Genomic DNA, 57,671 nt, shown 5'->3' on the forward strand with positions numbered 1-57,671 from the left:
GCATCTTGATTTCTTCAATTTTGGCTGCACCGTGGTGAGGGTAAACTACTGTCTCGCCGACCTCAAAAACCATGTGGACATTCCCCTTTCCCGCAGACCAGTTTATCACGTTTAAGGCATACAACTGCCATGGAACGCACCCAAGAACCGCATGAATACGGGGAAAATGGCCTTAAACGGACCCCGTAGACCCCTTGACGAAAGCGGATATTAGTGCATGGCCACGTCTTTGCCAAGGGTGTGCGGCATCCGCCGTGAGCAGACGGCCGGACACGGAGTTGGCGGCATTGTGTAGCGCCCGAATCAATGTTTGGTGCGGATTGCCGATAGGCTATGGCTGAATAATGTTCCAAGACTCTCAAGGAGTGCGTGACGTGGGTTTCTCTGCGATGAACCGGGGCCAGCGCGGCAAGCTGGCAATGGCAACGGCTGCTCTGGGCATCGGCCTGCTGTCCGTAACTGGCTGTGGCTACATCAACCCGCAGTCGACCAACGCACATTACGCTGCGTCGGATGGAACCCAGGCCAACGTTGGCCCGTTGCAGCTGCGGAACATGATGATCATTTCCGCCGGTGAGGACAAGCCCGGCCGAGTGATCGGCGCTGTCTACAACTCGTCCTCGGAGGACGTGAAGCTGACCATCCTTGGTGCCGGCGGTTCCCAGACCCAGGTCCCGGTCAAGCGGAACTCCTACACGCTGCTCAACGAGTCCACGGACGAGGCAATCCTGAGCACCACCGGCGGCGTCCCGGGCTCCCTCGTCGAGGTCAGCATCCGCGAGGACGGCACCAACCAGAGCACCAAGTTCAAGGTCCCCGTGCTGGACGGAACAATCCCCGACTACAAGCAGTACCTGCCGGCAGGAAGCGAGCCGACCGGATCGGCCACGCCGACGTCGACACCGTCGCCGACGAGCAGCGCGAACCACTAGCTTCCAGACAGAAGGAGGGGCGCCCGGCCCGGTGCCCCTCCTTCTGTCTGTGCTGCCTGTGCGGGCCGCCCCTCCGGGCCGCCCGCCGTCGGGCCGCCCGCCGGAGGGCTGATGATCCTCCGGGCTTAGGGTTCGAACTTGTAGCCGAGGCCGCGGACCGTGATCAGGTGCCGCGGGGCCGAGGGATCGGGCTCGATCTTGCTGCGGAGCCGTTTGACGTGGACATCCAGGGTTTTCGTGTCCCCCACGTAGTCCGATCCCCAGACCCGGTCGATCAGCTGCCCGCGGGTCAGGACCCTGCCCGAGTTCCGCAGCAGCATTTCCAGCAACTCGAATTCCTTCAGCGGCAGGGACACCTGTTCGCTGCTGACCGTGACCACATGCCGCTCAATATCCATTCGGACCGGTCCCGCTTGCACGGTGCTGGCCACCAGTTCCTCGGGTTCGCCCTGCCGGCGCAGCACGGCCCGGACGCGGGCCACCAGCTCCCGGGACGAGTAGGGCTTGGTGACGTAGTCGTCGGCGCCGAGCTCCAGCCCCACGACCTTGTCGATCTCCGCGTCCTTCGCCGTCAGCATGATGACCGGGACGGATGAGCGCTGCCTCAGCTGCCGGCAGACCTCGGTGCCCGACTGTCCGGGCAGCTGCAGGTCAAGCAACACCAAGTCAGCGCCGTTACGGTCGAATTCGGTGATGGCGTCCAGCCCGTTGTCCACCACCTCGACCTCGAACCCTTCCTTGCCCAAGAGATAGGACAGCGGGTCGCTGAACGACTCTTCGTCCTCGACAATCAGAATCCTGCTCAAGCGGTAGCTCCTTGCTCATGGGCGCCGGCGGCGCCCCGTCGTGTTGGTTTGGGGTGCTGGGACGGCCCAGGGGCCGTGGGCTGGTCGGCCGCCCGGGGCGCGGGTTCGCGCACTTCGGAAACGCCGTCGACGTCCTGCCCTTCAAACTCCGGAAGCCGGATGGTGAATGTGGAACCCCGCCCGGGCTGGGACCAGAGGGTCACCTCGCCGCCATGGTTGGCGACAACGTGCTTGACGATGCTCAGGCCAAGGCCGGTGCCGCCCGTGTGGCGTGAGCGTGCGGCGTCCACGCGGTAGAAGCGTTCGAAGACACGTTCCTGGTCCTCGGGACTGAGCCCCTCGCCCTGGTCCGTGACCGACACGGCCACGAGGCCGTCCTTGGCCCGGACGCCGACGCCGACCCGGGTGTTTTCCGGCGAGTACCGGATGGCGTTATCGATCAGGTTCCGCAGCGCGGTCACCAACTGGTCCTGGTCGCCGTAGACCAAAGCGTCCGAGTGCCCGCCCACCACGAGCTCGATGTTCTTGCTTTCCGCTGGCAGCTGGGAGCGGTCCACCGCTTCCGCGACGACGGTATTGATGTCCACCGCACGGCCCTGCTTGGCGACGTTGGACCCCTGCAGCCGGGAGAGTTCGATGATGTCCTGCACCAGGGCGGCCAGCCGGGCGGATTCCTTGTGGGTGCGCCTGGCGAAGCGGCGAACGGCCTCCGGGTCATCCGCGGAGGACTCGAGCGCCTCCGCCAGCAGCGAGATGGCGCCGACCGGCGTCTTCAGTTCATGGGAGACGTTCGCGACGAAGTCGTTCCGGACTTCCTCGGTGCGGGTGACCTCGGTCCGGTCGTCGGCCAGCAGGAGGATGTATTCCTCCGCGATCACGGCCGCCCGCACCTGGACCACCATGGTGCCCTGGCCCAGCGGGCCGCGCGGCAGTTCGAGGATCCTTTCCAGGATGACGCCGTCGCGGCGCACTTTCGCGGTCATCTCCAGCAGCTGTTCATGGACCAGCGTATGGCCACGCACCAGGCCGTAGGCATACGCGGCGGGGCTGGCCCGGACGACGCCGTCAATCGCGTCGACCACCACAAAAGCCCTGCCGACGGCGGCCAGCACCTCGGCGGCGCCCTCGGGAAGGGAGGGCTCCTCGAACTCAGCGTCCACCAGTTTTCGCTGCTGCTCGCTGACCCGGAAGGCGAGCACGCCGAAGACGCCAAGCGACAGGCCGATCAGGCCGGCGATCACACCGATAAGCATTGGGTCCACGGCTCCAGCTTATGCTGTGCCCCGCGTCGGAAACTGTAATCTCCCGCCATTCCCGCTCCGGTTCAGCTAACGTTCACCTATTGGGGCGTAACAGTTCACCGGACGCTGGAAGACTGGACAGTTGAAGCGCCGACAGGTGAACCGAAATGGGCCCGCCGCCGCGGTGGCCGGCAATATTTCCAAGGAAAGGACGCACACGTGCGCAAGGTTTTTCAGGAAGAGCTCGCCCAAGTGGGGGAACAGCTCGTCGAAATCTCAAAGCTGGTCAGCGAGGCCATCGAGAAAGCCACGACTGCCTTCGAGGGCGCCGACATCGACCTGGCCGAGGACGTCATCGCGGCCGATGCACGGATCGACTTCCTGCAGAACAGCCTCGACGAGCGCGCCATCGACATCCTTGCCCTGCAGGGACCCGTGGCCAGTGATCTGCGGATGATCGTGGGCTCCCTCCGGATGAGCGCCTCCCTCGAACGGATGGGCGACCTCGCCCGCCACCTCGCGCAACTTGCCCGGCTCCGCTACCCCGCCACAGTGGTTCCCGCCCAGCTGCACGAGACGTTCAAGAGCTTCGCCGAGCACGACCTGCTGATCGCCAGGAAGCTCACGGTCCTCCTGGAAACCCGCGATCTCGAAGTTGCCCGGGACATCCTGAAGGCCAACTCCGCCGTGAATGATCTGCACCTGAGCGTCTTCAAGGCGATCGCCCGCAGCGACTGGCAGGAGTCCCCCGCGACGACCGTCGACGTCGCCCTCGCCAGCCGCTACTTCGAGCGCTTCGCGGACCACGGCGTTTCCGTGGCTCAGAAGGTCACCTATCTGGTCACCGGCGCCTGGCAGCCGAACGGCATCGAACACAGCTGATACCCCTGCCGCCTGGACGGCTGGGGGTACGACGACGGCCGGTCACCTTGGGGGTGACCGGCCGCCGTCGTCGTATTCGTTGTCGGCTGCGCGGGCGCTACTTCTTGCCCTGGTTCGCGACTGCCTTGATGGCTTCGGCAGCGGCCTCGGGATCGAGGTAGGTGCCGCCCGGGTTCAGCGGCTTGAAGTTCTCGTCCAGTTCGTAGACCAGCGGGATGCCCGTGGGGATGTTCAGACCGGCGATGGCTTCGTCGCTGATGCCGTCAAGGTGCTTGACGAGGGCGCGCAGGGAGTTGCCGTGGGCCGTGACCAGGACCGTCTTGCCGGCCTTGAGGTCTTCCTTGATGTCCGATTCCCAGTAAGGCAACAGGCGCACCAGGACGTCTTTGAGGCATTCGGTGCGGGGCAGGGCGTCGCCTAGGTCCGCGTAGCGCGGATCATGTGCCTGGGAGAACTTGGAATCGTCGGCCAGGGGCGGCGGCGGGGTGTCGTAGGACCGGCGCCAGGTCATGAACTGCTCTTCACCGTATTCGGCGAGGGTCTGGGCCTTGTCCTTGCCCTGCAGGGCGCCGTAGTGGCGCTCGTTGAGGCGCCAGTCCCGCTTGACAGGGATCCAGCCGCGGTCGGCCTTGTCGAGGGTGATGTTGGCAGTGTTGATGGCCCGCTTCAGCAGGGAGGTGTACAGGACGTCCGGGAGGATGTTGTTCTCCACGAGAAGCTCGCCGCCGCGAATGGCCTCGGCCCGGCCCTGGTCGTTGAGGTCAACGTCCACCCAGCCGGTGAACAGGTTCTTGGCGTTCCATTCGCTGTGGCCGTGGCGCAGCAGAATCAGCTTATAAGTCATGGTTTTCATCCTAGCCGAGCGGTCCCGGACGGCGCCGAGCGTTACATCACACAGCCTGCACCGCAACGCGGGGTCACGTCGCGCCCATCCCGCGGCAGGCGGTTTCCAGTAGTCGTTGCATCGCAGGGGCCGGAGCTGACCCCGCGTTGGAGGATAGGGTTGGCGTGTGGTGCAGAAGGCTGAGCGGGTGGCGTCCCCGCAGACCCATGTCATGGAGAACCGAGGCATGGAAAAACGCGGCGTGGTACAAAGCGGACCCCGCGCCGGCCGGCCGGTGGGCAACATTACCCGCGGTACCACCAACCCCAACCGGATGCGGCGGCTGGATCGCTGGCTGACCGGCCCGCAGGCCTGGCGGCTGCGCACGGCGGCCGATCCCCTCGTGGTCGACCTGGGCTACGGCGCGTCGCCGGCCACCGCCGTCGAACTCTTTGAACGGCTGTCCGTGATCCGTCCCGATGTGCGGGTGGTTGGCGTCGAAATTGAGCCCGAGCGGGTCCGGCAGGCCAAGGAACTGGAACGGCCCGGGCTCAGTTTCCAGCTGGGCGGCTTCGAACTGCCCGTGGCTGGGCGGCCCGTCCTGGTGCGGGCGTTCAATGTACTCCGGCAGTATGAGGAAGCCGACGTCGCGGCCATCTGGCGGCTGGTGCAGGGGCAGCTGGCCCCCGACGGGTTGTTCATTGACGGCACATGCGACGAGATCGGCCGCCGGGTCACGTGGGTGGCGCTGGATGCCCGGCAGCCGCTGAGCCTGAGCCTGTCCATGCGGTTCGGGAGTTTTACGCTGCCCTCGGAAGTGGCCGAGCGGCTGCCGAAAGCCCTCATCCACCGGAACGTTCCGGGCGAGAAGGTCCGGGCCTTCCTGCAGGCCATGGACAAAGCCTGGCTGGAGGCCGCGCCGCTGGCTTCGTTCGGGAACCGGCAGCGCTGGACGGCCATGTGCCGTTCATTGCGCGACGGCGGCTGGCCGATCCAGGATGGTCCGGCCCGGTGGCGGCTGGGCGAACTGACCGTGGGCTGGGACGCGGTGGCGCCGGCCCACGCCGGCAGGGTTCCCTGAGCGAGCCTGCGAGCTTAGGGGGCCGGCGGGGATTACCAGGGGCCGTAGGGACCCATGTTGCGGTTCCCGCCGCGGCCGGCATCCTTGACCGCGGGCCGGACATCGGCGAGGTAGACGGACGCCGCAGTCACAGCGACGAGCCCGAACAGTCCCAGCGGACCCAGGAGGCCTCCGCCTCCGCCGCCGACCACAGAAAGCAGACCCACGGCCATGGCGCCGCCTGTGACGGCAAGCCAGAAGGTCTTGGTGCGCTTGGACACGGCTTCAAAGGCGTTCCCCTTGTGCCGCAGGCAATCGAAGAAAGCCCACACCTCAAGGGCCAGAGCTACGAGGGCCAGGAGAAAGTAGATCCCTGTTTCGACATAGTAAATAAGCGCTCTTCCGTCCATTCCCCCAGCCTAGCCGCCCAAGCTGGCCAGGGCCTGCTCCAAATCGGCCCAAAGGTCCTCGACGTTTTCGATCCCCACACTCAATCGGACCAGGTTGTCCGGGACACTGGCCGGCTCGGCCGTGTGCCGGCGCCGCCGTTCGATCAGGGATTCCACTCCGCCCAGGGAGGTGGCCGGCAGCCACAGCTTCAGCGCGCGGATCATCCGGTCCGCGGCTTCGGCGCCGCTGATGCTGCCGGTGTCTGTGCCGCTGCTGTTGTTTCCGCTGCTGTCGATCGCGGCCATTTCAATGCACAGCACCGAGCCGAAGCCCTTCATCTGGTTCCTGGCCCGCTCGTGGCCGGGATCCGAGGCGAGGCCCGGGAAGCGGATGCTGCCGACCCGGGGGTGGGTGCTCAGCCGCTCCGCCAGGACAGCCGCCGAGGCCTGCGAGCGCTCCACCCGCAGGGCCAGGGTGCGCAGCCCGCGCAGCGCCAGCCAGGCCTCGAAGGGCCCGGCGATCCCGCCGTGGATAGTGCGGTGGTGCAGCAGCGTGGCGCGGAGTCCGGCGTCGGACGTCACCAGGGCGCCCAGCACGACGTCGGAGTGGCCGGAGAGGTATTTAGTCACCGAGTGCAGGACAACATCGGAGCCCAGCGCCAGGGGCTGCTGCACAAGCGGGGTGGAGAAGGTGTTGTCCGTGACGACGACGGCGCCCGCGGCGTGCGCCGCGGCGGTCAGCGCCCGGATGTCCGCGACGCCGAGCATCGGGTTGGTGGGACTCTCCAGCCAGAGCATGCTGGCGGGGCGCCCGCCCGCCGGCGCGAGCTCCGCCAGGACCGCATCGGTGTCCGCAATGTCCACCGTGCGCAGTTCCAGGAAACCCTTCCCGGCAAGTTCCGTGGCCATCACCAGGGATCCGGCGTAGCTGTGGGACGGCATGACCAGCACTCCCCCGGCAGGAACAAGGGACAGGGCTGAACTGACGGCGGCGAGGCCGGAGGCGTAGAGCAGGCCGGGGAGTTGGGCGCCTTCCAGCTGGCCGAGAGCTTCCTCGAAGGGATCCCAGGTGGGATTGGAATAGCGGCCGTAGCCGCGGTCGCCATCACCCAGGGGTCCCGTGCCGAAATAGGTCGACGAGAGCACAATCGGAGGGTTGACCGGTTCGTCGCGTTCACGCGGCGGACGGCCCGCCGCCACAACGACTGTTTCTGCGGACAGCGATGCTGCCTGTTCTTCGGAAAGACTCATGGTCACAGGGTACTTTGGCGCACTCCGGGGCAGCCAAGGCGTTACGCCAAGGCGCATTAGTGTCAGGGAATGTCGGTACTCTAGAGCAGTGACTACCCAGAACCCCGGACTGTTTATCGCCTTTGAGGGCGGCGACGGCGCCGGCAAGTCCACGCAGGCAGCCGCGCTGGCAGCGGCCCTTGAATCGCGCGGTCTCACAGTGCTGCGGACCAGGGAGCCGGGCGGCACCCCGATCGGCGAAAAACTGCGTTCCCTCGTCCTGGATCACGGCAACGGCCACATCGACGCGCACACCGAAGCCCTGATTTTCGCGGCCTCCCGTGCCGCCCACGCGAGCCAGGTCATCCGCCCCGCCCTCGAACGCGGCGAGATCGTCCTCACCGACCGTTATATCGACTCCTCGGTCGCCTACCAGGGCGCTGGCCGGGACCTTGGCACCGAAGCCGTCCGCAACGTCAACGAGTGGGCCACCTCGGGCCTGCGCCCGGACCTCACCGTGCTGCTTGACGTTGCCCCCGAGGTGGGCCGCCGCCGGCGCACCGCGGGCGACGCGGCCGAGGACCGGCTGGAGTCAGAGGCGGACGAGTTCCATGCCAGGATCCGGACCGCCTTCCTCGAACTCGCCGCGGCCCGGCCGGAGCAGTACCTCGTCCTCCCTGCCCACCTCCCGGTCGATGAACTGGCCGTGCGGATCCTCGACAGGGTCGAGTCCCTGCTGTCCCTCCCTCGGGGCGTGAGCGCATGAGCGTCTGGGACGACCTCCAGGGCCAGCCCGCCGTCGTGGCGCAACTGCGCCAGGCTGCTGGAGGTGACGGCCTGACCCATGCGTGGCTTTTCACCGGCCCGCCGGGTTCCGGCCGGTCCAATGCGGCGAAGGCCTTCGCCGCCGCCTTGAACTGCGACCAGGACGATGTCAGCCTGCGCGGCTGCGGGGAATGCGCGGCGTGCCTGACCATCCTGGGCGAAACCCACTCGGATGTGGCCTTCGTGCGCACCGAAAAAGTCACCATCACCATCGACGAGGCCCGCGAGCTGGTCTCCACGGCCGGGAACCGGCCGTCCTCGGCCCGCTGGCGCATCATCGTCGTGGAGGACGCGGACCGGATGGCGGAACGCACCACCAACGTGCTGCTCAAAGCGATCGAAGAACCCACCCCGCGCACCATCTGGATGCTGTGTGCGCCGTCCCCCGCCGACGTCCTGGTCACCATCCGCTCCCGCTGCCGGGCGGTGGCCCTGCGGCTTCCGCCCGCAGCCGACGTCGCGGCCCTGCTGGTCAAGCGCGACGGCGTCGACCCGGCCGTCGCCGAACGCGCGGCCCGGGCAGCGCAAAGCCACGTCGGAATCGCCCGCCGGCTGGCCCGGGATCCGGAAGCCCGTGAACGGCGGCTCGAGACAGTGCGGTTCCCTCTGGGCCTCCGCGGGGTCACCGCCGCCGTCCTGATGGCGGAAAAGCTCGTCAAGATCGCCACCGAGGAAGCCAACAGCTCCAACGACGAGCGCGACGCGGCAGAAAAGGCCGCCCTGCTCGCAACCCTCGGGGCGCCGGAAAGCGGCACGCTGCCGCCGGCCATGCGCGGCCAGGTCAAGCAGCTCGAGGACGACCAGAAGCGCCGCGCCAAGCGTTCGGTAACCGACTCCCTCGACCGCACCCTGACCGACCTGTTGTCTTTCTACCGGGACGTGCTGATCATCCAGATGGGGAACGCCGTGGAGCTGGTCAACGTTGAACTCAGGACCGAACTCGTTGAGTTCGCCCGCCACTCCTCCGCCGAAACAACGCTTGCCCGCATGGACGCCATCAACAAGGCCCGCAAACGGATCACGACGTCGAACGTGGCTCCGCTGCTGACCATCGAGTCCATGGCCGCCAGCCTCATCTGACCCTGACAGTACCGCCCGACCGGCTACGATCAGCACTGTTGCATTTCCCCAAGGAGACCCGCATGACCTCACCCTCACGGCCCGCAAAGAACCGACCCGTGGCGGTCGGGGTGCGGGGAGCCGGCGCCCTGGCGCTCGGCCTGGTGATGGCCCTTGTCCTGTCTTCCTGCGCTCTTTTCGGCTCGGGCGACGCCGGCGCGAAGAGTGCCCAGGGGACGCCGGATCCGTCGATCGCCGCGGCAGCACCGGATGAGCTCCGCAGCTTCTACTCCCAGCAGCTCAGCTGGAGCCGCTGCGAGGGCGACTTCCAGTGCGCCACGGTCAAGGTGCCGCTGGACTACAGCAAGCCGGACGGCGACACGATCGAACTCGCAGCCCTGAAGCTGGCGACGAAGAGCAACACCAGGAAGGGCAGCCTGCTGGTGAACCCGGGCGGTCCGGGCGGCTCCGGCTACGACTTCGTGCGTGACGCCGGCTCCACCAACATCTCGGAAAAGGTGCGCGCCAACTACGACATCGTCGGGTTCGATCCGCGCGGAGTGAAGCGTTCCGCGCCGGTCACCTGCCTCACCGACCAGGAGCGCGACGCCTCCCGGGCCAAGATCTACAAGCTGGAAACCGACGCCGGGATGGCCGAAGCCCTCGCCGACAACAAGGCCATCGCCGCCAAATGTGCGGAAAAGACCGGCCCGGTCCTCGGCCACATCGACACGGTCAGCTCCGCCAAGGACCTCGACATCCTGCGCGGCGTGCTCAATGACAGCAAACTGAATTACCTCGGCTACTCCTACGGAACATTCCTTGGTTCCACTTACGCCTCGCTGTTCCCGGACAACGTTGGCCGGATGGTCCTTGATGGAGCGATGGATCCCTCGCTCAGTTATGAGGAGCTGACCAGCGGGCAGGCGAAGGCGTTCGAGAAGGCCATCCGGGCCTACGTGACACACTGCCTCGCTGACAGCGCCTGCCCGCTCAGCGGGACCCCGGATGACGCCGTCGGCCAGATCCAGGACCTCATTAAGGCGGTCGAGGCGGCCCCGAGGTCCGTGAAGGACGGCCGGGTAGTGAACGCCTCCATGTTCGTCAGCGGCTTTATCCTGCCGTTCTACAACGACGACAACTGGCCCTTGCTCACGCAGGCCCTGGGCAGCGCGATGAAGGATGACCTGGCGCCGATGCTCCGGCTCGCGGACTTCGGCGCGGACCGGGAGCCGAACGGCAGTTACTCCTCGAACTCGACCTTCGCGTTCAACGCCATCAACTGCCTCGACTACCCGATGTCCGCGGACACGGCGACCATGCGCGCTGAAGAGCAGACGTTGCGCGGGCTCTCGCCCACACTGGGCTACTACTTCGCCTACGGCGGCACGAACTGCAAGGACTGGCCGTACAAGAACGTCAGGACCCCGGCGCCGGTGGACTACAAGGGGTCCACCGACATCGTGGTGGTCGGCACCACGGGCGACCCGGCCACCCCGGTGGAATGGGCCAGCGCACTGCGCAAGCAGCTGGGGACGGCCTCGCTGCTCACCTGGAAGGGCGAAGGCCACACGGCCTACGGCCGCTCCAACGACTGCATCGGCAATGCCGTGGACGGTTACCTCGTTGACGGCAGGACGCCGGCAGACAACACAGTCTGCTGAGGCGTTCGACACTCATTTTGACCCGGGCCGGAAGACTCTACTACAGTTGTCTCTGGCATGAGGCGCCCGGGTCACCCGGACATTTCAGGCGGTTGCTTCCTTAGCTCAGTTGGTAGAGCGTCTCACTCGTAATGAGAAGGTCGCCAGTTCGATTCTGGCAGGAAGCTCTGGTCTCCATCTATCGGCCCCGGCGCAGTCGTCGGGGCCGTTCTTTTTGCCCCGCCATGGGTGACGCCTGTCCTGAAGGCGTATGAGAAGGCACATCGCTGCCTGGATGCATTACACGGCCGAACGTCTGGTCCGCCGGTGAATACCCCTCGGTGCCGCCATGAAGAACGGCGTCTTCCGTCCTGCCCTCGCGCCTTAGCGCTGCGCGGGACGACGCCAACAACAGAGCGTGAGCTCCAGGAGTAGTAAATGAAGAAACGCACAACATTGTTTTCCGGTGCGGCTGTTGCAGCCGTGCTGTCCCTCACGGCGTCCCTCGGCGCCGTTGCGGCGCCGGGGGCAGCCCCCGCTGCGCCGTCGACCGCCACAGGCACCTACAAGTGCACACTCAAGAACAGCGGCGGCGTGCCGCCCTGCACGCTCCAGGCGGCGCCCGCGCCCGCCGAAGCACCTGTGCCTGCCCCGGCTGCTCCAGTGACAGCCGTCCCCGTGGCAGAGCCTGCGGCGGCGGCCGCGCCCGCCGCGGCCGCGCCCGCCGCGATTGTGCCGGCGTCGAGTGTCTCGTCGCTGACGCCCCTGGGAGTCCCCGGCGCGTGGTCGCAGACCTTCAGCGATGACTTCAACGGAACCGCCCTCGACACCAGCAAGTGGTCGAGCTCCTGGTTCGGCGGCGGCACCATGAACAAGGTCAAGACCGACCCCGCAAACGTCTCGGTCGGCGGCGGAAACCTCTCGCTGAAGCTCTCGGACGCCGGCACCGGCGCCCTCGTGTCGTCAAACCCGAAGGACGCCGCCACCACCGGCTACGAGTTCCGGACCGGCTACACCGAGGCCCGCATCTCCTTCCCCGGCAACGGAACCGTGCTGCACAACTGGCCGGCATGGTGGACCACCGGACAGTCCTGGCCGGCGAACGGCGAGAACGACATCGCCGAAGTGCTCAAGGGAAAGCTGACGTCCAACTACCACTCGGGCTCCGGAACCCACAACCAGGGCACCATTGCCGGCAACTGGGGCAACGAGTACCACACCTACGGACTGTGGCGTAAGGGGAACCTCTCGGAGGTCTACGTTGACGGCGTCAAGGTCAAGTCCTTCCCCACGGACGACGCCAACGCCTCCCAGTACCTCGTGCTGAATGTCGGCAAGGCCAGCACCAGCACCGCCTTCGGGCCGGCCTCCGAGATGAAGGTCGACTACGTCCGGGCCTGGCAGTAACAACCAGGTCAGGTCCAGGGCTCCTACCGCCCCTGCTCCATCCGCTGCCTCCGCGCTGAAGGGTCGCTTGTGACCGTCCGGCACGGGGGCCGCGGCCGTATCCGGGTCCCCGCCTGGGACCGTCCTGCCCTCTACGATGGACGGGATGAACACCACACGGGGGGCCAGCTACATCGTTGCGGCTGCGCTGATGCTGGCTCTGGCCCCGCTGATTCCCGCGCTGCCGGCGGCCGCCGCCCCCTGCGATCCGGTCGGAGGGATTGTGCCGGCACTCATCTGCCCGGCACCCCCGAACCGCCCCCGTCCGACCGCGACGCCCGCGCCGACGGCAAGCCCCACCGTTGTGCCGACGCCGCCGTCGGGGCCGCCCGTTACCGCCCCTGCTCCGCCGCCCCCGGAAGTACCCGCGGCGATGGCCGGCCAGGCACTGGCGCCGGCCGCTGACCCCGGAACCCCGCCGCCAACCGACCGTTCACCCACGACGGCGGCCCCCGCCGCTGGCACGCCAACGGCGCCGGGCCCGACGCCGGACCCCGTGGCCGTGGCGCGTCCGACGTCCGAGGACCGGGGCGGCCGCGGCGTCACAGGCGCGATCCTGCTGGCGGCCGGTGGTCTGATGGTCATGGTGTGGGCGTTCGTGGGCCTCCGGAAGACCGCCTAGTCCCACGCCAAGGCCTCCGGCCCTTGTCCTTGCGCGGACGAACCGCGAGCCTTGGAAAATGGACCGGCCCCGCCGAAATGTGTCAGCCCCCGAGCGGGTGAGGCGATCTGCGGCGCCCGGCGCGAACCGGCACATCGTCTGGGGCCCGGTGATCGGGTTCGGGCTCGTCAGCCTGGCCGCCGACGTCGTCTCCGACGGCGCCCGGCCGCTGGCCGGTCCCCTGCTCGCCCAGCTGGGTGCCTCCGCGCTGCTCGTCGGACTCGTCACGGGCGCCGCGGAGGCTGCAGCGCAGGGACTCCGGCTGTTGTTCGGGCCTTGGGCGGACCGGACCCGCCGCTACTGGTCATTCACACTGGCCGGATATGGCCTCACCGCGGTCTGTGTGCCCCTGCTCGCCTTGGCACCCCTGGCCGGTGAAGCCGGATTGGTTCTGGCGTCCGTGCTGATCATCGGGGACCGCGTCGGCAAGGCCGTCCGCAGCCCGGCAAAGACCGTGCTGCTGGCAGCGGTCGCCAAACCCGTCGGGCGTGGCCGCGGCTTCGCCGTCCACAAGTCCCTCGACCTTGTCGGTGCCCTGCTCGGGCCGGTCCTGGTCGCCGCGGTACTCGCGGTCACCGGCAACCTGTCGGCGGCCTTCGCGGTCCTGTCCCTTCCGGCAGCGGCGGCCATGTTCCTGCTGTTCCGGCTGCGCCGGCGCGTGCCGGATCCCGGCGCACGCCAGCCGTCCGGGGCCGCAGACGGCGGCCCCGGCGCTGCCGCCGTCGAGCCTGCGCCTGCGGGTGTTCCCGGCGGTCCGGCGTCGGTGTTCACCGGGAGGTTTGTGCTGTTTGCTGTCGCGGCCTTCTTCTGGAGTGCCGGACTGGTGGCCTTCGGCGTCATCTCCTTCCACCTCACGACGGCGGCGGCCGTCCCGGTGGCAGTGGTCCCGCTGCTGTATGCAGGCGCAATGGCGGCGGCGGCCCTTGGTGCCCTCGCCAGCGGCGTCCTCTACGACCGCTCCGGCGCCTCAGTGCTCCTCACGCTTCCCCTGCTAATAGCCGCCGTCCCGGTGCTGGCCCTGGCGCCGGCGGCCGGGCTGGCGTTTGCCGGGGTCCTCGTCTGGGGCACTGCCACCGGGATCCAGGACTCGACTGTCAAGGCGCTCGTTGCGGACCTGGTGCCGGAACAGCGGCAGGGCACGGCGTACGGCGTCTTCGCGGCGTTCGAGGGCGCCGGGGCGCTGGCGGGTGGGGCACTGTACGGCGTGCTGTATGACGACCGTCCACTGCTGATTGTGGCCGTGGCCGTCCTGCAGCTGCTGGCGATCGCGGTGCTGGCGGTGGCGCTGCGCAGGACCCGCAGCCGCTAGCATCGTCCGTCGGGCCGGGGTCCGGCGTCGTTCCTCATTCCCGGACCTGCGCGCCCCGGCGCCGCCCGCCCATCCGGAGGGCGATCTTGCGGAGCTCATCAAACCAGAGCACAGTCGAGGCCATCACGACGCAGATGGCCCAGTGGCCGGGGTCCAGGGACGCTGTCCCGAAGGCCCGCTGCAGGAAAGGAAGCTCCACGACCGCCACCTGCAGCACCGCCGCGAGCAGCACGGAACCCCAGAGCCATCTATTTACGAAAAGCCGGCGGAAGGCCGACGTCGTCTCCGAGCGGGAGTTGAAAGCGTTGAACAGCTGGGCAAACACCAGGGTGGTGAAGCCGGCGGTGCGGGCGACGTCGAGCGAATCTTTGCCGCCTGGGACCAGGCCTCCCGGCAGGAAGATATCGATGGTCAGCAGGGACGCGACGCCCATGACGAGGCCAACGCTGAGGATGCCCAGCCACATGCGCGGGCCGAGGATCCGGTCGCTGCGTTTGCGGGGCCCGCGCGCCATGACGTCGTCGATTTCCGGGTCAATGCCCATTGCAAGAGCGGGCCCGGAGTCGGTCACCAGATTGATCCACAGGATCTGGGTGGCCAGCAGCGGCACCGCGACTTCGCCGGCGCTCGCTCCGGTCAGGCCCATGGCGCCGGCGAACACAACACCGAGGAAGACGGTAAAAACTTCGCCCATGTTCGAGGACAGCAGGTAGCGCAGGAATTTTTCGATGTTCTCGAAGATGACCCGTCCCTGGCGCACCGCGGAGACGATCGTGGCGAAGTTGTCGTCGGCCAGGATCATGTTCGAGGCCTCTTTGGTGACCTCGGTGCCGGTGACCCCCATGGCGATGCCGATGTCCGCGGTCTTCAGCGCGGGCGCGTCGTTGACGCCGTCACCGGTCATCGCCACCACGTTGCCTTCTGCCTGCAGGGCGCTGATGATCTGCAGCTTGTTCTGCGGTGCCACCCGCGCGTACACCGAGGTGTTCCGGGTCAGCGTCCGCAGCCCGTCCTCGTCCAGTTCGTCCAGCTCGGCGCCGGTGACGGCCCGTTCCCCCGGCCTGGCGATCCCGAGGTCGCCGGCGATCCGGGCCGCGCTGAGCGGATGGTCCCCGGTGATCATCATGACGCGGATGCCGGCCCGCCGCGCCTCGGCCACTGCGGGGGCCGCTTCGGCCCGGGGCGGGGCCAGGATTCCGACGACGCCGATGTACACCAGCGTGCTCTCGTCCTCCTCATCGAGGACTTCCGCTTCATGCCGGTCCGCTTCGGTGTATTGCCGGTAGGCCACGCCGAGCGTGCGGAACGCCTGGGACGAAAGCTCCTCGACGTCGCCAAGAGCCCGGGCGCGGCGGTCCGCGTCCATCGGCACCACCTCCCCGCCGAGCTGCAGTGCGGTGCAGCGTTCCAGCAGGACGTCCGGGGCGCCCTTGGTGACAAGGGACAGGGTGCCGGCCTCCCGGTGGTGGGCCAGCGCGGACATCAGTTTCCGCTCCGAGGTGAAGGGGATCTCGCCACGGCGCTCGAACTCCCCGATCCGGTCCGTGACCCCGTCCAGCTTCCGGGCAGCGACGAGGAACGCAGCCTCCGTCGGGTCGCCCTGGATCTCCCATTCACCGCCGTGTTCGCGCAGCTGCGCGTTGTTGGCGAAGGAGCCCCCGGCCAGCACCATGCGGGCTTCCCGGAGCAGGGCCGGATCACGCACCTCCTGGCCGTTGTGCAGCACACCGCCCTCCGGCCGGTACCCGACACCGGTGAGCTCGACCTGGCCGGAGGCGGTGCTGATCCTGCAGATGGTCATCTCGTTGCGGGTGAGCGTTCCGGTCTTATCCGAGGCGATCACCGAGGCGGAGCCGAGGGTCTCGACCGAGTGCAGCTCCTTGACGACGGCGTTGCGCTTGGCCATATTCTGGACGCCGATGGCGAGCACCACGGACAGGATGGCTGGCAGCCCCTCCGGCACGGCCGCCACCGCGAGCGAGACCCCCAGCAGCAGGACCGCGACGAGCCCGCTCAGCGAGGACACTCCGTTGACGACGATGATCGTGGCCATCACCACGACGGCGATCCCGATCACCGTGATGCCGAGCAACTTGCTGACGCCCGCGATTTCCTGCTGCAGAGGGGTAGGGGCGTCTTCAACAGCCGCCAGCATGCCCGCGATCGCGCCGACTTCGGTGTCCATCCCGGTTCCGGTGACCACCGCGCGGCCCACGCCTTGTGCGACGGCCGTCCCCTTGTAGACCATGTTCAACCGGTCACCGAGGGGAATGTCGCCGATCAGGGTGCCCGGGTCCTTGAAGACGGGCGCACTTTCCCCGGTGAGTGAGGATTCGGCGACGCCCAGGGAACTGGCCGTAATCAGGCGGGCGTCAGCACCGACGGAATCCCCCTCGTTGAGGACCAGGATGTCACCAGGCACCAGCTCCGAGGACGGCACGGTTTTCAGTTCACCGTCCCGCAACACTGTGGAGTTCGCTGCCGTCATCAGCCTCAGCGCCGCGACGGCGCTCTCGGCCTTGTTCTCCTGGACGAAACCGAGGACGCCGTTGAACAAGACCACGGCGCCGATGACGACAGCGTCAATCGGCACGCCGGCGGCGCCTTCCACGGTCCAGGCAAGGACCGAGATGGCGATGGCCGCCAGCAGCAGGTAGATCAGCGGGTCCTGGAACTGCCGCAGGACCTTCCGCCACAGCGGCACACTTGGTGCGGGGCGGAGTTCATTGGCGCCGTAGAGCCCCAGGCGCCGCTCCGCTTCGGCCTGGTCCAGGCCCCCCTCCGGTTTGACCACGAGGGTGTGCAGGGCATCCGTGGCGCGGCGGAGGTGCCACCCAACAGCGCTGGTGGCATCGCCGTCGGCGTTGCTGATCGGCACGGCTGAGGGGCCCTGGGTTATCTGGCCCAGACCGAGGCAGCGCCGGAATGGCCTGTGATGATGCTCTGGTAGATGAAGAAGGCCCCCGCTGCGGCTGCGACGACCAGGAGGGTGGTCCGGACGGCGCGGTTGGTCCGCAGGCTTCCCAGGAAGGCGAAGCGCCGGCCGATGGGCACATAGCTCACAACCAGCGTCGCCGCGATGACCGCGAAGAACACCACGGAGACGGCCTTCAGCACGTCCCCTTGCTCCGCGTGTTCCCGGATCAGGGCAGACGCGGGACGGGCCTTCTGCAGCTGCTCACCGGCCTGCGCGGTGATGAGGGACACCGGAACCAGGCCCAGCGACAGCACTCCCAGCGGCCAGGCCAGGTAGCTGCGCCAGCGCGGTGCGGCGGCGTAGGCGATCGCCGCGAGGCCGGCGATCGGTGCCAGCACCACGACGGCGTGGATGAGCAGGATGTGGGCCGGGAGCCCCGCTATTTCGATCATGTCTGCCCTTTTCTTCGAACGAACTGCCCGTGGCGGCGGCATCGCCGGGCCGGGCTTCTATGATTCTTGCATGGGAGAGCAGGGGCTGGCCGACGTTGCGGCACTGCTCTACGCCCTCCCGTTCGACGACTTTGTCCCCGCGCGGACCGCAGCTGCCAAAGACGCGGCCGCCGCGAAGGACCAGCCGTCCCTCGCTGCAGAATTGCGCTCCCTGCCCAAGCCGTCCGTGGCGGCGTGGACTGTGAACATGCTCGCGGCCCGGCAGCCGGAGACCCTGCGGGAACTCGCCGGGCTGGGGAGGTCGATGCGCGCCGCTCAGTCCTCCCTTGACGCCCCGGAACTCCGCCGCCTGGGACAGGAACGGCGGCAACTCCTCGGCAGCGCGGTCCAGGCGGCCCGGGCGGTAGCCGAGCAGCAGGGCCGGAAGATCAGCGCAGCCATCGCTTCGGAAGTGGAAGCGACGCTGCGGGCGGCGACAGCGGACGAGGGGGCCGCGGCTGCCGTGCAGTCGGGCCGCCTGCTCCGGGGACTGTCCGCCGACGGCGTCGACGTGGTGGAACTTTCCGGTGCCGTTGCGCTGCCCGGCCTGGTGCTCCCCGACAGGGCGGTACCGGCGCCCGCGCCCAGCTCATCCGGCGAGGCGGTTCGGACCGGAACCACGCGCCCGAAAGAAGCGGGGCAGCCCCGGCTGCGGGCTGTCCGCCCCGAACCCCGGAGAACCACTCCCTCCGCGCTGGAACGGGCCCGGTCACTGCTCAAGGATGCCGAAGAGGCCGCTGGCGCGGCCGCGGGGCAAGCGCAACAGGACAAGGAGGAGCTTGCCTCGTTGACCGCCCTGACCACGGAGCTCTCCGACACTGCGCGCAGGCTGCGCGAGCAGCTGGCCCAGTGCGAACGGGAACTCAAAGCGGCCGCGAAACGACGCGAACTGGCCGCGGCCGAGGCCCAGCAGGCAGCACGGGCGGCGGACCGGGCGCGGCGCACCGCGGACCTTGCCCGGGAACGGGTGCTGCGGCTTGGCAACACGCCGGACCCATAAGCTCACAGTGTCAGAGCCCGGCGGCACACTTAATGCATGGAAACCACCCAGTACTTCGAAGTCACGTATCTGGACACGGACTGCGGCCGCATCCGCGCCGAGACGTTCGATGACATCGCCGACGCCGAACGGTTCGCCGGCCGCCAGGCCGCCGACGAGGACGGCTGGGCCATCATCGACGCGGTGCCGGTAAAGGAAGGCCTGAAGGCCGCCTAGCCGAACTGCCCGGGCGGCTGGCTGAGGTCGGGTGAGGACACGCCGGTCCGCCGGCTAATTGCTCCGTTAGTCCCCCGCCGCCATAAGTACCGACCGCTTTTCCTCTGGAAACCTCAGCACCCCGGGCCCTACCATGGAGCCATGTTGGGCACCCGCACGGTGAGGGTCTTCGCGGACGGCTTCGGCGGCGAAGTGATCAGGCCGGGCGAACCGAAGTACGACGCTGCGCGTGCGGTGTGGAATGGTCTGGTCGACCGCAGGCCGGGCCTGGTCGTGCGGCCGAACGGAACGGCGGACGTCGTGGCGGCCTTGCGGTTCGCCCGCGAACAGGACCTCGTCGTCGCCGTGCGCGGCGGCGGCCACAGCATCCCCGGATTCTCTACCTGCGACGACGGGATAGTCATCGACCTCTCGCGGATGCGCGGCGCGACGATCGATCCCGCACACCGCACAGCTGTCTGCGCCGGCGGCGCGCTGCTCTCAGAGTTGGACAACGCGGCACAGGCCGTTGGCCTCGTATGCCCTGTCGGCGTAGTCTCCCACACCGGCGTCGCCGGTCTCACTCTTGGCGGCGGGATGGGCCGCCTGCAGCGGAAGTTCGGGCTGACGATCGACAGCCTGCGCGCGGTGGACCTTGTGACGTCCGAAGGCGGGACCGTCCGTGCCTCGGCGGACGAGAACCCCGACCTCTTCTGGGGTGTCCGCGGGGCCGGCGCAAACTTCGGCGTCGCGACGTCGTTCGAATACGTCCTTCATCCGCTCGACCATCCGATCACGCACGGCACCGTCGTCTACCCAATCGAGCGCGCCGGCGAGCTGGCACAACTCTTCACTGAGATTTCCGGGACGGGCCCGGACGAGCTGTGGCTCGGCTTTTACATCCGCCTGGCGCTCCCGACGGAGGACTTCCCGCCAGGGATCGGGGGCCGGCCGATAGCCGCCGTCTCCGTTTTGCACTGCGGGCAGCCCCGCGAGGCCGAGCGGGATCTCGGGCGGTTGCGGGCGTTCGGACATCCGGTTGCCGGCTCGATCGAGCCGAAACCGCACCTGGCAGCACAGCGCCTCGCAGACGTGTCCTCGGCGTGGGGCCACCGCTTCTACATGAAGAGCGCCTTCCTCCGCAGCCTGCCCGGGGAGCTCGTCGATATGGCAGTCCAGCACGCCCACGGGATTCCTGAGGGAGCCGGAGGCGAGTTCGGTTTCTGGTCTTGGGGCCGGGCGATCGCCGAGGTGCCGGAGGACGCGACCGCGTTCACGGGCCGCACGGCGGCCTACTGGATGGGCGCCGAGATCCAGTGGGACGATCCGGCGCTCGACGGGCCGTGCCGGGAGTGGGCACGGGCGGGAATGGCCGACGTCGGGCCGTTCACCACCAGCGGCCGCTACGTCAACGACGTCGCCGAACCGCGTGAGAACGCGCGCGCGATCTACGGCGACGGGAAGTACGAGCGGCTGGTCGGGCTCAAGCGCATTTGGGACCCGGACAACGTTTTCCGGATGAATCAGAACATCCGCCCATAGCGGCAACCGGGACGGGCGGCTGGGGTCCGCCCTGAAACGGCTACCGGGCAGGAGAAAGGGCCCCCACCCTCTCGGGTGAAGGCCCTGCTGTGGCTCCACTGGGCCGCCGCCGCAGCCGGCTGGCGGCCGCACCGCTGGCCTGCCCGGCTAAGCGGGTGGCTTAGGCGAAGTCGGAGACTGCGGGGTCCGGGCCGATACGGCCGGCGCCCTCCGCCGAGTTGTCCATCCCGTTGATGGCCTGCACATCGGTCTCGTCCAGGCTGACATCCAGCGCAGCGTAGTTCTCGCGGATGCGTGATTCGGTCACGGACTTGGGGATGACCACGTTGCCGATCGCCAGGTGCCAGGCGATGACCACCTGCGCCGGGGTGGCGTTGTGCTTGGCCGCGATCTGGCCGATGACCGCACTCTCCAGCAGCTCACCGCCCTGGCCGAGCGGCGACCAGGCCTCGGTAAGGATGCCCTTGGAGGCGTTGAATTCCCGCAGCTCGGCCTGGTTGAAGAAAGGGTGCAGTTCGACCTGGTTGATGGCCGGTACAACGCCGGTCTCGTCAATCAGGCGCTGCAGGCCTTCCTTGGTGAAGTTGGAGACGCCGATGGTCTTCACACGGCCCTGCTTCTGCAGCTCGATAAGAGCCTTCCAGCTGTCCACGTACTTGTCCTGCTTGGGCTGCATCCAGTGGATCAGGTACATGTCCAGGGTCGCCAGGCCCAGGCGCTCCATGGATTCCTCGAAGGCCTTCAGCGTGGACTCGTAGCCCTGGTCCGCGTTCCACAGCTTGGTGGTGATGAAGATTTCCTCGGGCGTGAGGCCTGAGCGCTCGATCGCGCGGCCCACGCCTGCCTCATTGCCATAGATCTTGGCGGTGTCGATGTGGCGGAAGCCTGCCTCGAAGGCCTGGACAACCACCTTCTCGGCGACGTCGTCTTCAACCTGCCACACTCCGTAGCCAAGCTGGGGAATGGTGTTGCCGTCATTGAAAGTCAGTACCGGTGAAAAAGTCATCTGACTATCTTTGCAACGACCCCGGCATACCGCCAGCACAAACGGCGCAGCTAAGCTAGGCGCTTAACCGGGAATATCAGCCCCGCAGCCGGGGATCCGAGATCCCTCAGTCGGTGGCGGCCGCCCCGGCAAGCCGGCGTTCGGCGTCGTTGACGTGTTCCAGCACCATCTGGGCGCGGCGCCGGACCGATTCCGCGCCGGCCGGAACGGGGCCGGCGGCGAGGCGGAGCATCGCGGCTGCCTCGGCAGTGGTGGCCAGGGAGTTGCCGGCCGTGGACAGGGCACGGTGGACCCCGGCCAGGGTCCCCGGAATGTCGAGGCCCTCGCTGGGCGCAAGCCGCTGGGCCTCCACGCAGATCCTCCGGACCCGCCCCGAAAGCTCCGTGAGTTCATTGGCGATCTCAAGGAGCTCGGCATAGAGCGCCTCGTCCTGCACGCCCTCGAGGATCTGGTGGTAGCGGTCGAGGCCGCGGGTGAAGCGGTCGTGGGCCCGCCGCCAGAGGCCCTTGCCGAGTTCGGCGTCGTCTTTGCGTCCTTGCCGGGCCGCGCTGAAGAATCCCAAGAGTGCCCTAGAGATACTGGCCGGGACCGTGGTCCGGGTCCGCGGGTACGGGGGGCCGGGAGGGATCGGCACCGGGCCTGGGCGCCGCGGTGCGCTGGGGCTCGCCGTTCTCGCCGATAATCACGCCGGGGGCGATCACTGTTCCGGGCGGCAATTGGCGGAGCTGTGCCTGCGCGATGGAGTGCTCCCGGGCGGCATGCTGGGCTGCGAGGGCGGTCTGGATGCCGTGGAAGAGGCCCTCCAGCCAGCCAACCAGCTGGGCCTGGGCGATCCGCAGCTCCGCGTCCGATGGGGTTCCGTTTGCGGGAAAGGGAAGGGTGATCCTTTCCAGTTCCTCGACCAGTTCCGGTGCGAGGCCGTCTTCCAGTTCCTTGATGGAGCGTTCATGGATTTCGGCGAGCCGAACGCGCGCCGCGTCGTCGAGCGGGGCCGTTTTCACTTCGTCCAGGAGCTGTTTCATCATGGTGCCGATCCGCATGACCTTCGCGGGTTCGTCAACGAGGTCCTGGAGCTGGCTGGGCTTCGGCCGCGCTCCCGCGGGGCGGCGGTACTGTCCCTGCCGTCCCGGTTCCCCGGGCTGTCCTGGCTGTCCAGGTTCCGGCGGCTGTCCTGGCCGTCCAGGTTCCGACGGCTGGCTGCCGTCGCCGGCCGGCTGGGAGTCCAGGGTAGTCCCTTCGATGGGAACGCCGTCGTTGGGCTGAGTGTCGTGCGGATCGCTCATGGCTTCATACTCTCACGAGCCCGGGACCGCGCAGCGGGCCGGTACCGCGCCATGCCCCAAAACTCAACAATCCCGGCAACACACAGCGAAGGGCGCCGCCGGGCACTCATGTGCCCGACGGCGCCCTCCGGAAGCGGCGACGCCGATCAGCCGGAACCGGTCAGCAGCACCGGCCCTGCGGATTGGCTTCCTGGCGGTCGGTCTGGTCCCGCCAGAACTCCCGCTCGGTCATCGGCGGGGTGCCGTGGCCGGCTTCGGCGTGGTGGGCCAGGTACTTCGCGTACGCGTCCGCACCCATGACACCGCCCAGGTACCGCGCGAATCCCCGGAAGCCTGCCACTACAGCGTTCATCTGTGCCTCCGCATTAGTGGTGGGTTGCCTTTGCGGCCCGCTTGTCCGCCGGCAGCTGGTCCCACTTCGCCAGGAGCTCACGCTCTGCCGCGGTGGGAACCGGTCCGGCCGGAGCGAAGACCCGGGACGGCAGGGCCGGATCCTCGTTGTCACTGTTGATCACACCTGCCTTGGTGTTGCGGAATGCCTTGTAGGTGGCGATCAGCGCGGCCACGATAACGATGATGCTGAGCACCACGAATATGACTGAGAGCCAGCCCTGGATCGCGGTGTTGCGGATTACGGCTTCCATGGCCGGGACGGTCTTCGCCGTACCGAAGGAGGTCTTGCCGTCCGCGAGTGCCTTGGAGAAGGCTGCGTTGTTGGCGAAGTAGCCGACCGCCGGGGTGGAGGAGAAGATCTTCTGGTAGCTGGCCGTGATGGTCACGACGGCCGCGAAGGCCATCGGGACCGCCACGATCCAGAGGTACTTGAAGGAGCCCCTCTTGGCCGCGATGGCCAGGCAGACGGACAGGGCGATGGCGGCCAGCAGCTGGTTGGCGATGCCGAATAGCGGGAACAGCGTATTGATGCCGCCCAGCGGATCCGTGACGCCCATGATCAGCACGGCGCCCCACGCTGCGACCATCACGGCGGTGGCAAGCCACGCGCCGGGACGCCAGGAGTGCTCCTTGAACTTCGGGATGAAGTTGCCGATCGAGTCCTGCAGCATAAAGCGCGCGACGCGCGTGCCGGCGTCGACCGCGGTGAGGATGAACAAGGCCTCGAACATGATGGCGAAGTGGTACCAGAAGGCCATCATGGCGGTGCCGCCGATGAACTGCTGCATGATGTGGGCAAGGCCCACGGCGAGGGTCGGCGCTCCGCCGGTGCGGGAGATGATGCTGGTCTCCCCGACATTGGCTGCCGTCTCGGCAAGCATGTTGGGGCTGATGTTCACGCCGGACAATCCCAGGCTGTTGACCCAGGCGGCCGCGGTTTCCACGGTGCCGCCGGTGAGTGCGGCCGGGGAGTTCATCGCGAAGTAGAGCCCGCGGTCAATGGAGATCGCCGCGACGAGGGCCATGATGGCCACGAAGGACTCCATCAGCATGCCGCCGTACCCGATGAAGCGGGTCTGGCGTTCCTTCTCGATCAGCTTCGGCGTGGTGCCGGAGGCGATCAGTGCATGGAATCCCGAAAGCGCACCACAGGCGATGGTGACAAAGAGGAACGGGAACACCGCACCCGGGAAGACGGGCCCATTATCGCGGCTGGCGAACTCGCTGAAGGCCGGGACCGAGATTTCCGGGCGCACGACGATGACTGCCACGGCCAGCATCACGATGACACCGATCTTCATGAAGGTGGAAAGGTAGTCACGCGGAGCCAGCAGGAGCCAGACCGGCAGAATCGCTGCGATGAAGCCGTAGATGATGAGCGCCCACGCGATGGTGACCTTGTCCAGCGTGAAGAAGGCATGGCCCCAGTCAGTGGCGGCAACGGCGCCGCCGCCGATGATGGCGGCCATCAGCAGCACAAACCCGATCAGGGAAACTTCCATGATCTTGCCGGGCCGGATGAAGCGCAGGTAAACGCCCATGAAGAGGGCGATCGGGATAGTCATGCCGACCGAGAAGACGCCCCACGGGCTTTCGGCCAGGGCGTTGACGACGACGAGGGCCAGGATGGCGACGATGATCACCATGATCAGCAGGGTGGCGACCAGGGCGGCGGTGCCGCCGATGACGCCGAGTTCCTCGCGGGCCATCTGGCCCAGGGAGCGTCCGCCGCGGCGCATGGAGAAGAACAACACGACGTAGTCCTGGACGGCTCCGGCGAACACAACGCCGAAGATGATCCAGATGGTGCCCGGAAGGTAGCCCATCTGGGCGGCGAGGATCGGGCCCACCAGGGGTCCGGCGCCGGCGATGGCGGCGAAGTGGTGGCCGAACAGGACGTTGCGGTCCGTGCGGACGTAGTCTTTGCCGTCAGCTTTGTACTCTGCGGGCGTGGCCCGGCGGTCGTTCGGCTTGAGCAGGTAGCGCTCGATGACCTTGGAGTAGAAGCGGTAGCCGATCAGGTAGGTGCAGACCGCGGCGAACACGAACCAGATGGCGTTGACCGTTTCGCCGCGGACAATCGCGAGCATGAACCATGCCACGGCGCCCAGCAGGGAGATCGCGACCCAGAGTGCGATCTTGGCCGGCGTCCATTTGCGCTCTTCGGTTTCGAGTACAGTCGCGTCCACGGCGGTGGGCGGCAGGGTCGGGTCCGGCGTGATGCCGTCGTCGACCAGTAAGTTTTTTGGCGTGCCATCTGGCATTGTGCCCATGTCTCCTCCTTGAGAAACCCCAACTGGGCAAATCCACGACAGATGTGCCCCAAGGCACCCTACCAACCACGGCGATTCAAGGGTATGGCTTTGCGTTAGGCGGTTCAGTGGAGGCGATGAACGGCCGGGCAAAAGCGCCGAACGGCAGGGTTGTTACCGGACGGTGTTACTTTCCGGTACAGGCACTTGCCGGTACACGCCCTGGCGGTTGGGCGGGAGTCAGGCGGGCGGGACGGTCAACTGCATGAGCCGGGCCTCGCAGAGGTCCAGCCAGCGCACCTCGGCCTCGGTCTGGAAAATGAGTGAATCCAGTACCAGCAGCCGCGCGGTGTCGGTCGGGCGGTGCTGGGATGCCGTGTCTCGCCGGGCCTTGGTGTAGTCCTGCAGTGCCCGGATGGACACTGCGCGCTGGGCGTGGATGGCGGCGCCGACGTTGACGCCGGGGAGCGTCAGGCCCAGTGCGAGCTTGATGGCCAGTTCGTTCCGCGGCGGTCTGGTCCGCGGCACCGGTGAGGTGAACCAGTTGCTGACTTCAGCGCGCCCTTCGGCGGTGATGCTGTAGACGACGTGGCCCTCACCGTCGGCACCATCCTTGCGGACCAGGCCGTCGCGCTCCAGGCGGTCGAGGGTGGTGTAGACCTGCCCGATGTTGAGGGGCCAGGAGGATCCGGTGCGGTCTTCGAATTCGATCCTGAGCTGGTAGCCATAGCGTGGCCGGTCCTGCAGGAGGGCGAGGAGGCTGTGACGGATGGACATGATGCCCCCAAAGGGTAGCGGAACGACAGCATACACGCGCCCCAAGACGCGTGTATACCGCGTATGGAATTACAATACAGTCATTTGATATCGCGAAGCAATTCGGATATGCCACGAATGGAATAAGTGTTGAACGCCCAGGCCACAGGGCCTGGGCTGCAGGGCCTGGGCTGCAGGGCCTGGGGCCACAGGCTACATGACCAGCAGGATTTTTCCGACATGGTCGCCAGAGTCGAAGTACCGGTGCGCGGCAGCGACCTGTTCCAGCGGGAACGTCCTTGCGACCAGCGGCCGGATCCGCCCATCGGCCAGCATCGGCCAGACCGCGTCGCGGACAGCATCCATGATCACGGTCTTCTCTTCCACGGGCCGCGGGCGCAACGCCGTCGCTATGATCGCCGCACGCTTACTCAGCAGTTTTCCGAGGTCCAGTTCGCCCTTGGCACCGCCCTGCAGACCGATCACGACCAGGCGCCCGTAGTCCGCCAACGCGTCCACGTTCTGCGTGAGGTACTTGGCCCCGACGACGTCCAGGATGACATCCGCGCCCTTGCCGCCATTCTGCGCGCGCAGGCTCTCCGGGAAGTCCTCCTCGGCGTAGTTGATCGCAATGTCCGCACCGAGGAATGCCTTGGCGGTGCCGACCTTCTCTGCGGTGCCCGCCGTGGCGGCCACCACGGCCCCAAAGGCCTTGGCGAGCTGGATGGCCATGGTGCCGATGCCGCCGGTGGCCCCGTGGATGAGGACGGTCTCGCCCGGCTGCAGCTGCGCCGTCATGATGAGGTTGGAATACACCGTCGCCGCAACCTCCGGCAGGGATGCCGCGGTGACGACGTCGACGCCGTCGGGGACCTTCAGGACCTGCCCCGCCGGAACGGCGACCTGCTGGGCGTAGCCGCCGCCGGCCAGCAGGGCCACGACTTTGTCCCCCACGGAGAAGGGTTTGCTGACGCCGGGCCCAAAACCGGCGATCCGGCCGGACACTTCCAGCCCGGGAACCTCCGAGGCGCCGGGTGGCGGCGGGTAGTGGCCCTTGCGCTGCTGGACGTCGGCGCGGTTTAGCCCCGCGGCCACGACGTCGATCAGCACCTCGCCGGGGCCGGGCACCGGGGACGGGACCTCGCGGACCTCCAGGGCCTCGGGTCCGCCCGGCTTTGAGATATAGACAGCCTTCATGGAGAACTCCCGATTCCTAACGAACTTGTTGCAGCCTTCGAGCGCGGATGCGGCTACGGCACACCACGCCCGGGGCGCCTCCTCCCAGAGTAGGCGGAGGAGTTGCCCCTGTCCGCGGGCGCGCCCGCGTTTTTTGTTGCTGCCGACTGCCTATGAAACACTACTCGTTAGGGAAGGTTGTCCGAGCGGCCGATGGAGCTGGTCTTGAAAACCAGTGTGCGGTAACCCCGTACCAAGAGTTCGAATCTCTTACCTTCCGCGAATAATGCCCCCGGTTCAGCGCCTTGCGCGGAACCGGGGGCATTTTTGCGTGTCCCGGCCAGCCCGCCGGACCATTGAAACCGTCGGTGCCCAGGCATAGTCTCACTGTGTCTTCTCCACCACCCCACACATCCGGCGGCCCCGGCCGCACCCTTCACGCCCGCAGAAGAGAACAGGAGCCCACAATGCCAACACCCGATCACTCCAACGGAGCGCCGTGCTGGATCGACCTCATGACCTCCGACACCGAGAAGGCCAAGTCGTTCTACGGCGCGCTTTTTGGCTGGACCTTCGAGACCGGCGACCAGGAGAAATACGGCGGCTACATCACGGCGCGGAAGAACGGCAAGTCCGTCGCCGGGATGATGCAGAAGCAGGCGGAGCAGGCCGGTTTCCCGGACGTCTGGTCCACCTACCTGCGCACGGACGATGCCAGGGCGACGGTCAAGAGCGCGGCGGAGCATGGCGGACAGGTCTACATGGAACCCATGGACGTCCCCGAACAAGGCAGCATGGCCATGGTCGGCGATGCCACGGGCGCGGCCGTCGGCATCTGGCAGCCCGGCGAGATGAAGGGCTACGAACTCGCGGCGGAAGCCGGAACCGCGGCATGGCATGAACTCCATACCAAGGACTACGCCACCGCGGTCAAGTTCTACCAGGACGTGTTCGGCTGGGACACCTTCGTCTTGAGCGACACCCCTGAATTCCGCTACACCACCCTCGGAGCCGGGGACGCCGCCAAAGCCGGGATCATGGACGCCTCGGGCTATCTCCCTGCCGGGGTCCCGTCCAACTGGCAGGTCTACTTCGCCGTTGAGGACGCGGACGCCGCCACCGAGAAGGCCGTGTCGATGGGCGCAACAGTGATCCAGGCACCGGAAGACAGCCCGTTCGGACGCCTCGCCACCCTTACTGATCCCACCGGGGCCATGTTCAAGATCGTCGCCGGAAACCGCTGACACGCGCCCGCCCCGGATCTGGGCGTCCCTCGAAAAACTTCAGAAAAGCTGAGCAAAAGCTTTAATAAAACTGCTGTAGTAAATACCGGCCAGCCCCTTCCCTCGCGGAAACTGGCCGGTATTCTTTTGGGATGCCCGGCGCCTGGAGCCGCCACGGATAGCCAATTCACGCAGTTCGAAAGCTCCGCAAACACCATCGCTGGGGCCGCAGCCAGGGTCTCCAGGGCGGCTGTGGCACGTCCCGCTGGGGGACGTCTCGCCGAATGCACATGCCGGACACATCGTGTTCATGCACCCCTGTTTTGATGTGCCGGGAACTGCTTGACCAGGAGCAACGACCGGCCGGTCCGCGGCATCACCCGGACACCCTCCACCCAGCCCTTACCCGGGCACCTAATGAGAGTTAGAGCGGATGAAACACATACCTTGGAAAACCGCGCTCGGCGCAGCGCTGTCCGCGGGGCTCATCGCAGCCCCGCTGGCCGCTGTGCCGGCGTTTGCCGTGGAGGTCTCCCCGGCAGCGGCTGGCACTTCGCCGGTCATCATCAACGAGGCGTACCTCAGCGGCGGCAGCGCCGGAGCAGCCTACAAGAACAAGTTCGTTGAGCTGTACAACACCTCGGACGCCCCGGTTTCGCTGGACGGCTGGTCACTCCAGTACCGCGCCCCGGGCAATTCAGGGGCGCCGGGCAATGTTGCGCCCCTGTCCGGCACCATTCCGGCGAAGGGCTTCTACCTGCTCAAGGCCGGCAGCAATGGCGCAAACGGCGCGGATCTTCCCGCCGCCGACGCCACGTCCACCGGGTTCAACATTGGAAACCCGGGCGGAACGATCGTGCTTGCCAAACAAGCCACCGCCCTGACCGACCTCGCCACCGGCTCCGTGATCGAGCAGGGGGCGGTGGCAGATCTTCTCGGCTACGGCACGTCACTGACCTTCGAAAGCCAGGCAGCCAAGGCCCCCTCTGCCACCACCGACGTCAAGAGCCTGAACCGCAGCAACGGCGTTGACAGCAACGACAACTCGGCGGACTTCACCCTGAACGCCACGATCACCCCCAAAGCGGTCAACGGTCAAGCCGCCCCCGTCGATCCTCCGGTCGACCCAGGCCCCGTCAGTCCGCCGGCCGTCAAGACCATTGCCGAGATCCAGGGCAACGGCACCGCCAGCCCGCTCGTCGGGACCTCCGTCACCACCCGGGGCAAGGTCACCGCGGCATTCCCCACCGGCGGATTCGCGGGCTACTACATCCAGACCCCCGGCACCGGCGGAGACCTGACCCCGGCCAACCACCCGGCGTCGGACGCCATCTTCGTCTTCTCGTCCGCCACAGCCGGTTCCGTGCAGATCGGCGATTACGTCGAAGTGACTGGCGCCGTCAGCGAATACTTCGGCATGACCCAGGTGAGCGTCGCCGCCGCGGCAGGCCTCTTGAAGCTCACCGAGGCCGCCCCCGAGGTCAAGGCCACCGGCTTTGCCCTCCCGGCCGACGAAGCCTTCCGTGAATCGCTCGAAGGCATGCTGCTGACCCCGCAGGGACCTGTCACGGTCGCTGACAACTTCTCGCTGAACCAGTACGGCGAAATCGGCCTGGCCGGCGGCACCACCCCGCTGGAACAGCCCACCGCCGTCGCCCCCTACGGTTCGGCCGAGTACACCGCCACCGTCGCCGCCAACGCCGCCCGCGGCATCAAGCTCGACGACGGCGCCACCACCAACTTCCTCAAGGACGCCACCACCAAGGCACTGGAGCTGCCGTACCTGACCACGACGGAACCCGTCCGCGTCGGCGCACCGGTGAGCTTCAAGACCAACGTGGTGCTCAGCTACACCAACAATTCCTGGAAGTTCCAGCCGCTGACCCAGCTGACCCCGGCCAACGCGGACACGGTGCAGCCCGTAAGCTTCGGCGCCACCACCCGCACGGACGTCCCGGCAGCTGTCGGCGGCAACCTCAAGATCGCCTCATTCAACGTGCTTAACTACTTCCCCACCACGGGCGATCAGCTCACCGGGTGCACGTATTACACGGACCGGGCCGGCAGCCCGATCACCGTCCGAGGAGGCTGCGACGCCCGCGGCGCGGCCAACGCCGAAAACCTCCAGCGCCAGCAGGACAAGATCGTCGCCGCCATCAGCAAGTCCGGCGCCGACGTCGTGTCCCTCATGGAGGTCGAGAACTCCGCACAGTTCGGCAAGAACCGTGACGACGCCCTGGCCAAGCTGGTTGACGCCCTGAACATCGCCGCACCGGGGATCTGGGACTACGTCCGCACACCCGCCAACGCGCCTCCCCTGGCTGACGAGGACATGATCCGAACCGCCTTCATTTTCAAGAAGGCCGCAGCAGAGCCGGTGGGCGAATCCATCATCCTCAACGACACCGTCGCCTTCGCAAGTGCCCGCAAGCCGCTGGCACAGGTCTTCAAGCCGGTCGGCGCAACCGACGACAAGAAGTTCATCGCGATCGCCAACCACTTCAAGTCCAAGGGTTCAGCCGCCACTCCCGACGACACTGACAAGGGCCAGGGCGCCTCAAACCTCGCCCGTACCGCCCAGGCCCAGTCCCTGCTGGCGTTCTCTGACGAACTGCAGAAGTCCAAAGGCACCGACAAGGTCTTCCTGATCGGCGACTTCAACTCCTATGCCAAGGAAGACCCGATCAACGTCCTCACGGCCGCGGGTTACGTCAACCAGGACGAAAAGGCCAAGAACGCCGACGGTTCCGCCAAGCACTCCTACCTCTTCGGTGGCCTGGTGGGCTCGCTGGACCACATCCTCGCCTCACCGGGTGCCAACGCCATCGCCACCGGCGCCGATATCTGGAACATCAACTCCGTGGAGTCCGTGGCCCTGGAGTACAGCCGGTACAACAACAACGTGACCAACTACTACGCTCCGGACCAGTTCCGGGCGAGCGACCACGATCCGGTGGTGGTGGGCCTGAACCTGCCGGTCACCCCGGCCATCCCGGCCAGCGTTGAGCTGAACCTCCTCGGCATCAACGACTTCCACGGCCGCATCGATTCCAACACCGTGTTCTTCGCGGGAACCATCGAGAAGCTGCGGGCCGCGGCTGCCCCCGGCGCCACGGCATTCCTCTCCGCGGGCGATAACATCGGCGCCTCGCTGTTCGCCTCGGCCGTTGCCAAGGACCAGCCGACCATCGATGTGCTGAACGCCCTTGAGCTGCGGACCTCGGCCGTGGGCAACCACGAGTTCGACGGCGGCTGGGCCGACCTCCGCGACCGCGTCGTCGCGGGCGGCAGCAACGCCAAGTTCCCCTACCTGGGCGCCAACGTCTACAAGAAGGGCACCACCGAGCCGGTCCTGCCGGAGTACACGGTGCTCGACCTGAACGGCGTCAAGGTCGCTGTGATCGGAACCGTCACGCAGGAGGTGCCCTCACTGGTCACCCCCGCGGGCATCGCCGATCTTGAGTTCGGCGACGCCGTTGACGCCATCAACCGCGTCGCGGCGAAGATCAAGGCGGACAAGCTCGCCGACGTGATCGTGGTGGAAAACCACGACGGCGCCGGTTCCGGCGCGCCTGAAGGCTCCACCCTGGCGCAGGAGGTCGCCGCCGGCGGCCCCTTCGCCAAGATGGTCACCGGGGTTACCCCCGATGTTGCGGCGATCTTCAACGGCCACACCCACAAGCAGTACTCCTGGGATGCCCCGGTCCCTGGCGTTGAGGGCAAGACCCGCCCGATCGTCCAGACCGGCAACTACGGCGAGTACATCGGCCAGATCCAGTTGACCATCGACACGGAGACCATGTCGGTCACCAGCTACAAGGCCGGCAACGTCAAGCGCACCACCTCCGCCGACCAGCCGGCAGCTGCCCTCGTCGCCGACTACCCCAGGGTCGCCGCCGTCAAGACCATCGTTGACAAGGCCCTCGCCGACGCAGCAGTGGTCGGCAACCAGCCGGTCGGCGCGGTGAAGGCCGATATCACCACCGCATTCACGCCTGCCACCGCCACCACCCCGGCAGCACGCGATGACCGCGGCAGCGAGTCCACCCTGGGCAACCTGGTCGCGGATTCCCTGGTCGACTCGCTCAAGGCGACGGAACTCGGCGGTGCCGAGATCGGCGTCGTCAACCCGGGCGGCCTGCGCAACGAGCTGTACTACGCGCCGGACGGCACCATCACCTACGCCGAGGCCAACGCGGTCCTGCCGTTCGTGAACAACCTGTGGACCACGTCGCTGACGGGCGGGCAGTTCAAGACGCTCCTGGAGCAGCAGTGGCAGACCAACCCGGACGGCACGGTTCCCAGCCGCGCCTACCAGCAGCTCGGCCTGTCCAAGAACGTCAACTACACCTACGACGCCGCCCGCGCCGCCGGTGACCGGATCACCTCGATCCGGGTCAACGGCGCGCTGATCGACCCGGCGAAGTCCTACCGGATCGGAACGTTCAGCTTCCTGGCAACGGGCGGCGACAACTTCCGCATCTTCACCTCCGGCGCCAACACCAAGGACTCCGGCCTCGTGGACCGCGACGCGTGGATCAAGTACCTGCAAGCGCACAGCCCGGTCTCGCCGGACTTCGCACGCCACTCCGTCGCCGTGGTGAACACCACCGCCGCCGAGGTCAAGGGCGGGGAGGCCATCACCCTGGCCGTCTCCAAGCTGGACCTCACCTCGCTGGGCAGCCCGGTGAACACCTCGCTGCGCGCCGAGTTCACGGATTCGCAGGGCACCGTCACGGCACTGGGGACAGTTCCGGTTTCCGCCGGTGCGGCCACGGTGAGCGTGTTGGTTCCCGCCGGCGCCGCAGCGGGCACGGGCACCCTGGTGCTCACCGCCCTCGAATCCGGCACCGTGGTGAAGGCGGCCGTCCAGGTCGCTGCCACCACTCCGGTCCCGCCGAAGTGCACCGCACCGGTTCCGCCGAAGAAGTGGTACGACCTCAAGGGCTGGATCAAGTACTCCATCGCCTGGGTCCAGTACCAGAAGTGCCTCAGGGGCTAGCTTCCACGCCCTGACCCAGTGAGCATGCCCTCCCCCGGGCCGCAGCGGTGGACATATAGCCAGTATGTCCACTGCTCAGCCCGGACGGAGGGCATGCTCATTTTTGCGGGCGCAGGCGCATGGGGACTATGTGACGGGTGTTAGCAATGTGACGTGTGCGCATTCATTACCCGCTGGTAGCGTCTGGAGCATGGGTAGGGGAAAGTTCCACCGGGCGGTCGGTCTCGTCATTGCTGTCCTGGCGTCCACCGGGGCCACGCTGCTCTGGTTCGCGGTCATTGCCGGCGGCCCGGACATGACCGACGCCCCGACCCACGAAGTCATCGTCGGCGTCTGGAGTTTGCTCTACAACACCGACAGTCCGGGTCCGCGCGTGATGCTCGCCGCCATGGCGCTCGCGCTGACGATGGCCGCCAGCGTCGCGCTGCTTGAACGCAGGATCACCACGAGGAGCCGCCGGTCCTCGAACCCGCGCATCACTCCCCTGGCGCCCAAAGTGGTGATGGCGGCAACCCACGGCGACTTTGCCGGGCCCGTCACGGTGACTGTACTGATCCCCGCCCACAACGAGGAGGCTTCCCTTCCCTCAACGCTCGCGTCCCTGCTGGCCCAGTCGCACCGGCCCGACCGCATCATTGTGGTCGCAGACAACTGCACCGACTCGACCGCCGACGCCGCCCGCCGGGCCGGCGTCGAGGTCATCGAGTCCGTCGGTAACACCCAGAAGAAAGCCGGCGCCCTCAACCAGGCGCTCACGGGACTGCTTCCGGGCCAGGGCGAGAATGACGTCGTTATGGTGATGGACGCCGATACCCAGCTCGACGACGGCTTCCTCGCCGCCGCCGTCACCCGCTTCACCGAGGACCGGGCGCTCATGGCCGTCGGGGGGCTCTTCTACGGCGAGGAAGGGCACGGCTTGCTGGGACAGTTCCAGCGCAACGAATACATCCGGTACGGCCGGCAGATCCGACGACGGCGGGGCCGGGTCTTTGTCCTTACCGGCACCGCCTCACTGTTCCGGCCGCGCGCCCTGCGCACCGTCGCCGGGCAACGCGGCGATTCCCTTCCCGGCACCCCAGGCGATGTCTACGACACCTCGGCCCTGACGGAGGACAATGAACTGACCATCGCCCTGAAATCCCTCGGAGCGCTGATGATCTCACCGTCGGAATGCACCGTGGTCACCGAACTGATGCCGAGCTGGCAGATGCTCTGGGCCCAGCGGCTCCGCTGGCAGCGGGGCGCCCTCGAAAACATCGGCGAGTACGGGATCACTCCACAGACCCTGCGCTACTGGGCGCAGCAGCTGGGGATCGGCTACGGCGTCATAGCCCTGGGCTGCTACCTTGCGCTGCTGCTGCTCATGGTGCTGTCCCTGGATGACTGGATCTGGTTCCCGTTCTGGGTGGGCATGGGCATCGTCTTCGTCGTCGAGCGCGTGGCCACGGTCTGGCACGGCGGCTGGCGCGCACGGCTCCTGGCCCTGCTGCTCCTGCCCGAACTCTTCTTCGATATGTTCCTCAACGTCGTCTACGTCAAGGGGATCGTCGATATCTCCCTGGGCCGGACCGCCCACTGGAAACACGTCCCACACGCAGCATCCGGCACCGGGTCCACGGTCAGGGTGGGCCCGTGATGCCTATCGTCGTGGTTCCCGCCGGCATCCTGCTCCCGGAGTCGTTCCTGCACAGTCAGTGGTTCGCCATCATGGCGACCTTTGTGGCGATCAACACCGTCATGTATGCGGCCCTGGCTGTTTCGAAGCTCCTGCCCAAGCTGCACCGCCCCAACTGGCTTCGCCGCCGTCACGAACGCTCCGAGACCCGCAGCATCTACCCCGAGGCGCCGAAGTAACGGCTTCCCGCCAGGGACATGCCCTCCCCCGGGCCGCAGCGCTGGACATATAGCCCATATGTCCAGCGCTCAGCCTGAACGGAGGGCATGCTCATTCGCGGGTGGGACCGTCAGGACCCGTCACGAGCCGAACACCCGAGGATGGCCCGGGCGATTTCGTCGGCGTCCCGCAGGGTGCGCTGGCCGCTGCGGTACACGGGCCCGCTTTTCTGCCGGGCCTCGGCCGCGATGGCGGTTCCCCACTGCACGGCGGAGAGCTGCAGCCCCAGGACATACAGTCCGTCCGTCACCGAGCCGTTGGCGCCCAGCGGCCGGTACGGGTGCGGCGCCACGTCCAGCCCGGACGTCGGCACCGGCGTTCCTTCCGCCGTCATCATGAGCCTCGGGCGGACCAGGCCTTCGGCGAGCAGCTGCTCCAGCAGGGGTGAGTCGTTGACCGCGACCCGGTTGGCCGGCGCCAGCGCCTCGACCATGGCCCCGGCGGTGACCACGTCCCCGCTGCCGTCGTCCGTGCCGTTCCCCACCCAGGGCGATACGGCCGTGAAGGTCCCCGTTTTGCGGTCCACTCCGAACTTCGGGTCCGGCCCGACGAACCGGACGACGCCGGCGCTGACCAGGGCCGCGAGCTGTTGGGCCCGCAGCGCGGGCGGCCCGCTGGCGAGGCCCTCGACGAACGCTTCGAACCAGCCGCGGAGCCCGGCGACCCACGATTCATCGGTGATGCCGCCGTCCGCGACGGCGGTCTTGAGCACCGCCCTGCCATGGTGCAGGGCGCCGATGGCCATCTTCACCGGGTCGTCCTCCCCCAGGGCGGATCGCCGGGCGTCGTCGAGCAGATACTCGACGACGGCGTTGTCCAGTTCCGCGCGGGAGGCGAATGACCTGCCGGCCAGCGGTGCCGCCAGTCCCAGGAGGTTGAGCCGGTGGGCCGGACGGAGGTGGACTTCGAGGACGGAGTCCATCTGGTTTTCCCATTTCGCGGCGGAGTGCGCATGCGGGTGCAGGGCCTGCTCCAGCTCCTTCAGGAACTCCTTCGGATCCGTGAGGATGGCCCCCGGCTGCGAGCGCGCCAGCGTGGAGTAGTAGGCCCAGAGGGCATCGCGGTGCAGGAGGGGCCAGAGGTCGTGGTCGAAGGCGGGCCGGATTCCCGCCTCCGCGAATTTCGCCAGGGCGCTTTCGGTGCAGTATCTGAGCGTCACGGCATCGGAGTAGTACCCGGCGAGCGTTGCCTTGGCCCGGTACGGGGTGCCGCGCCGGGAGGCGGCGATGATGAGCGGTTCGCGGCCGGAGGGGAGGTAGCTCATTCCGCCGTCCCCGCCCGGCAGGAACCGCCCGCCGCGGCCTTCGGTCAGCTGGCCCATGGCATCAAAGAAGTTCAGGCCCATGCCGCGCACCAGCACCGGCTTGACCGCCGGCACGAGCGACCAGTCGACGTCGGCCGGAGCAGCCGGAGGCAGGTACAGCAGCCCGAATTCCTCGGCTGCCGCCCGGAGTTCGCGCTGTTCGGGGTTGAGCCGCGAGTCGAGGTGGCCGAGGGCCAGCACCACGGAATCAACGGTGAGGGCCGCGCCGTCGGCCAGCCCGACGTCGAACCACACACGGCCGTCGTCCTCTTCGCCGGCCCCAGGAGCGGCGGCGTGGCGGACGGAGGTCGCCGTCGTGCTGTGGAAATCCACCGTGGCGCCGGCTGGGAGGCGGGACAGCAGCTCTTCCACGGTGGAGCGCAGGTAGCGCCCGTACAGGGCCCGGCTGGGGAAGTCCGCCGCACCCAGGCCGGACAGTTCGGCGCGCTCCTCGGCGGTGAGCGAAGGGTGCCGCTGCCCGCGCTGCAGTTCACGCCAGCGGTCGAAGGTATGGCCGGCGAGCGGGCGCGCGAGGTCCGGGTCCTCGGGGATGACGGTGGGGTAGAACGACTGCGTGTTCATCAGGTACAGCCGGGACTGGCCCGGCTGCCAGACGTGTCCCGGCCCCGCGGGATAGGGGTCAATGACGTCAATGTGCAAGGTGGCGCCCGGTCGGGCGGGCGCCCAGTTGGCCAGCAGCCGCTCCAGCACGCTCGTGCCCCGGGGACCGGCGCCAATCACTGCCGTCCGGATGCTCTGCGATATGCCCACGGCATCCAGCGTATCCGCAACCGGCCCGCGGCTTGACTTGCTACTGGCGCGCCGATGTTGCTTGGATGGAAAAATGACCACCGCTGAAGCTGCTCCCCCGCCCGAGTCCGACCGACCCGCCGCGTCCACCGGGTCCGCCGCGGAGGGGACCGCCCCCCAACCCGTCGACGAGAACATCTGGCTCGAGGAGATCTACGGCGACGAACAGCTCGCCTGGGTCCGGGAACAGAACGCCCGCACCGAGGAGCTCCTGGAGGGCCCGGACTACGCCGCCCTGGAAAACAGCATCCTCGAGGTGCTCGACTCCACCGACCGGATCGCCATGGTGGGCAAGCACGGCGAGTGGTACTACAACTTCTGGAAGGACCAGGAGAACCCGAAGGGCCTGTGGCGCCGGACCAGCTGGGACAGCTACCGCGGCGGATCACCGGACTGGGACGTCCTGCTGGATGTGGACGCCCTGGCCGCGGCGGAAGGTGAGGAGTGGGTGTTCCACGGCGCCAACTTCCTGCGCCCGGCCGCGGGCGAGCCGCACCGCTTGGCGTTGCTGGCCCTGTCCCCCGACGGCGGCGACGCGAACCGCTACCGCGAGTTCGACGTCGAGACCCGCAGCTTCGTGGACCCGGCGGCCGGCGGCTTTGACCTGCCGACAGCCAAGGGCAACGCCTCCTGGCTGGACGCGGACACCCTGCTGGTGTCCAGCACGGCAGACGGGTTGCCGAGCACCACGTCCTCCTACGCCCGGACCGGCGTCACGCTGCGCCGCGGCGGGTCCCTGGCCACGGCTGAGCGGCTGTTCGAAATCCCCGAAGACCACATGATGGCGCTCGTGGCGCACGACTCCACCCCCGGCTTCGAGCGGACCTTCGCCGTGGACTGGATCAGCTTTTTCGAGAAGACCACCTCGGTGCTGCGCGACGGGCAGTGGGTGCAGATCGATGTCCCTGTGGATGTGAACCTCAGCGCGCACCGTGACTGGCTGCTCTTCCGGCCGCAGCGGGACTGGACCTTCGGGACAACGACCCACCCGGCAGGGTCCCTGCTCGCGGCCGGGTTCGAGGCCTTCCTTGCCGGCAGCCGGGAACTGTCCGTGCTGTTCACTCCGGACGAGCACACCTCCCTGCAGTCCTGGAGCTGGACCCGGGACTTCCTGCTGCTGAACCTGCTCCGCGACGTATCCTCGGAGATCCGCGTCCTCGATCCGCAGCAGCCCGGGACGGACACCGCCTGGGCGTCCACCGTGCTGGACGCCTGCCCGCCGCTGCACGACGTCAACGCCTACGCCGTCGACGATGAAGACACCGCCAGCGGCTCGGATGACGACTCCGACGACGACGGGACCGACGGCGCTGCACCGGTCGCCGAGGGCGAGGGCCCCGGCGCGGGGAACGACTTCTGGCTCGTGGCCACCGGTTTCACCACACCGAGCACGCTCACCCGCGGGAGCCTGAAGCGTGCCGCCCAGGGCGCGGGCGTGGACAGCACCCACGAAGTGATCCGGTCCTCGCCGTCGTTCTTCAACGAAGCGGCCTACGAGGTCCAGCAGCACTTTGCGGTGTCAAAGGACGGCACCCGGGTGCCGTATTTCCAGGTGGCGTCCAAGGACCTCGTGCTGGACGGCCAGAACCCCACGCAGCTTTCCGGCTACGGCGGGTTCGAAATCTCCCGGACTCCTGCCTACAGCGGCGCGGTCGGCCGCGCCTGGCTGGAACGCCGCACGGAGGAATCCGCCGGGCAAGGGGGCGACGCCCCGCACACCCGCGGCGGCGTTTACGTGGTGGCCAACATCCGCGGCGGCGGCGAATACGGACCCTCGTGGCACCGCGCGGCCCTGCAGGAGAAGCGGCACAGGGCCTACGAGGACTTCGCCGCTGTGGCGGCGGACCTGATCTCCCGCGGTGTGACTTCCCGCGGGCGGCTCGGCTGCGTGGGCGGCTCCAACGGCGGCCTGCTGGTGGGGAACATGCTCACCCGGTATCCGGAACTCTTCGGGGCCGTCTCCTGCGGGGTCCCGCTGCTGGACATGCGGCGCTACACCAAGCTGTCCGCCGGCTATTCCTGGATTGCCGAATACGGGGACCCGGACGTTCCCGGGCAGTGGGAGTTCATCAAGACGTTCTCGCCGTACCACCTGCTCAAGGACGGGGTGGACTATCCGGAGACGTTCATCTGGACGGCCACCTCGGATGACCGTGTGGGGCCGGTCCAGGCACGCAAGATGGCCGCCCGCATGCAGGCGATGGGCATCCCCAACGTCTGGTTCCACGAGTCGCTGGAAGGCGGCCACGCCGGCGCCTCCGACAACCGGCAGGCCGCAGCCCTGCAGAGCCGCAGCCAGCACTTCCTGTGGCGGGCATTGGCGGGCCGCGGCACCTGATCGCGGCACCTGATCGCGGCACCTGCCGGCGGGGGCAACGAGGGGTCACATCGCGCCGGTGTGTGAGCCGGGTTGGGCGCGAAATGACCCCGCGTTGGCCGTTTTGCACTGCATGGCACCTTCTGCGTATTCTTGGTTGGCTAGTTAATAGCAAATGGAGACGTGCCAGAGCGGCCGAATGGGCTTCACTGCTAATGAAGTGTGGGGCACAACTCCACCGGGGGTTCAAATCCCCCCGTCTCCGCGTTTGGCCCCGGTCCCTGGACCGGGGCCTTTTGCGTACCCGGCGCGTCCGGGTGCCGGACACCGGACGCTGTCCCGGCCGCCCGGATGGCAGGATAGGCCCATGTCGAGCAACCCCGGGTCGGGCAACAGCGCGTATGACGCGATCATCGTAGGCGGCGGCCACAACGGCCTGGCCGCGGCAGCGTACCTGTCCAAAGCCGGCCGGTCGGTCCTGCTGCTGGAGAAGCTTGAGCATCCCGGCGGCGCCGCGGTGTCCGCCCAGGCGTTCGACGGCGTCGACGCGCGGCTCTCGCGGTACTCGTACCTCGTGAGCCTCCTCCCGCAGCAAGTCATCGACGACCTCGGCCTGCGCATCCGGCTGGCGCGGCGCCGGTATTCGTCCTACACCCCCGACCCGCACGACGGCCGGAACGCCCTGCTGATCGACAACGGGGATGCCGCCGCCACCGCGGCGTCCTTCGCCGCCGTCGGGGCTCCGGAGAGCGAATTCCGTGCCTTCACCGAGTTCTACGCCGGCTGCCGCCGGCTCACCGAGGCCCTCTGGCCGACCATGACGTCGCCGCTGCCCACCCGCTCCGAGGCGAGGACCCTCGCAGCCCGGGCCGGGGCAGAGGAGGCATGGGAGGCCATGATCGAACGGCCCATCGGCGACTCCATCGCCCGCTCGCTCCAGCACGACCTGGTCCGCGGCGTGGTGCTGACGGACGCCCTGATCGGCACCTTTGCCCGGGCAGACGACGAGGACCTGCAGCAGAACATCTGCTTCCTGTACCACCTGGTCGGCGGCGGGACGGGTGACTGGGATGTGCCCATCGGCGGGATGGGCGCAGTCTCCGGGGAACTGGAACGGGCTGCCCGCGACGCCGGGGCGATAATCCTGACGTCCGCGGATGTCACGGCCGTCCGCCCGGGAGGGCTGGTCAGCTACCAACACGACGGGGCGGAGCACACGGCCACCGCGTCATGGATCCTCGCCAACGTGGCCCCGGTGGTGCTGGACCGGCTCAGGACCCCCTCCCGCCCGGCTGCCCCGAGCAGCACCCGGAACCCGAACCACCTCCGGGAGGGCGCGCAGGTCAAGGTGAACCTGCTCCTGAAGCGGCTCCCCCGGCTGCTGGACCCGGCCGTCGGCCCGGGAGCGGCCTTCGGCGGGACCTTCCACATCAACGAGACCTGGTCGCAGCTCGACACCGCCTACCTCGCCGCCGCGGCCGGAACCGTCCCGGACCCGCTGCCGTGCGAGATCTACTGCCATTCGCTCACGGACCCCAGCATCCTGTCCCCGGAGCTGCAGGCCTCCGGCGCGCAGACCCTCACCGTGTTCGGCCTGCACGTTCCGGACCGGCTGATCACGGCGGACAATAATGACCGACGCCGGGCGGAACTGCAGGCAGCCGTTCTGAAGTCCCTGAACTCGGTCCTGGCCGAGCCCGTGGAGGACCTGCTGCTAACCGGGCCGGACGGGCAGCCCTGCATCGAAACCAAGACCACCCTGGATATTGAACGTGCCGTCGGCATGCCGCGGGGGAACATCTTCCATGGCGGTCTCGACTGGCCGTTCGTCGAGGACAACGCACCCCTGGACACCCCGGCCCGGCGCTGGGGCGTCGCGACGGATGACCCGCGGATCCTGCTCTGCGGCTCGGGCGCCCGGCGCGGCGGTGCCGTCAGCGCCATCGGCGGACACAACGCGGCCATGGCAGTGCTTGAGTCGGGGTCAGGCGGGTCCGGGCCGCGTGAATCCGCTCCGTTGGAGTCCGGCCGTGTCTCCCGTGACTGAGCCTGGTGTCGGAACGGCCCCTGCATGAGCGAGCCCTCGCCACCTAACGGCACGCCCTCCGGCACACCCTCCGGCAGGCCAGTGGACAAGTGGAGCCCCCGCCTGGCCCTGCTGGTCGCTGCGACCTTCTTTATGGAGTTCCTGGACGGCACCGTCCTGACCACCGCGATCCCCAGCATCGCGGCGGACTTTTCGGTCCCTTCAGCGGACGTCAACATCACCATGACCGCCTACCTGATGACGGTGGCGATGGGGATCCCGCTCAGCGGCTGGCTGGCCGAACGCCTCGGCGCGCGGCGCGTGTTCTGCCTGGCCATTGCGACGTTCACTGCGGCCTCCCTGCTGTGCGCGCTCAGCCAGGACCTGGCCATGCTGACCATGAGCCGGGTGCTGCAGGGCGCGGGCGGGGCCATGATGGTCCCCGTCGGCACCCTGGTGGTGCTTCGCGGAACAGCAAAAAAGGATCTGCTCCGCGCCACGGCATACCTGGTGTGGCCCGGCCTGCTGGCCCCTGTCCTCGCCCCGCTCGTCGGAGGCGCGCTCACAACGTTCCTGTCCTGGCACTGGATCTTCCTGATCAATCTCCCGCTGGGACTCGCAGCGTTCCTCGCGGCGCTGCGGCTGGTTCCGGCCGCCCCGGGCGACCGCACCCGGCGCCTGGACTGGCTGGGGCTGGCCCTCACCACCCTGGGCGTGGGGGCCGTCGTGGTGGGCCTGGAGCTGGCCGGCGGCCGCGGGTCCGGCGCCTTCGCGGCTCTCAGCATCACCGCGGGGCTGCTGTTCCTGGCCGCGGCCGTCTGGTGGATGCGGCGGACCCGCTCCCCCCTGTTCGATCTGGGTGTCTTTTCCGCCCGGACGTTCCGCGCCACGGCGACGGGCGGCTTCATCTACCGCCTGACCATCAGTGCCGTGCCCTTCCTGCTGCCGCTGATGTTCCAGAACGGCTTCGGCTGGGATCCGCTGCGCGCCGGGGTCCTCGTCGCGGCGGTGTTCGTCGGCAATATCGGAATCAAACCGGCCACCACCCCGCTCATCCGGCGCTTCGGCTTCAAACCGGTGCTGGTCTTCGCGTCCCTGGCGTCGGCGGCAACCTTTGCCCTGTGCGCCCTGCTCGACGCCGGCACACCGGAGCCGCTGATCTTTGCCCTGCTCGTGGCCAGCGGGGCCTTCCGGTCCATCGGTTTCTCGGCCTACGCCTCGGTGCAGTACGCCGACGTCGTTCCCGCCCAACTGCCCTCCGCCAACGCCGTGTCCGCGACCCTCGTGCAGCTCGCCGCCGCGGCCGGGATCGCGATCGGGGCCCTGCTGATCCGGGCCTTCCCGGCCGGCGGACCGTGGCTGGGCGCGGCGGGCGCGGCGGGCGCTGCCGCAGGGGATCCGGTGGCGCCGTACCGGGCGGCGTTCCTGGCGATTGCGGTGTTCATGCTCCTGAGCACCCTTGACAGCCTGACGCTGCCACGGCACGCCGGAGCCGAGGTCAGCCGGCCTGGCCAAGCACCAGCGGCAGCACGGCCCCGGCGCCCGCGAGCCTGAGCGCACGGCCGGCGACGGTCACGGTCCAGCGGCTGTCGACCAGATCGTCGATCAGCATCACGCTCTGGCCTTGGATCCCGGCCAGGGCCGCCTCCAGTTCCGGCCCCACCACGAGACGGTCCCAAACCCCGGCCAGCCGGTAGGCGCTGTTGCCTCCGCGCCCGCCGGTCGGTCCGCCGTGCTCGAGCTGCAGCTGCCCCAGATAGGGGATCCGGCCGATCCCGGAGATGCCCCGGGCCAGCGAGTCCACCAGGGCGGGCTTGCCGCGGGACGGGACGCTGATGATCGCGGCGGGCCGGCCTGCCCCGCTCCAGCCCGGCGTGCGTGTGTCGCCGGCTCCCCACTCGCGCAGCACCTGGACGCACGCCTGGAGCATGCCGGGGTCCACCGTCCGGTCGGGAGCTCCCGCGGCGAAGGCTTCGCGCAGGGCGCCGCCCCAGCCCAGGTCCGTGAGTCTTGCCAGCGCACGGCCGCCGGCAACGCTTTCTTCGGGCTTGATCTTGCCCTTCACCGGCACGCCCAGCCGGTCCATGCCGCTGGGCCACTGAAGCCGGGGTTCCAGCGGAACACCGGCGCGGCTCAGGGTCTGGCCCGCGGCTTCGGTGGCCGAGGCGGCAATGTCGGCCGGGAACCACTGCCCGGCGCAGTTGTCGCAGCGGCCGCAGGCGCGGGCGGTCTCGTCGTCGAGGACCGAGGTGATGTATTCCATCCGGCAGCCCGCGGTGTCCTGGTAGATCACCATCGAATCCTGTTCGTCCACCCGGGCCTCCGCGATCCGGCTGTACCGCTCGGCGTCGTACGTCCAGGACTGGCCGGTGGAACGCCAGCCGCCGCCCACCCGCTCCACGGCGCCGTCGACCGCCAGAACCTTCAACAGCAGCTCCAGCGGGGTCCGGCGCAGATCCACCCGCGCCTCCAGCGCCACCGTGGACACAGCGGTCCCCGCGTCGGCGAGGGCGGTCAGCACGGCACCGGCCTTCTCCTCCGAGGGCATGGACGCCGTGGCGAAATACTGCCAGATGTCGCGGTCCTCGGAGCCGGGCAGCAGGAGCACGTCGGCGTTCGCGGCGCCACGGCCGGCACGGCCCACCTGCTGGTAGTAGGCCACGGGCGAGGACGGCGCCCCAAGGTGCACCACGAACCCGAGGTCAGGCTTGTCGAAGCCCATGCCGAGGGCGGACGTGGCCACGAGCGCCTTGACCTGGTTGTCCTTCAGGAGCTGCTCCGCGCGTTCCCGGTCTGCGGGGTCGGTGCGTCCGGTGTAGGCGAGTACCTCATGTCCGGCTTCGGCGAGGAGCCGGGCGGTATCCTCGGCGGCGGAGACCGTCAGGGTATAGATGATTCCGCTGCCGGGCAGGTCCTTCAGATGAGTGAGCAGCCAGCCGAGACGGTCCCGGGAGTCCGGCAGTCGCAGCACGCCCAGCCGGAGCGACTCACGGCCCAGGGCGCCGCGGATGGTCAGCACACCGGCGCCCAGCTGCTCCTCGATGTCGTGGACCACCCGGGAGTTGGCGGTGGCGGTGGTGGCCAGCACCGGAACGGACTCCGGCAGCTGGGTGATCAGGTCCGCGATGCGCCGGTAGTCGGGGCGGAAATCATGGCCCCAGTCGGAGATGCAGTGGGCCTCATCGATGACCAGAAGCCCGGTGCGGCGGATCAGCTCGGGCAGCTGGTTCTCCCGGAACGCGGGGTGGGTCAGCCGCTCGGGCGAGACCAGCAGGACATCCACCTCGTCCGCCGCGAGCTGTTCACGGACGGTGTCCCACTCCAGCTGGTTGGCGGAGTTGATGGCCACGGCGCGGACCCCGGCCCGCGCTGCGGCCGCCACCTGGTCGCGCATGAGGGCCAGCAGCGGCGAGACAATGAGGGTAGGCCCGGCACCGCGTCGCCGCAGCAGCAGGGACGAGACAAAGTACACGGCCGATTTTCCCCAGCCGGTGCGCTGCACCACGAGGGCCCGCCGGCCGCCGTCGACGAGGGCCTCGATCGCCTCAAACTGGCCGTCATGGAACTCCGCGGCCGGGTGCCCGACCAGCTCGCGCAGCACTTCCTGGGCCTGCTCCCGTGTCCCGCCACGCCCGGCGGCAGCATTGGGGGAAGCGGACAGGACTGCAGCGTTCTGGTTATTGGCCATTGCTTCAGTATCCCAGCCCCCTCCGACAGCCGCGAAGTCGCGGCCGCCGCTATGTGGACAATCACAGTGGACAATCACAGCGGGCCCGGCGGCAGGACACCGCCAGCACTCCTCCACAGCCTGATTCGGCTGCAACGTAAGATAAGACGCGTGACTACGGACCAGACAAAGACTTATGACCTCTCGGCCTCCTTCAAGGCCTACGACGTGCGCGGCATTGTCGGCGAATCGATCACCGCCGAGATCGTCGAGGCTGTGGGCGCGGCGTTCGTCGACGTCCTGCAGCTGGAGGGCAAGACGGTGCTGGTCGGCGGCGACATGCGCCCGTCCTCCCCCGAGTTCAGCAAGGCCTTCGCCAACGGTGCCGCCCGGCGCGGAGCCAACGTCCAGCTGCTCGACCTCATCTCCACCGATGAGCTCTACTACGCCTGCGGTGCGCTCAACGCAGCCGGTGCGACCTTCACCGCCAGCCACAACCCCGCCGAGTACAACGGCATCAAGATGGCCAAGGCCGGCGCCGAGCCGATCTCCTCCGAATCCGGGCTCAAGGAAATCCAGGCCCGCGCCGAGGAATACCTCAACGCCGGATCCATCCCCGCCGCAGCCACGCGCGGCCTGATCGGCGTCCACGACGTCCTGAAGGGCTACTCTGAGTACCTTCGCGGCCTCGTGGACCTCCGCGGCTCCCGCCCCCTGAAGGTGGTGGTGGACGCCGGCAACGGCATGGCCGGCCTCACCACGCCCGCGGTGCTCGGCGACGCCCTGCTGCCCAAGCTCCCCCTCGCGATCATCCCGCTGTACTTCGAGCTCGACGGATCCTTCCCGAACCACCCCGCCAACCCGCTGGAACCGGAGAACCTGCGCGACCTGCAGGCCGCCGTCGTCGAACACGGCGCGGACATCGGGCTGGCCTTCGACGGCGACGCCGACCGCTGCTTCGTCATCGACGAGAAGGGCGAGCCCGTCTCGCCGTCCGCGATCACCGGAATGGTGGCCCGCCGCGAGATTGCCCGCGCCCAGGGGCTCGGCGAGGCCAACCCCACCGTCATCCACAACCTGCTGACGTCCCGTGCCGTCCCCGAACTGGTGGAACGCCACGGCGGCCGGGCAGTGCGCACCCGCGTCGGGCATTCCTTCATCAAGGCCGTGATGGCGGCAGAGGGCGCCATCTTCGGCGGCGAACACTCCGCCCACTTCTACTTCCGTGACTTCTGGAACGCAGACACCGGCATGCTTGCCGCGATGCACGTCCTGGCCGCCCTCGGCGAGCAGGACGGACCGCTGTCCGATCTCGGCCGCGAGTACGAGCCGTACATGTCCTCCGGCGAGATCAACTCGGAAATCGAAGACAAGGCCGGCGCCGTGGAACGGGTCCGCCTCGACTTCCATTCCGAGGACGTCGAGGTGGACTACCTCGACGGCAGCACCTTTATCGCCACGGACGGCAGCTACTGGTTCAACCTGCGCCCCTCCAACACCGAGCCGTTCCTGCGCCTGAACGTCGAGGCCACGGACACCGCCACCATGGAGCGTGTCCGCGACCGCGTCCTGGCGCTGGTCCGGGGCTAGGACCGTGTCGGAGCTGCCGGCGGAGGCCGCAACTGAGCCTGCAACAGTGTCCGCTGGCGGGTCGTGGCGCGACAGCGTCCCGGAGTCCAGCGCCACCGACCTGGAGAACCTGCTCGGCACCGGGGTCGGCGCCGCCCAGGAGCAGCTCGAGCGCAACGGCGGGTTCCTGCCGTTCGCCCTCGTGGTCGAGAACGACGGCGAGGTCCGGCTGGTTGCCGTCACGCCCGCCGACGCGGCGGAGGGCATGGATGCCGACTTCGACGCGGACTCGATGATCAGCGACCTCACGGAACTGCTGCGGCAGCACCGGGATGAGTTCCGCGCCGCGGCCATCGTTTGTGACATCACCCTGCTGGAAGAAACCTCGGACGCCATCCACGTGGCCGCGGAACACCGGGACGGCTCCCTGTTCGCCGCGGTCCTGCCTTACGCCGCCAACCCGGCGACCCGTGAGCTGGAATTCGGCGAGCTCTCCGCCGATACCAACGAGCCCGGCGTCTGGGTGGACTAGACCGCCGTAAACTGGCGTTATGAAGATCAACGCCTTCGCGGATGTGAGCCTGCGCGCCATGATGGTGCTCGCAGCCGCTCCCGACGGCGGGCTCCTCACCACCCAGAGCATCGCCGACGCCGTCGCGACGCCGTATAACCACGTCAGCAAGGCGATGGCGAAGCTGCGTGAACTGGGCATGATCGACGTCGAGCGCGGCCGGCACGGCGGTTCCCGGCTCAGCAGCGCCGGCCGGATGGCCACCGTGGGCCAGCTCCTGCGCCAACTGGACACCCGCACGGACCCGGCCGACTGCGTCGGCGCCGGCGGGTCGTGTCCGCTGATCAACGAATGCCTCCTCCGCGGCGCCCTCTCCCGGGCCCGCGAGGCCTTCTACCGCGAACTGGACGACATCGTCGTCGCGTCCCTGCCGACCTCCCGGCAGATGGCGCCGGTGTTCCAGGCGATCGGCCTGCGCCCCGGCCTCTGAACCGCAGCCCGTGCCAGCCCCCGTCCACCCGGGCCACGCGCCCCACCCGCCACGCCCGGGAATCCCCCCGAATTGAAGTTGTTTTCTACGCCATGTAGAACTGAGGTACTAATACTTGCATTTGAAATACAGGTATTTCATCGGTCCGGCTGAAGACCCCGGGCCACTATCTCAGGAGTCAACATGCTCTCGGACAAGTCCTTCCCCGTCATCGAGGCCACCCTCCCGCTGGTCGGTTCCCGGATCGGTGAAATCACGCCCAAGTTCTACGCCCGCCTCTTCGCAGCGCACCCGGAACTGCTGGACGGGCTCTTCAGCCGCTCCAACCAGCGCAACGGCAACCAGCAGCAGGCCCTGGCCGGAAGCATCGCCGCTTTCGCCACCCACCTGGTGAACAACCCCGGAACCCTGCCGGAAACCGTGCTCGCCCGGATCGCACACCGCCACGCCTCCCTCGGCATCACCGAACCGCAGTACCAGGTGGTTTACGAGCACCTCTTCGCCGCCATCGCCGAGGACCTGGCCGAGGTCATCACCCCGGAAATCGCCGAAGCCTGGACCGAGGTCTACTGGCTTATGGCCGACGCGCTGATCAAGCTCGAGAAGGGCCTGTACGCCGCGCAGGCCAACGGCGTGATGTGGAGCCCGTGGAAGGTCGCCGCCAAGGCCCCCGCCGGCACCGGCTCCATGACCTTCACCCTGGAACCGGCCGACGAAACCCCCATCACCCCCGCCCTCCCGGGCCAGTACGTCAGTGTCAAAGTCACCCTGCCGGACGGCCTTCGCCAGGTCCGCCAGTACTCCCTTTCCGGCGACGCCGGCACGAGCCGCAGCTTCACCACCAAGATCGACGACGGCGGCGAGGTCTCCCCGGTGCTGCACAACAATGTCGAGGTCGGCGACGTCCTTGAGATTTCCAACCCCTACGGCGAGATCACGCTCAAGGACGGCGACAGCCCGGTGATCCTGGCCTCGGCCGGCATCGGCTGCACCCCCACCGCGTCCATCCTGCGCTCCCTCGCCGAATCCGGCTCGGACCGCCAGGTCCTGGTCCTTCACGCGGAAAGCGATCTGGACAGCTGGGCGCTGCGCTCCCAGATGACGGACGACGTCGAACGCCTCGACGGCGCCGACCTCCAGCTCTGGCTCGAGCGCCCGGTCGCCGGAACCAGGGAGGGCTTCATGTCACTGCGCGAAGTGGACCTCCCCGCGAACGCCTCGCTGTACCTGTGCGGCCCGCTGCCCTTCATGAAGAGCATCCGCAACGAGGCCATCAACGCCGGCATTCCCGCGACGAAGATCCACTACGAGGTCTTCGGCCCGGACATCTGGCTCGCCAGCTAAGGTACTCATCGGTTGCTCCGCAACTGCCCTTTTGAGCCCTCATAAGGGCCGTTGCGGAGCAATCGATGAGAGTACGACGGCATGCCGGTGATCGTGTGGCCGAAGCGCAGGCGGTTGCCGGGGGCGTAGCTGGATTTCGCGCCCCGCCTCCGTTCGTAGACGGCGGGCGACCAGGCCCGCGCCCGGTCAGCTTCGTCGCCAGGCTCGCCATGCTCGCCATGGAAGTTGACCAGCCTGCATCCCATGGAGTGCGGCGCCCTCTCGGCTGCGGCGTAGGTCGCTAAGTCCCCTGCGGCCGGCTCGCCAGCTAAGGACTCATCGGCTGCTCCGAAACGGCCCTTTTGAGCCATCATAGGGGCCGTTTCGGAGCAATCGATGAGAGTACGCCGCAAACGATGGGAGTACGACGGCGGCCCCGCACCTTTCGCAAGGTGCGGGGCCGCCGTCGTCGGATCTGCTGGCTGCTAGTGCGCGGCCATGCGTTCCTTCAGGCCCTCGAGCTCGGAGCGCAGCGCCTTGGGCAGGGAGTCGCCGAACTTGGCGTACCACTCCTCGATGGAGGCGAGCTCGGTGTCCCACTCCTCGCGGTCCACGCGGACGGCGTCTTCCACGTGGGCGTGCGTGAGGTCCAGGCCCGTGAGGTCCAGCGAGTGCCCGGCCGGCACGAAGCCGATGGGGGTCTCGACGGCGTCCGCCTTGCCTTCGATGCGCTCGATGGCCCACTTGAGGACACGTGCGTTGTCGCCGAAGCCGGGCCAGGCGAAACCGCCGTCGGCCGTGCGCCGGAACCAGTTGACCAGGAAGATGTGGGGCAGGCGTTCCGGGTTGGCTTTGCCGGAGACGCTGATCCAGTGCTTCAGGTAGTCGCCCGCGTCGTAGCCGATGAACGGCAGCATGGCCATCGGGTCACGCCGCAGCACGCCGACCTGGCCTGCAGCAGCGGCCGTCGTCTCGGAGGAGAGTGTGGAGCCCATGAAGATGCCGTTGGTCCAGCTGCGGGCCTGGGTGACCAGGGGAACCGTGGTCTTCCGGCGGCCGCCGAAGAGGATCGCGGAGAGTTCCACGCCGTCGGGGCTGAAGTACTCCTCGGCCAGCATGTCGACCTGTGAGATCGGGGTGCAGAAACGGGAGTTCGGGTGGGCTGCGGGCTTGTCCGACGCCGGAGTCCAGTCGTTGCCCTGCCAGTCGGTCAGGTGCGCCGGGACCTCGTCGGTCATTCCCTCCCACCACACTCCGCCGTCGTCCGTGAGGGCAACGTTGGTGAAGATGCTGTGGCCCTTGGCAATGGCGCGCATGGCGTTGGGGTTGGTGCCCCAGCCGGTACCCGGGGCGACACCGAACAGGCCGGCCTCAGGGTTGGTGGCGCGCAGTTCGCCTTCCTTGCCGATCCGCATCCAGGTGATGTCGTCACCGAGGGTTTCGACCTCCCAGCCCTCGATGGTGGGATCCAGCAGGGCAAGGTTGGTCTTGCCGCAGGCGGACGGGAACGCGGCAGAGATGTAGTAGTTCTTCTTCTCCGGCGAGGTCAGCTTGAGGATGAGCATGTGCTCCGCGAGCCAGCCCTCGTCGCGGGCCATCACGGAGGCGATGCGCAGGGCGTAGCACTTCTTGCCCAGCAGGGCGTTGCCGCCGTAGCCGGAGCCGAAGGACCAGATGGAGCGTTCCTCGGGGAAGTGCACGATCCACTTGTCCGGATTGCAGGGCCACGCGACGTCGGCCTGGCCGGGGGCCAGCGGTGCGCCCAGGGAGTGCAGGGCCGGGACGAAGAAGGCGTTGGTGGCGGTGATCTTGGCCAGGACCTCGGTGCCGATCGTGGCCATGATGCGCATGGAGGCGACAACGTAGGCGCTGTCCGTAATCTCCACGCCAAATTTGGGATCCTCGGCGTCAAGGTGGCCCATGACGAACGGGATGACGTACATGGTGCGTCCGCGCATGGAGCCGCTGAACAGGCCGCGCAGCTTCGCCTTCATCTCCGACGGAGCCATCCAGTTGTTGGTGAAGCCGGCATCGCGTTCGTTTTCGGAGCAGATGAAGGTCTGCTCTTCGACGCGGGCCACATCGGCGGGATCGGAGAATGCCGCGAAAGATTTGGGGAACAGCTTCTCGTTCAGGCGGGTCAGCGTGCCCGCGGCGACGAGCTCGTCCGTGAGCCGGGTGTTCTCTTCCTCGGAGCCGTCTACCCAGTGGATCCGGTCCGGCTGGGTCAGTTCAGCTACCTCTTCAACCCATGCCAGCAGGCCAGCATGTGTGGTGGGTGCTTTTTCAAGCAACGGCAGTCGCGCCAAATCTCCCATTACGGTTCCCTTCCTCGGGTTCAGTCGTGTGTCCTAAATGTAGGGCTAGATCACCCCCCGAAAATGGGGCAAGATGTGGGATGTCCGGGGGGCCGGAAATCAAAAACCCCGGAAATCCGCGGAATCACGCGCACCAAAAGCCCTCTTTTTGTGACTAAGGTCACGTAGACCGGTCTAGTCGGCTAGATTACACCCGTCTCGATTTGTAACTACGGCCCCACCTCGCGTAAAGTAATTCGAGGTTCGGGGAGCGAGAAGTTCCAAGAACTGAGAATGCGCCCATAGCTCAGCTGGATAGAGCGTCTGTCTACGGAACAGAAGGTCAGGGGTTCGAATCCCTTTGGGCGCACAGAGAGAAAGATCCGCACCGGTCCGCCGGTGCGGATCTTTTGTTTAACCCTCGACGTCTGTTTAACCTCGACGGCGGACCTGTGGCGCACCGCTACGGGGAGATGGCCTGGGGGTTAGCGGCCAAAATGTGTGTATGGCTTGGGCGTGTCACCGGTTTCTTCCGCCCCATCCTTGCTGGATTCCGTTGCCGTCTTCGAAGCTGAAGGCTGTGTCGTAGAGGGCCGGTTGGATGGGCTCCTCCACCTCCTTTGACTCCTTCTTTTGGGGTTGCCAGTGGTGTGGTTTCACGAGGTCCCAAGGGTCCTGGGGTGATTCAGTGTGCTGGTAGAGGTACCAGTCGACGGCGCGTGTGGCGTGGTCTTCGCTGAGGCCGCGGTGGTTCCGCAGAAGGTCTTTGAGGCCTGCGTTGATTCCTCCCTCCAGCGGGCTGGTCGTCCGGGCGATCTGCTGGCCTTCGGTAGCGCTGGTAAGCCAGGTGAAGAGGTGCCCTGCCTTGATGGCAGCGGCCAGGCTTCCCCGTGCCCGGCGCAGGCCCAGATGTGTGTACCACCAGGTCTGTGCCGGTCCGATGTGTGAGGGCCTGGCGCCGGTTTTCTTCGCGTAGGTCCGGTGCTTGAGGAAGCTCTCCCAGCGGGCCTCCCAGGAAGCGAACGCACCGGACCAGGCGGCGGCCTGGTCAAGGTCCGTGACGTGGGTGAGTGCCTTGGCCAGGGCTAGTAGTTCCTTACCGGCATCGAGCTTCGGACGCATCGTCAGATGCGTGCGGATGTTCTGCCGGATATGGAACAGGCACCGTTGAACGTTCGTTTCCGGCCAGTGTTCCCTCAAGGCGCTCTCCAGGCCCTTGTGGCCATCCACGACGGCCACCGCCGGGGCCGGGATCTGCCGCAGAAGCGCAGCCCACGAGGCGTGCTTTTCCCGGTCACACCACTGCCACGCGATGACGTGCTCGCCGGTGTAAGCGACCAGGACGCACCAGCCGTTGAAGTAGGTGCCATCGAGCATGATCACCGGGTGTATTTCCCCGGTCCGCGCGGCCGCCGGGGCGACATTCCAGCACCAGGCACTCCGGCGCCTGAAGGTCCTCTCCGAGCCGGCGTGGGCGCCTTGCCGCTGCTTCCCCGTGATCCAGGAAATGAAGGCCGTGAACTCTGCCCTCTTCGTGACATCAACCCGGGATTGAGTACTCGAAGCACCACACGACCTACACCGCCATCTCGTCCGCCCGGCACTGGTCGAACCGTTCTTCACAAGCTTCTGAGCACATACACCACACCGGGGCTGATTTGATCGAACCGTCACTCCACATGCTTTCAAAGCATGTGCACACCCCTACAACCCGCGCGAACACTGGCAACCAAGCCAATCTCATACACACATTTTGGCCGCTAACCCTGGCCTGGCTGATCCGGCGCCGGATACCGTCGAAGTGGCTGTGGAGCCGCTGGGCCGCGAGAACCTTGTCCCCGGTCGAAACGGCCTCATAGATCCCCCGGTGCACCGCCGCTTCTGCCAGGAGATCGACCCCCTCCGCTGCGCCCAGCTCGACGTGGAGCCGCCGGTTTACCTGCCAGAAGACGCCGAGCAGACTCACCAGCAGCTCGTTGTTGAGTGGTTCGAACAGGCGGCGGTGGAATTCGGCGGCGGCCTCCACGAAGTTCTCTCCGGAGCCGGCCAGCGCCTCCATCCGGAGGACGGATTCCTCGACGGCCGCCAGATGTTCCACCGTTATCAGGTCCATGGCACCGGCAATCAGCCCGGACTCCAGCGCCTGCCGGACCTCCACGAGCTGCAGGGCTTCCTGGCCGTGGTGCCGCAGCGACAACCGGCCCCGGAACGTGAGGCCGTCGGCGAGCGCGTCGAAATTGTTCGGGGCCACGAACATGCCGAAGCCGTGGCGGATTTCAATCACGCCCAGTGCCTGGAGCACTTTCAGCGATTCCCGCAGGGTGTTGCGGCCGACTCCCAGCACGGCGGAGAGCTCATTCTCGGTCGGCAGCGGATCTCCGGCCTCCAGTTCACGCTCGAGGATAAGCTCCATGATGTCCGCCTGCAGGGCCCGCAGCCGGGCCTGGGCACTGAATCTCGCCTGCGGCATCGGCCTGCCGACGCCCGCGGCACTCATGCCGACCGTTCTCGATACGCCCGCTGCGGTTCCGCCGCCCGTGGCCGGTCCGCCTGCGGACAAGTTGCCTGCCGTCATCGCCCTGCCCCTCCCCCAAGTATTGTCCCCACAGTAGCGGTGGTCCCACGTCCTGCAAAGGGTGTTTGGCGACGCTCGCCGGCACGGCGCCGGGCGTAGGCTTCTGCCATGACGGCACTGTTTGAACGGGATTTCGATGTCATTGTGATCGGCGCCGGCGCCGTGGGCGAGAACGTGGCGGACCGCGCGGTGCGGGGCGGGCTGACCACCGTGCTGATCGAGGCGGAGCTTGTCGGCGGCGAGTGCTCCTATTGGGCCTGTATGCCCTCCAAGGCGCTGCTGCGCCCGGGGACAGCCCTGCATGGCGCCCAGACAGTGCCCGGCGCCGAGGAAGCCGTCACCCGGACCCTGGACGCAGCCGCCGTCCTGAAGCGCCGCGACTACTTCACGTCCAACTGGCAGGACGACAGCCAGGTCAAGTGGGTCGAGGACACCGGGATCGAGCTGATCCGCGGCCACGGCTGGATCACCGGCCTCCGGACGGTCGAGGTCGCGGGGTTGGACGGCAACAGCTACGCACTCACGGCACGGCACGCCGTCGTGGTGGCCACCGGGTCCTCCCCCACCGTGCCGCCCATCGACGGGCTGTCCGACGTGGACTACTGGACCACAAGGGAAGCGACATCCGCGCACGAGATCCCGGACCGACTGGCAGTCCTGGGCGGGGGCGTGGCCGGCACCGAACTCGCGCAGGCCTTCGCCCGGCTGGGCGCCACGGTGACCCTGGTGGCCCGCGGCGGCCTGCTGGGCGCCTTCCCGGAGGAGGCGGGCACGCTGGTCGCCGCCGGGCTGCGGGCGGACGGCGTCGATCTCCACCTTCACACCGGAACCACAAGCGTCCGCGAGAACGACGACGGCTCCCTCACCCTTGAGCTTGAGGGCGGCAGCACCGTGACGGCGGACAAAGTCCTGGTCACCACCGGCCGGCATCCCGCCCTGGAAGGCATCGGGCTGGAAAGCGTCGGCCTCGCCGCCGCGGACAGCAAGGAACTGCGGCTCAGCACCGACTCCACCGGCCTGGTTACCGGAGCCTCCGGGAACGACGTCGACCCCTGGCTGTACGCCGCGGGCGACGCCGCCGGGAAGGCCATGCTGACCCACCAGGGCAAGTACGGGGCCCGCGCGACGGGCGACGCCATCGCGGCCCGGGCCAGGGGCGAACTCAGCGGCCCGGCCACCCCCTGGAGCCGCTTTGCCCGGACCGCCGACGATTACGCGGTGCCCAACGTTGTATTCACCGATCCGGAACTGGCCAGTGTGGGCCGGACCGTGCGCCAGGCGGAGCGCGATGGACTCAGGGTGTCCTCCGTGCAACTGCCCATCCAGGTGGCCGGATCCTCGCTGCACTCCGAACGGTACGAGGGCTGGGCCCAGCTGGTGGTCGACGAGGACAGGAAGGTGCTGCTGGGCGCTACTTTTGCGGGCCCGGATGTGGCCGAGCTGCTGCACGCCGCCACGATCGCCGTCGTCGGCGAGGTCCCGCTGGACCGGCTCTGGCACGCCGTGCCGGCGTACCCCACGATCAGCGAGGTCTGGCTGCGGCTGCTCGAGGAGTACGGACTCTGAGCCGCCGAGGTGTGACTTCGCGCCCATGTTTTGGACAAACATCGGCGCCAAGTCTCACCTCGGCGGAACCGCCCGCGGACGGGACCCGGCCCCTCTGATTCATCACACCCAGCCCTTTCTACTTGAACTGACCGGTCAGTTTAGTTAGCCTTGTCGTAGACATCCATCTGCGAAAGGCCACCCTTGCTCCGCGTGCAACAGCTCTCCGTGAACGGCAGACGGGACGAGCTGCTGCCGGCCACCTCCCTTCAGGTCCGGCGCGGTGAGCTCCTGCTGGTCTCCGGCAACCGCCAGGACCAGCGCACCGCCCTCGCCCTGGCCCTGAGCGGACGGCTCAAACCCTCCGGCGGGCGCTTTGAATGGGACGGCTCGAAGTGGGACGGCAGCACCAGGATCAAGACCCTGCGGCAGGCGAGCGCCGTCGTGGATTCCCCGGGCGTGAACGAACCCGAGCAGCACCTGAGCGTCCGCGACCTCGTCACCGAGGACCTGGCCCTGGTCCCGCGCCGGTACCGGGGTTCGCTGCTCAGCAAGCCCTGGCTCAAAGTCAACCGCTTCGAGGACATCGCCGGGCTGTGGACCGAACAGCTTCCCGCCGCCCGACGGATCGAGCTGCTCACTGCCCTTGCCCTGGCGAACCCGCACACGGATCTGCTGGTGGTGGACTCCCCGGACCGCCACGGCCATCCGGCCGATTGGCTGCCGCGGCTGCAGGAACTGGCCTACGACGCCGGGCGCCCGCTCGCCGTCGTTGCCACCGTCCTGCACATCCCGGCCGGCTGGACCGGGCCGGCCGCCGCGATCGGCACCGCGGGCTCTCCTCCCGAGGACGACGCAGACGCTGCCCCCGAAACTGAGGACGCAAAGTGACTGTTCTGCGGCTGGCCCGCTCCGAACTCAAGCGCATGACCGGTGGCCTGCTGCCCAAGCTCACCATCCTGGCGCTGACCATGGTCCCGCTGCTCTACGGCGCCGTGTACCTCTACGCCAACTGGGATCCCTACGGAAAGCTGAACCAGATCGATGCCGCCCTCGTGGTCGAGGACACCGGTGCCACCTCCGCCGACGGCGCCCGGCTGGAGGCCGGCCGGAAGGTCGCCGACAGCCTCGTGGACGGGCATGTCTTTAACTGGCAGACGGTCTCCGACACCGAAGAAGCGGACCAGGGCGTGAGCACGGGCAAGTATGCCTTCGCCCTGAAGATCCCCAAGGACTTCTCGGCGAACCTCGTCTCTCCCGGCAGCTTCGACGCCGCCAACCGGGCCATGCTCAACGTCACCACCAATGATGCGAACAACTACCTGTTGAGCACCATCGTGGACAGGCTCACCACCGCCGTGCACACCACGGTGGCCACCGAGGTGGGTGCGGAGACCGCCAACCAGCTCCTCACCGGTTTCGGGACCATCCACTCGCAGATGCTCAAGGCCTCCGACGGCGCCGGGCAACTCGCCGACGGGGTCGCCAGCCTCCACGACGGAACGGTCACCCTGCACCAGGGCACGGGCGATCTCAAGAACGGCGCCGCCGGGCTCTACAACGGCCAGGTCAGGCTCCGGGACGGTGCCACCGCCCTCAGCACGGGAGCAGCCCAGCTCAGCGGCGGACTGTCCCAGCTCAAGGATAAAACCGCCACCCTGCCTGCCGATTCCCGCGCACTGGCGGACGGCGCCGCGCAGGTGGCGGCCGGCAACGCCGCGCTCAACACCAAGGTGCAGGGCCTGGCCGGCCAGCTGGCGGCCTCCGAACAGGCGGACGCCCAGGCAACCGCCCAAGCTCAG

45 protein-coding genes, 4 tRNA genes and 1 pseudogene (2 of these 50 cut by a window edge) are annotated in these 57,671 nt (G+C 67.9%); 30 read left to right on the forward strand and 20 right to left on the reverse strand.

Annotated elements, in window-relative coordinates; translation table 11 throughout:
• A protein-coding gene (locus tag GXK59_RS14460) for a CarD family transcriptional regulator (RefSeq protein ID WP_024367191.1) crosses the window boundary here: on the reverse strand, positions 1-73 show its beginning. It extends 410 nt beyond the left edge of the window; the window shows 73 of its 483 coding nt (coding positions 1-73); the start codon lies at positions 71-73; the stop codon falls past the left edge of the window.
• Between the two features lie 316 nt (positions 74-389).
• On the opposite strand from GXK59_RS14460, the gene GXK59_RS14465 reads away from it, so the two are divergent.
• Positions 390-932 (forward strand): hypothetical protein, encoded by a 543-nt coding sequence (locus GXK59_RS14465; protein ID WP_160669190.1) that lies wholly within the window; start codon positions 390-392, stop codon positions 930-932.
• Positions 933-1,057: 125 nt separating this feature from the next.
• Here GXK59_RS14465 and GXK59_RS14470 read toward each other — a convergent pair whose 3' ends face one another.
• A complete protein-coding gene (locus tag GXK59_RS14470; RefSeq protein ID WP_024367190.1) occupies positions 1,058-1,738 on the reverse strand; it encodes a response regulator transcription factor in 681 nt (226 codons plus the stop codon).
• Complete coding sequence (locus GXK59_RS14475; protein WP_160669191.1) at positions 1,735-2,991, reverse strand: sensor histidine kinase; 1,257 nt, start codon at positions 2,989-2,991, stop codon at positions 1,735-1,737. The genes GXK59_RS14470 and GXK59_RS14475 overlap by 4 nt, the downstream gene beginning before the upstream one ends.
• Positions 2,992-3,198: 207 nt before the next feature.
• Here GXK59_RS14475 and phoU point away from each other — a divergent pair, with 207 nt between their 5' ends.
• Positions 3,199-3,861 carry a phosphate signaling complex protein PhoU gene (gene phoU, locus GXK59_RS14480; protein WP_160667820.1) on the forward strand — a complete coding sequence of 221 codons (663 nt, stop codon included), beginning with the start codon at positions 3,199-3,201 and terminating at the stop codon, positions 3,859-3,861.
• A 97-nt stretch (positions 3,862-3,958) separates the two neighbouring features.
• Here the strand turns inward: phoU and GXK59_RS14485 are convergent, their stop codons facing one another.
• A complete protein-coding gene (locus tag GXK59_RS14485) occupies positions 3,959-4,705 on the reverse strand; it encodes a phosphoglyceromutase (RefSeq protein ID WP_160667822.1) in 747 nt (248 codons plus the stop codon).
• A 211-nt stretch (positions 4,706-4,916) separates the two neighbouring features.
• On the opposite strand from GXK59_RS14485, the gene GXK59_RS14490 reads away from it, so the two are divergent.
• Positions 4,917-5,765, forward strand: coding sequence for a class I SAM-dependent methyltransferase (locus GXK59_RS14490; protein ID WP_443094319.1), 849 nt, complete (start codon positions 4,917-4,919; stop codon positions 5,763-5,765).
• 32 nt (positions 5,766-5,797) lie between these two features.
• Here GXK59_RS14490 and GXK59_RS14495 read toward each other — a convergent pair whose 3' ends face one another.
• Positions 5,798-6,154 carry a DUF2516 family protein gene (locus GXK59_RS14495; protein ID WP_160667824.1) on the reverse strand — a complete coding sequence of 119 codons (357 nt, stop codon included), beginning with the start codon at positions 6,152-6,154 and terminating at the stop codon, positions 5,798-5,800.
• Between the two features lie 9 nt (positions 6,155-6,163).
• Positions 6,164-7,384, reverse strand: coding sequence for a trans-sulfuration enzyme family protein (locus GXK59_RS14500; protein ID WP_160667825.1), 1,221 nt, complete (start codon positions 7,382-7,384; stop codon positions 6,164-6,166).
• A gap of 88 nt (positions 7,385-7,472) precedes the next feature.
• On the opposite strand from GXK59_RS14500, the gene tmk reads away from it, so the two are divergent.
• The 7 genes from tmk to GXK59_RS14535 all read left to right on the forward strand — a co-directional run bounded on the left by tmk (position 7,473) and on the right by GXK59_RS14535 (position 14,306).
• Positions 7,473-8,129: a dTMP kinase gene (tmk, locus tag GXK59_RS14505; RefSeq protein WP_160667827.1), complete on the forward strand. Its 657-nt coding sequence runs from the start codon at positions 7,473-7,475 to the stop codon at positions 8,127-8,129.
• A complete protein-coding gene (locus tag GXK59_RS14510; protein WP_160667829.1) occupies positions 8,126-9,268 on the forward strand; it encodes a DNA polymerase III subunit delta' in 1,143 nt (380 codons plus the stop codon). Before tmk ends, GXK59_RS14510 begins: the two co-directional genes overlap by 4 nt.
• A 62-nt stretch (positions 9,269-9,330) precedes the next feature.
• Positions 9,331-10,911, forward strand: coding sequence for an alpha/beta hydrolase (locus GXK59_RS14515; protein ID WP_160667831.1), 1,581 nt, complete (start codon positions 9,331-9,333; stop codon positions 10,909-10,911).
• A gap of 94 nt (positions 10,912-11,005) precedes the next feature.
• Positions 11,006-11,078, forward strand: a tRNA-Thr gene (locus GXK59_RS14520).
• Between the two features lie 250 nt (positions 11,079-11,328).
• Entirely contained in the window at positions 11,329-12,297 is a 969-nt protein-coding gene (locus GXK59_RS14525) for a glycoside hydrolase family 16 protein (protein ID WP_160667833.1), read from the forward strand.
• 145 nt (positions 12,298-12,442) lie between these two features.
• Positions 12,443-12,958 (forward strand): hypothetical protein, encoded by a 516-nt coding sequence (locus GXK59_RS14530; RefSeq protein ID WP_160667834.1) that lies wholly within the window; start codon positions 12,443-12,445, stop codon positions 12,956-12,958.
• A 97-nt stretch (positions 12,959-13,055) separates the two neighbouring features.
• Positions 13,056-14,306 carry an MFS transporter gene (locus GXK59_RS14535; RefSeq protein WP_237393905.1) on the forward strand — a complete coding sequence of 417 codons (1,251 nt, stop codon included), beginning with the start codon at positions 13,056-13,058 and terminating at the stop codon, positions 14,304-14,306.
• A 34-nt stretch (positions 14,307-14,340) separates the two neighbouring features.
• Here the strand turns inward: GXK59_RS14535 and GXK59_RS14540 are convergent, their stop codons facing one another.
• Positions 14,341-17,184: a cation-translocating P-type ATPase gene (locus tag GXK59_RS14540; protein ID WP_202129134.1), complete on the reverse strand. Its 2,844-nt coding sequence runs from the start codon at positions 17,182-17,184 to the stop codon at positions 14,341-14,343.
• A gap of 17 nt (positions 17,185-17,201) precedes the next feature.
• Complete coding sequence (locus tag GXK59_RS14545) at positions 17,202-17,675, reverse strand: hypothetical protein (protein WP_160667838.1); 474 nt, start codon at positions 17,673-17,675, stop codon at positions 17,202-17,204.
• Between the two features lie 70 nt (positions 17,676-17,745).
• Between GXK59_RS14545 and GXK59_RS14550 the strand changes: the two genes are divergently transcribed.
• The 3 genes from GXK59_RS14550 to GXK59_RS14560 all read left to right on the forward strand — a co-directional run bounded on the left by GXK59_RS14550 (position 17,746) and on the right by GXK59_RS14560 (position 20,451).
• Positions 17,746-18,714 (forward strand): hypothetical protein, encoded by a 969-nt coding sequence (locus GXK59_RS14550; RefSeq protein WP_160667839.1) that lies wholly within the window; start codon positions 17,746-17,748, stop codon positions 18,712-18,714.
• A gap of 36 nt (positions 18,715-18,750) precedes the next feature.
• Complete coding sequence (locus tag GXK59_RS14555) at positions 18,751-18,930, forward strand: hypothetical protein (RefSeq protein WP_160667841.1); 180 nt, start codon at positions 18,751-18,753, stop codon at positions 18,928-18,930.
• Between the two features lie 141 nt (positions 18,931-19,071).
• Positions 19,072-20,451: an FAD-binding oxidoreductase gene (locus GXK59_RS14560; protein WP_160667842.1), complete on the forward strand. Its 1,380-nt coding sequence runs from the start codon at positions 19,072-19,074 to the stop codon at positions 20,449-20,451.
• A gap of 160 nt (positions 20,452-20,611) precedes the next feature.
• Here GXK59_RS14560 and GXK59_RS14565 read toward each other — a convergent pair whose 3' ends face one another.
• The 7 genes from GXK59_RS14565 to GXK59_RS14595 form a co-directional block, all read right to left on the reverse strand.
• The gene (locus GXK59_RS14565; protein ID WP_160667843.1) at positions 20,612-21,457 is read right to left on the reverse strand and encodes an aldo/keto reductase; all 846 of its coding nucleotides are present in this window, start codon (positions 21,455-21,457) and stop codon (positions 20,612-20,614) included.
• 106 nt (positions 21,458-21,563) lie between these two features.
• Positions 21,564-22,019 carry a hypothetical protein gene (locus tag GXK59_RS14570; RefSeq protein WP_160667844.1) on the reverse strand — a complete coding sequence of 152 codons (456 nt, stop codon included), beginning with the start codon at positions 22,017-22,019 and terminating at the stop codon, positions 21,564-21,566.
• A gap of 7 nt (positions 22,020-22,026) precedes the next feature.
• Entirely contained in the window at positions 22,027-22,740 is a 714-nt protein-coding gene (locus GXK59_RS14575) for a bacterial proteasome activator family protein (protein ID WP_160667845.1), read from the reverse strand.
• A gap of 160 nt (positions 22,741-22,900) precedes the next feature.
• Positions 22,901-23,092: a YbdD/YjiX family protein gene (locus GXK59_RS14580; RefSeq protein WP_160667846.1), complete on the reverse strand. Its 192-nt coding sequence runs from the start codon at positions 23,090-23,092 to the stop codon at positions 22,901-22,903.
• A 13-nt stretch (positions 23,093-23,105) separates the two neighbouring features.
• On the reverse strand, positions 23,106-25,406 hold the full coding sequence (locus GXK59_RS14585) for a carbon starvation CstA family protein (protein ID WP_160667847.1): 2,301 nt from the start codon (positions 25,404-25,406) through the stop codon (positions 23,106-23,108).
• A gap of 219 nt (positions 25,407-25,625) precedes the next feature.
• A complete protein-coding gene (locus GXK59_RS14590; RefSeq protein WP_160667848.1) occupies positions 25,626-26,162 on the reverse strand; it encodes a PadR family transcriptional regulator in 537 nt (178 codons plus the stop codon).
• 192 nt (positions 26,163-26,354) lie between these two features.
• Positions 26,355-27,338 carry an NAD(P)H-quinone oxidoreductase gene (locus GXK59_RS14595; protein ID WP_160667849.1) on the reverse strand — a complete coding sequence of 328 codons (984 nt, stop codon included), beginning with the start codon at positions 27,336-27,338 and terminating at the stop codon, positions 26,355-26,357.
• Positions 27,339-27,509: 171 nt separating this feature from the next.
• On the opposite strand from GXK59_RS14595, the gene GXK59_RS14600 reads away from it, so the two are divergent.
• The 5 genes from GXK59_RS14600 (at position 27,510) to GXK59_RS14620 (ending at position 35,396) form a co-directional block, all read left to right on the forward strand.
• Positions 27,510-27,597 (forward strand) — tRNA-Ser (locus GXK59_RS14600).
• Between the two features lie 187 nt (positions 27,598-27,784).
• Positions 27,785-28,561 carry a VOC family protein gene (locus GXK59_RS14605; protein ID WP_160667850.1) on the forward strand — a complete coding sequence of 259 codons (777 nt, stop codon included), beginning with the start codon at positions 27,785-27,787 and terminating at the stop codon, positions 28,559-28,561.
• Positions 28,562-28,973: 412 nt separating this feature from the next.
• Positions 28,974-33,542 (forward strand): ExeM/NucH family extracellular endonuclease, encoded by a 4,569-nt coding sequence (locus tag GXK59_RS14610; protein ID WP_202129135.1) that lies wholly within the window; start codon positions 28,974-28,976, stop codon positions 33,540-33,542.
• 190 nt (positions 33,543-33,732) lie between these two features.
• Positions 33,733-35,178 (forward strand): glycosyltransferase family 2 protein, encoded by a 1,446-nt coding sequence (locus GXK59_RS14615; RefSeq protein ID WP_160667851.1) that lies wholly within the window; start codon positions 33,733-33,735, stop codon positions 35,176-35,178.
• Positions 35,175-35,396, forward strand: coding sequence for a hypothetical protein (locus GXK59_RS14620; RefSeq protein ID WP_443094290.1), 222 nt, complete (start codon positions 35,175-35,177; stop codon positions 35,394-35,396). The genes GXK59_RS14615 and GXK59_RS14620 overlap by 4 nt, the downstream gene beginning before the upstream one ends.
• 110 nt (positions 35,397-35,506) lie before the next feature.
• Here GXK59_RS14620 and GXK59_RS14625 read toward each other — a convergent pair whose 3' ends face one another.
• Positions 35,507-37,510: an FAD/NAD(P)-binding protein gene (locus GXK59_RS14625; RefSeq protein ID WP_160667852.1), complete on the reverse strand. Its 2,004-nt coding sequence runs from the start codon at positions 37,508-37,510 to the stop codon at positions 35,507-35,509.
• A gap of 73 nt (positions 37,511-37,583) precedes the next feature.
• On the opposite strand from GXK59_RS14625, the gene GXK59_RS14630 reads away from it, so the two are divergent.
• From GXK59_RS14630 to GXK59_RS14645, 4 genes are all read left to right on the forward strand, one after another.
• Positions 37,584-39,887, forward strand: coding sequence for a prolyl oligopeptidase family serine peptidase (locus GXK59_RS14630; protein WP_160667853.1), 2,304 nt, complete (start codon positions 37,584-37,586; stop codon positions 39,885-39,887).
• Positions 39,888-40,043: 156 nt separating this feature from the next.
• A tRNA-Ser gene (locus tag GXK59_RS14635) sits at positions 40,044-40,131 on the forward strand.
• A gap of 102 nt (positions 40,132-40,233) precedes the next feature.
• Positions 40,234-41,913, forward strand: a complete 1,680-nt coding sequence (locus tag GXK59_RS14640; RefSeq protein ID WP_160667854.1) for a phytoene desaturase family protein — start codon at positions 40,234-40,236, stop codon at positions 41,911-41,913.
• A gap of 24 nt (positions 41,914-41,937) precedes the next feature.
• On the forward strand, positions 41,938-43,446 hold the full coding sequence (locus GXK59_RS14645; RefSeq protein ID WP_160667855.1) for an MFS transporter: 1,509 nt from the start codon (positions 41,938-41,940) through the stop codon (positions 43,444-43,446).
• On the opposite strand, the gene GXK59_RS14650 is transcribed toward GXK59_RS14645, so the two are convergent.
• A complete protein-coding gene (locus GXK59_RS14650; RefSeq protein WP_160667856.1) occupies positions 43,391-45,580 on the reverse strand; it encodes a RecQ family ATP-dependent DNA helicase in 2,190 nt (729 codons plus the stop codon). The genes GXK59_RS14645 and GXK59_RS14650 overlap by 56 nt on opposite strands.
• 150 nt (positions 45,581-45,730) lie before the next feature.
• On the opposite strand from GXK59_RS14650, the gene GXK59_RS14655 reads away from it, so the two are divergent.
• From GXK59_RS14655 to GXK59_RS14670, 4 genes are all read left to right on the forward strand, one after another.
• Positions 45,731-47,149 carry a phosphomannomutase/phosphoglucomutase gene (locus GXK59_RS14655; protein WP_160667857.1) on the forward strand — a complete coding sequence of 473 codons (1,419 nt, stop codon included), beginning with the start codon at positions 45,731-45,733 and terminating at the stop codon, positions 47,147-47,149.
• Positions 47,150-47,195: 46 nt separating this feature from the next.
• Entirely contained in the window at positions 47,196-47,660 is a 465-nt protein-coding gene (locus GXK59_RS14660; protein WP_202129225.1) for a hypothetical protein, read from the forward strand.
• 19 nt (positions 47,661-47,679) lie between these two features.
• Positions 47,680-48,129, forward strand: coding sequence for an RrF2 family transcriptional regulator (locus tag GXK59_RS14665; protein WP_160667858.1), 450 nt, complete (start codon positions 47,680-47,682; stop codon positions 48,127-48,129).
• 183 nt (positions 48,130-48,312) lie between these two features.
• The gene (locus tag GXK59_RS14670) at positions 48,313-49,473 is read left to right on the forward strand and encodes a globin domain-containing protein (RefSeq protein WP_160667859.1); all 1,161 of its coding nucleotides are present in this window, start codon (positions 48,313-48,315) and stop codon (positions 49,471-49,473) included.
• A 464-nt stretch (positions 49,474-49,937) separates the two neighbouring features.
• On the opposite strand, the gene GXK59_RS14675 is transcribed toward GXK59_RS14670, so the two are convergent.
• Positions 49,938-51,770, reverse strand: a complete 1,833-nt coding sequence (locus GXK59_RS14675; RefSeq protein ID WP_160667861.1) for a phosphoenolpyruvate carboxykinase (GTP) — start codon at positions 51,768-51,770, stop codon at positions 49,938-49,940.
• Positions 51,771-52,045: 275 nt separating this feature from the next.
• On the opposite strand from GXK59_RS14675, the gene GXK59_RS14680 reads away from it, so the two are divergent.
• Positions 52,046-52,119, forward strand: a tRNA-Arg gene (locus tag GXK59_RS14680).
• Between the two features lie 149 nt (positions 52,120-52,268).
• Here the strand turns inward: GXK59_RS14680 and GXK59_RS14685 are convergent.
• Together GXK59_RS14685 and GXK59_RS14690 are read right to left on the reverse strand one after the other, a co-directional pair.
• Positions 52,269-53,423 carry an IS1249 family transposase gene (locus GXK59_RS14685; protein ID WP_160664191.1) on the reverse strand — a complete coding sequence of 385 codons (1,155 nt, stop codon included), beginning with the start codon at positions 53,421-53,423 and terminating at the stop codon, positions 52,269-52,271.
• A gap of 94 nt (positions 53,424-53,517) precedes the next feature.
• Positions 53,518-54,246: pseudogene (locus GXK59_RS14690) on the reverse strand (FadR/GntR family transcriptional regulator); the annotation flags it as partial.
• Between the two features lie 186 nt (positions 54,247-54,432).
• Between GXK59_RS14690 and GXK59_RS14695 the strand changes: the two are divergent.
• The 3 genes from GXK59_RS14695 to GXK59_RS14705 form a co-directional block, all read left to right on the forward strand.
• On the forward strand, positions 54,433-55,890 hold the full coding sequence (locus GXK59_RS14695) for a dihydrolipoyl dehydrogenase family protein (protein WP_160667863.1): 1,458 nt from the start codon (positions 54,433-54,435) through the stop codon (positions 55,888-55,890).
• A gap of 183 nt (positions 55,891-56,073) precedes the next feature.
• Complete coding sequence (locus GXK59_RS14700) at positions 56,074-56,760, forward strand: ABC transporter ATP-binding protein (RefSeq protein ID WP_160667865.1); 687 nt, start codon at positions 56,074-56,076, stop codon at positions 56,758-56,760.
• Positions 56,757-57,671, forward strand: the start of a protein-coding gene (locus GXK59_RS14705) for a YhgE/Pip family protein (protein ID WP_160667868.1). 1,146 nt of this gene lie beyond the right edge of the window; only the first 915 of its 2,061 coding nucleotides appear in the window; it begins with the start codon at positions 56,757-56,759; its stop codon lies off the right edge, out of view. Before GXK59_RS14700 ends, GXK59_RS14705 begins: the two co-directional genes overlap by 4 nt.

Origin of the sequence: Pseudarthrobacter sp. ATCC 49987 (assembly GCF_009928425.1) — a bacterium.
Taxonomy (GTDB): Bacteria; Actinomycetota; Actinomycetes; order Actinomycetales; family Micrococcaceae; genus Arthrobacter.

Bases quoted from the DNA above. Each gene is read 5' to 3' on its own strand.
- GXK59_RS14465 (WP_160669190.1), top strand. From the start codon at position 390: ATGAACCGGGGCCAGCGCGGCAAGCTGGCAATGGCAACGGCTGCTCTG.
- GXK59_RS14475 (WP_160669191.1), bottom strand. From the start codon at position 2,991: ATGCTTATCGGTGTGATCGCCGGCCTGATCGGCCTGTCGCTTGGCGTC.
- GXK59_RS14485 (WP_160667822.1), bottom strand. From the start codon at position 4,705: ATGACTTATAAGCTGATTCTGCTGCGCCACGGCCACAGCGAATGGAAC.
- GXK59_RS14490 (WP_443094319.1), top strand. From the start codon at position 4,917: ATGGAGAACCGAGGCATGGAAAAACGCGGCGTGGTACAAAGCGGACCC.
- GXK59_RS14495 (WP_160667824.1), bottom strand. From the start codon at position 6,154: ATGGACGGAAGAGCGCTTATTTACTATGTCGAAACAGGGATCTACTTT.
- GXK59_RS14500 (WP_160667825.1), bottom strand. From the start codon at position 7,384: ATGAGTCTTTCCGAAGAACAGGCAGCATCGCTGTCCGCAGAAACAGTC.
- GXK59_RS14510 (WP_160667829.1), top strand. From the start codon at position 8,126: ATGAGCGTCTGGGACGACCTCCAGGGCCAGCCCGCCGTCGTGGCGCAA.
- GXK59_RS14515 (WP_160667831.1), top strand. From the start codon at position 9,331: ATGACCTCACCCTCACGGCCCGCAAAGAACCGACCCGTGGCGGTCGGG.
- GXK59_RS14525 (WP_160667833.1), top strand. From the start codon at position 11,329: ATGAAGAAACGCACAACATTGTTTTCCGGTGCGGCTGTTGCAGCCGTG.
- GXK59_RS14530 (WP_160667834.1), top strand. From the start codon at position 12,443: ATGAACACCACACGGGGGGCCAGCTACATCGTTGCGGCTGCGCTGATG.
- GXK59_RS14545 (WP_160667838.1), bottom strand. From the start codon at position 17,675: ATGATCGAAATAGCGGGGCTCCCGGCCCACATCCTGCTCATCCACGCC.
- GXK59_RS14550 (WP_160667839.1), top strand. From the start codon at position 17,746: ATGGGAGAGCAGGGGCTGGCCGACGTTGCGGCACTGCTCTACGCCCTC.
- GXK59_RS14555 (WP_160667841.1), top strand. From the start codon at position 18,751: ATGGAAACCACCCAGTACTTCGAAGTCACGTATCTGGACACGGACTGC.
- GXK59_RS14560 (WP_160667842.1), top strand. From the start codon at position 19,072: ATGTTGGGCACCCGCACGGTGAGGGTCTTCGCGGACGGCTTCGGCGGC.
- GXK59_RS14565 (WP_160667843.1), bottom strand. From the start codon at position 21,457: ATGACTTTTTCACCGGTACTGACTTTCAATGACGGCAACACCATTCCC.
- GXK59_RS14575 (WP_160667845.1), bottom strand. From the start codon at position 22,740: ATGAGCGATCCGCACGACACTCAGCCCAACGACGGCGTTCCCATCGAA.
- GXK59_RS14580 (WP_160667846.1), bottom strand. From the start codon at position 23,092: ATGAACGCTGTAGTGGCAGGCTTCCGGGGATTCGCGCGGTACCTGGGC.
- GXK59_RS14585 (WP_160667847.1), bottom strand. From the start codon at position 25,406: ATGGGCACAATGCCAGATGGCACGCCAAAAAACTTACTGGTCGACGAC.
- GXK59_RS14590 (WP_160667848.1), bottom strand. From the start codon at position 26,162: ATGTCCATCCGTCACAGCCTCCTCGCCCTCCTGCAGGACCGGCCACGC.
- GXK59_RS14595 (WP_160667849.1), bottom strand. From the start codon at position 27,338: ATGAAGGCTGTCTATATCTCAAAGCCGGGCGGACCCGAGGCCCTGGAG.
- GXK59_RS14605 (WP_160667850.1), top strand. From the start codon at position 27,785: ATGCCAACACCCGATCACTCCAACGGAGCGCCGTGCTGGATCGACCTC.
- GXK59_RS14610 (WP_202129135.1), top strand. From the start codon at position 28,974: ATGAAACACATACCTTGGAAAACCGCGCTCGGCGCAGCGCTGTCCGCG.
- GXK59_RS14615 (WP_160667851.1), top strand. From the start codon at position 33,733: ATGGGTAGGGGAAAGTTCCACCGGGCGGTCGGTCTCGTCATTGCTGTC.
- GXK59_RS14630 (WP_160667853.1), top strand. From the start codon at position 37,584: ATGACCACCGCTGAAGCTGCTCCCCCGCCCGAGTCCGACCGACCCGCC.
- GXK59_RS14640 (WP_160667854.1), top strand. From the start codon at position 40,234: ATGTCGAGCAACCCCGGGTCGGGCAACAGCGCGTATGACGCGATCATC.
- GXK59_RS14645 (WP_160667855.1), top strand. From the start codon at position 41,938: ATGAGCGAGCCCTCGCCACCTAACGGCACGCCCTCCGGCACACCCTCC.
- GXK59_RS14650 (WP_160667856.1), bottom strand. From the start codon at position 45,580: ATGGCCAATAACCAGAACGCTGCAGTCCTGTCCGCTTCCCCCAATGCT.
- GXK59_RS14665 (WP_160667858.1), top strand. From the start codon at position 47,680: ATGAAGATCAACGCCTTCGCGGATGTGAGCCTGCGCGCCATGATGGTG.
- GXK59_RS14670 (WP_160667859.1), top strand. From the start codon at position 48,313: ATGCTCTCGGACAAGTCCTTCCCCGTCATCGAGGCCACCCTCCCGCTG.
- GXK59_RS14675 (WP_160667861.1), bottom strand. From the start codon at position 51,770: ATGGGAGATTTGGCGCGACTGCCGTTGCTTGAAAAAGCACCCACCACA.
- GXK59_RS14695 (WP_160667863.1), top strand. From the start codon at position 54,433: ATGACGGCACTGTTTGAACGGGATTTCGATGTCATTGTGATCGGCGCC.